The sequence below is a fragment of the Runella sp. SP2 genome (genome assembly GCF_003711225.1).
Classification (GTDB): Bacteria; Bacteroidota; Bacteroidia; order Cytophagales; family Spirosomataceae; genus Runella.
Map to the genome: position 1 here is coordinate 2,994,541 of NZ_CP031030.1, position 57,671 is coordinate 3,052,211.

At 45.5% G+C, this 57,671-nt stretch carries 35 protein-coding genes (1 of these 35 running past the window's edge); 13 read left to right on the forward strand and 22 right to left on the reverse strand.

What is annotated here, in order from left to right; translation table 11 throughout:
- A protein-coding gene (locus DTQ70_RS12580; RefSeq protein WP_229600124.1) for an MGH1-like glycoside hydrolase domain-containing protein crosses the window boundary here: on the reverse strand, positions 1 to 1,809 show its 5' portion. The gene continues 417 nt to the left of window position 1, outside the view; only the first 1,809 of its 2,226 coding nucleotides appear in the window; the start codon lies at positions 1,807 to 1,809; the stop codon falls past the left edge of the window.
- A 305-nt stretch (positions 1,810 to 2,114) separates the two neighbouring features.
- On the opposite strand from DTQ70_RS12580, the gene glgP reads away from it, so the two are divergent.
- Entirely contained in the window at positions 2,115 to 3,761 is a 1,647-nt protein-coding gene (gene glgP / locus DTQ70_RS12585) for an alpha-glucan family phosphorylase (protein WP_122931123.1), read from the forward strand.
- A 100-nt stretch (positions 3,762 to 3,861) separates the two neighbouring features.
- On the opposite strand, the gene DTQ70_RS12590 is transcribed toward glgP, so the two are convergent.
- The 3 genes from DTQ70_RS12590 to DTQ70_RS12600 form a co-directional block, all read right to left on the reverse strand.
- Positions 3,862 to 8,598, reverse strand: coding sequence for a family 16 glycosylhydrolase (locus DTQ70_RS12590; protein ID WP_122931124.1), 4,737 nt, complete (start codon positions 8,596 to 8,598; stop codon positions 3,862 to 3,864).
- A 170-nt stretch (positions 8,599 to 8,768) separates the two neighbouring features.
- Complete coding sequence (locus DTQ70_RS12595) at positions 8,769 to 11,789, reverse strand: two-component regulator propeller domain-containing protein (protein ID WP_122931125.1); 3,021 nt, start codon at positions 11,787 to 11,789, stop codon at positions 8,769 to 8,771.
- Between the two features lie 102 nt (positions 11,790 to 11,891).
- A complete protein-coding gene (locus DTQ70_RS12600) occupies positions 11,892 to 23,003 on the reverse strand; it encodes a Calx-beta domain-containing protein (RefSeq protein ID WP_164489993.1) in 11,112 nt (3,703 codons plus the stop codon).
- Between the two features lie 206 nt (positions 23,004 to 23,209).
- Between DTQ70_RS12600 and DTQ70_RS12605 the strand changes: the two genes are divergently transcribed.
- The 6 genes from DTQ70_RS12605 to DTQ70_RS12630 are packed head-to-tail and all read left to right on the forward strand — an operon-like array spanning position 23,210 to position 26,239.
- Positions 23,210 to 23,794: a hypothetical protein gene (locus tag DTQ70_RS12605; protein WP_122931127.1), complete on the forward strand. Its 585-nt coding sequence runs from the start codon at positions 23,210 to 23,212 to the stop codon at positions 23,792 to 23,794.
- Between the two features lie 31 nt (positions 23,795 to 23,825).
- Positions 23,826 to 24,329 carry a phage tail protein gene (locus DTQ70_RS12610; protein WP_122931128.1) on the forward strand — a complete coding sequence of 168 codons (504 nt, stop codon included), beginning with the start codon at positions 23,826 to 23,828 and terminating at the stop codon, positions 24,327 to 24,329.
- A gap of 60 nt (positions 24,330 to 24,389) precedes the next feature.
- A complete protein-coding gene (locus DTQ70_RS12615) occupies positions 24,390 to 24,899 on the forward strand; it encodes a phage tail protein (RefSeq protein WP_122931129.1) in 510 nt (169 codons plus the stop codon).
- 13 nt (positions 24,900 to 24,912) lie between these two features.
- Positions 24,913 to 25,425, forward strand: a complete 513-nt coding sequence (locus DTQ70_RS12620) for a phage tail protein (protein ID WP_206019709.1) — start codon at positions 24,913 to 24,915, stop codon at positions 25,423 to 25,425.
- Between the two features lie 4 nt (positions 25,426 to 25,429).
- Positions 25,430 to 25,930, forward strand: coding sequence for an N-acetyltransferase (locus DTQ70_RS12625; protein ID WP_206019711.1), 501 nt, complete (start codon positions 25,430 to 25,432; stop codon positions 25,928 to 25,930).
- A gap of 12 nt (positions 25,931 to 25,942) precedes the next feature.
- On the forward strand, positions 25,943 to 26,239 hold the full coding sequence (locus DTQ70_RS12630) for a DUF6916 family protein (RefSeq protein ID WP_122931130.1): 297 nt from the start codon (positions 25,943 to 25,945) through the stop codon (positions 26,237 to 26,239).
- Here DTQ70_RS12630 and dnaB read toward each other — a convergent pair.
- Complete coding sequence (gene dnaB, locus DTQ70_RS12635; RefSeq protein WP_122931131.1) at positions 26,236 to 27,852, reverse strand: replicative DNA helicase; 1,617 nt, start codon at positions 27,850 to 27,852, stop codon at positions 26,236 to 26,238. The two genes, DTQ70_RS12630 and dnaB, sit on opposite strands and share 4 nt — an antisense overlap.
- 259 nt (positions 27,853 to 28,111) lie before the next feature.
- Complete coding sequence (locus DTQ70_RS12640; RefSeq protein WP_122931132.1) at positions 28,112 to 29,167, reverse strand: glycosyltransferase family 9 protein; 1,056 nt, start codon at positions 29,165 to 29,167, stop codon at positions 28,112 to 28,114.
- Between the two features lie 111 nt (positions 29,168 to 29,278).
- Between DTQ70_RS12640 and DTQ70_RS12645 the strand changes: the two genes are divergently transcribed.
- Positions 29,279 to 29,662 carry a DUF423 domain-containing protein gene (locus tag DTQ70_RS12645; RefSeq protein WP_122931133.1) on the forward strand — a complete coding sequence of 128 codons (384 nt, stop codon included), beginning with the start codon at positions 29,279 to 29,281 and terminating at the stop codon, positions 29,660 to 29,662.
- 63 nt (positions 29,663 to 29,725) lie between these two features.
- On the opposite strand, the gene DTQ70_RS12650 is transcribed toward DTQ70_RS12645, so the two are convergent.
- The 11 genes from DTQ70_RS12650 to DTQ70_RS12700 all read right to left on the reverse strand — a co-directional run bounded on the left by DTQ70_RS12650 (position 29,726) and on the right by DTQ70_RS12700 (position 43,348).
- The gene (locus tag DTQ70_RS12650; RefSeq protein ID WP_122931134.1) at positions 29,726 to 32,677 is read right to left on the reverse strand and encodes a DUF2723 domain-containing protein; all 2,952 of its coding nucleotides are present in this window, start codon (positions 32,675 to 32,677) and stop codon (positions 29,726 to 29,728) included.
- 164 nt (positions 32,678 to 32,841) lie between these two features.
- Entirely contained in the window at positions 32,842 to 33,459 is a 618-nt protein-coding gene (locus DTQ70_RS12655; protein WP_122931135.1) for a CoA pyrophosphatase, read from the reverse strand.
- 614 nt (positions 33,460 to 34,073) lie between these two features.
- Positions 34,074 to 34,460 carry a hypothetical protein gene (locus DTQ70_RS12660; RefSeq protein ID WP_122931136.1) on the reverse strand — a complete coding sequence of 129 codons (387 nt, stop codon included), beginning with the start codon at positions 34,458 to 34,460 and terminating at the stop codon, positions 34,074 to 34,076.
- Between the two features lie 24 nt (positions 34,461 to 34,484).
- Positions 34,485 to 34,970 carry a hypothetical protein gene (locus tag DTQ70_RS12665; protein ID WP_122931137.1) on the reverse strand — a complete coding sequence of 162 codons (486 nt, stop codon included), beginning with the start codon at positions 34,968 to 34,970 and terminating at the stop codon, positions 34,485 to 34,487.
- 4 nt (positions 34,971 to 34,974) lie between these two features.
- Positions 34,975 to 35,703 (reverse strand): hypothetical protein, encoded by a 729-nt coding sequence (locus DTQ70_RS12670; protein ID WP_122931138.1) that lies wholly within the window; start codon positions 35,701 to 35,703, stop codon positions 34,975 to 34,977.
- Positions 35,700 to 37,127, reverse strand: coding sequence for an AHH domain-containing protein (locus tag DTQ70_RS12675; RefSeq protein ID WP_122931139.1), 1,428 nt, complete (start codon positions 37,125 to 37,127; stop codon positions 35,700 to 35,702). Before DTQ70_RS12675 ends, DTQ70_RS12670 begins: the two co-directional genes overlap by 4 nt.
- A gap of 274 nt (positions 37,128 to 37,401) precedes the next feature.
- A complete protein-coding gene (locus tag DTQ70_RS12680) occupies positions 37,402 to 38,523 on the reverse strand; it encodes a hypothetical protein (RefSeq protein ID WP_122931140.1) in 1,122 nt (373 codons plus the stop codon).
- 24 nt (positions 38,524 to 38,547) lie between these two features.
- The gene (locus DTQ70_RS12685) at positions 38,548 to 39,321 is read right to left on the reverse strand and encodes a hypothetical protein (protein WP_122931141.1); all 774 of its coding nucleotides are present in this window, start codon (positions 39,319 to 39,321) and stop codon (positions 38,548 to 38,550) included.
- A complete protein-coding gene (locus DTQ70_RS12690) occupies positions 39,299 to 39,853 on the reverse strand; it encodes an RNA polymerase sigma factor (protein ID WP_122931142.1) in 555 nt (184 codons plus the stop codon). Before DTQ70_RS12690 ends, DTQ70_RS12685 begins: the two co-directional genes overlap by 23 nt.
- 343 nt (positions 39,854 to 40,196) lie before the next feature.
- Entirely contained in the window at positions 40,197 to 41,774 is a 1,578-nt protein-coding gene (locus DTQ70_RS12695; RefSeq protein WP_122931143.1) for an NAD(P)/FAD-dependent oxidoreductase, read from the reverse strand.
- Positions 41,775 to 41,812: 38 nt separating this feature from the next.
- Positions 41,813 to 43,348, reverse strand: a complete 1,536-nt coding sequence (locus tag DTQ70_RS12700; RefSeq protein WP_164489994.1) for a 7TM diverse intracellular signaling domain-containing protein — start codon at positions 43,346 to 43,348, stop codon at positions 41,813 to 41,815.
- A gap of 657 nt (positions 43,349 to 44,005) precedes the next feature.
- Between DTQ70_RS12700 and DTQ70_RS12705 the strand changes: the two genes are divergently transcribed.
- Complete coding sequence (locus tag DTQ70_RS12705; RefSeq protein ID WP_122931145.1) at positions 44,006 to 44,569, forward strand: helix-turn-helix transcriptional regulator; 564 nt, start codon at positions 44,006 to 44,008, stop codon at positions 44,567 to 44,569.
- Here the strand turns inward: DTQ70_RS12705 and DTQ70_RS12710 are convergent.
- Positions 44,547 to 47,099, reverse strand: coding sequence for a TonB-dependent receptor (locus tag DTQ70_RS12710; RefSeq protein WP_122931146.1), 2,553 nt, complete (start codon positions 47,097 to 47,099; stop codon positions 44,547 to 44,549). The genes DTQ70_RS12705 and DTQ70_RS12710 overlap by 23 nt on opposite strands.
- Before the next feature lie 109 nt (positions 47,100 to 47,208).
- Positions 47,209 to 49,032, reverse strand: coding sequence for an ABC transporter ATP-binding protein (locus DTQ70_RS12715; RefSeq protein ID WP_122931147.1), 1,824 nt, complete (start codon positions 49,030 to 49,032; stop codon positions 47,209 to 47,211).
- A 275-nt stretch (positions 49,033 to 49,307) separates the two neighbouring features.
- Here DTQ70_RS12715 and DTQ70_RS12720 point away from each other — a divergent pair, with 275 nt between their 5' ends.
- Positions 49,308 to 49,760: a carboxymuconolactone decarboxylase family protein gene (locus tag DTQ70_RS12720; protein ID WP_122931148.1), complete on the forward strand. Its 453-nt coding sequence runs from the start codon at positions 49,308 to 49,310 to the stop codon at positions 49,758 to 49,760.
- Positions 49,761 to 50,021: 261 nt separating this feature from the next.
- Here DTQ70_RS12720 and DTQ70_RS12725 read toward each other — a convergent pair whose 3' ends face one another.
- Both DTQ70_RS12725 and DTQ70_RS12730 read right to left on the reverse strand, forming a co-directional pair.
- Entirely contained in the window at positions 50,022 to 51,305 is a 1,284-nt protein-coding gene (locus DTQ70_RS12725; RefSeq protein WP_122931149.1) for a TlpA disulfide reductase family protein, read from the reverse strand.
- Between the two features lie 94 nt (positions 51,306 to 51,399).
- Positions 51,400 to 51,909 carry a peptidylprolyl isomerase gene (locus tag DTQ70_RS12730; RefSeq protein WP_122934389.1) on the reverse strand — a complete coding sequence of 170 codons (510 nt, stop codon included), beginning with the start codon at positions 51,907 to 51,909 and terminating at the stop codon, positions 51,400 to 51,402.
- A 127-nt stretch (positions 51,910 to 52,036) separates the two neighbouring features.
- Here DTQ70_RS12730 and DTQ70_RS12735 point away from each other — a divergent pair, with 127 nt between their 5' ends.
- The 3 genes from DTQ70_RS12735 (at position 52,037) to DTQ70_RS12745 (ending at position 56,993) form a co-directional block, all read left to right on the forward strand.
- Positions 52,037 to 55,114, forward strand: a complete 3,078-nt coding sequence (locus tag DTQ70_RS12735; RefSeq protein WP_122931150.1) for a PVC-type heme-binding CxxCH protein — start codon at positions 52,037 to 52,039, stop codon at positions 55,112 to 55,114.
- Positions 55,115 to 55,954 (forward strand): endonuclease/exonuclease/phosphatase family protein, encoded by an 840-nt coding sequence (locus DTQ70_RS12740; RefSeq protein WP_122931151.1) that lies wholly within the window; start codon positions 55,115 to 55,117, stop codon positions 55,952 to 55,954.
- 220 nt (positions 55,955 to 56,174) lie between these two features.
- Positions 56,175 to 56,993, forward strand: coding sequence for a DUF6973 domain-containing protein (locus DTQ70_RS12745; protein WP_122931152.1), 819 nt, complete (start codon positions 56,175 to 56,177; stop codon positions 56,991 to 56,993).
- Positions 56,994 to 56,997: 4 nt separating this feature from the next.
- Here DTQ70_RS12745 and DTQ70_RS12750 read toward each other — a convergent pair whose 3' ends face one another.
- Positions 56,998 to 57,645, reverse strand: a complete 648-nt coding sequence (locus DTQ70_RS12750; RefSeq protein ID WP_122931153.1) for an alpha/beta hydrolase — start codon at positions 57,643 to 57,645, stop codon at positions 56,998 to 57,000.
- Between the last annotated feature and the right edge of the window lie 26 nt (positions 57,646 to 57,671).

Here is a 57,671-nt window from a genome sequence, read left to right on the forward strand (position 1 = left end):
CCGAATCATGTTGTACCAACTTCGGTCGCTTTGGTCGGTCAACAATTGCAGCGCGTAGTCTTGAGCACCCGCTTCGTACAGCGCTTCCATCAGGTACTGCGCCCCATAGACACTGCAAGCCATCCCGCGCGATTGAATAAACTGAGCCACCGATTTTTTGTACGCATCAGGAACAACCCCAAACGCCAAGGCCGTCATATTGGCATGAACCGAGGCGTGGTCGGTGCCTTCACCGTCCACGTAATGGCCTTTGGTTTTATCAAACAACTTCTCGTTGAGCGCCGTTTTTACTTTCGCTGCCCGTAGTTCAAAATCAAGTTGGTCGCTTGTTTTTCTTAAAATTTTGGCAAATTCGGCCATAATCACCATGTTTTTGTAGTAAAAACTATTGATCATGGTATTAATCGGGCGAAACACAAAGCCGTCGCGTTCCCCTTCGGCCGTCGCCAATTTCCAGCCCGTATCTTTTTGCGCGGGGGGCCAGTCGGTGATGTCGCTCAATTTTTCTTTGGGGTCGGTAAAGCCCAGTTTTTTCATAAACTCAGGGGTATTTTTGGGCGACTGCGAACAGATAAGCCCATCCTCACGGTCGAGTTCCATGAGTGTTTTGTACTTCAACGGTTCGTAGTATTTTTCAATCAATTCCGTGTTCCCCGTGTACATATAATCGGCATAAAACATCATGGCTACGTGCAGTTGCCATTCCGTAGGCCAAGTAGGATGTTGCATAAAATACTCAATCGTACGGCGCGCAATGGCGTATTCGCGGTCGGTGTTGTAGTGACTCAATTGGTTCAAGTACGCATCCGCTTCGTACGGAATCCGTTCGCGATCCCCGTCCACGTACAAGCCCGCAAACGTGGTGGCTTTGATGGAATACTTACACATTTCCCAAATGGCATTCAACACCGAATCCGAACTGTTGAAGTAGCTTTGGTTATTCTCCCAATAATTGTAATAGACCACTTGCGTCAGGTCTTTGGCTTCCAGCGGACTGCTGGCTTTTTCGATTTCGCAGTAACGAAAGGGCAACAAGACAGGAAAAGAATCGGGTAAAACCACCGCCTTTGGCCCCGTGTTTCGTTGGTCAGGTTTTAATCGAAGGGTATATTTTGTTTGGTTTGGCGACACGCCCAATCGCACCTCTTGGTAGCGAATTGTCCCTGTGGGTTTGCGATTGACTTGTCCGTTTTCCAATTGTTCGCCCAAGTGAAAAACCAACGTATCGGGTTTATTTGTGACGTAGTTGATTTCCAAATTGGCAAAAGCATCTTTACCAAAATCGACAAAATACGAGTTGTTGACTTTTTTGGTAAAAACGCGCGGCTTTATGCGGTCAATTTGAAAAATATTTCCCGTCGTTAGTTCACCGTCACTTTTTCCCATCGTAAACGCCTGTGCTTTTGAATACTGACTCGGGCGCCCCGCCGCATCCCAAATCCTTACTTTCCAATGGTAGGTTTTTCCCGTTTGTAAGGTTGTCCCTTGGTAGGTTACGTTGGTTGAGCTATTTTTAGGTACAAATCCGCTGTCCCAGGCATCCCCTTCGTTTTTGTCAATAAGTGCTTTAGAAGAAGCTACAAGTACTTGAAAACCTGTTTGTGTAACGGCTGAAGTGGGTACTTGCCAGCCAAATTCAGGTTGTGCATCTTTGATACCTACTTGGGCAGGCTCACGGATATATTCTACGGTCAAGCCCGTTGGCAACGCACTTACTTGCTGAACACGCGACTTGTTGGCAGGGTTGTTTTGGGCAAAAACGGCCGTTGTTCCCAGCAGTAAATACAATAAAAGGGGTAGTTTTTTCATAAAATCACGCATAAATGAGCAAATTATTGCCAACATAAAAAGGCAAAAAGTGGGTTTTATACCCGTGTACACCATGTCCGTGCGACGCGGTTTCTCGTGTGAAGAGGTTTCTCAAAACCGCCCTACTCGTGCGAGGTGGTTTCTCAAAACCACCCTACCCGTGCAAGTGGTTTCTCAAAACCACCACACATATTTCGACGAATTCAGCAGGTTTTGAGAAACCTGCTACACAAAAGAGAAACCTGCCACACATTTAGGTATTTTTTCTTAGCTTAGCAGCCTTAAACCTATGATGATTTACTTTTATGGCAAAAAAACTTCCTGCGGTGTACGCACATCCGTACGCTTTCGACGCTCGTTTTAAAAAATCTGCGGTCTATTTTTCAATGGAATTTGCCATTGACCAAGCCCTAAAAACGTATTCGGGTGGCTTGGGCTTTTTGGCGGGTTCTCACATGAAAAGTGCCCACGATTTAAAACAAAATCTTATTGGAGTCGGAATGTTGTGGAAATTTGGGTATTACGACCAAATGCGCAATTCTGACAATAGCATGATGCCTCAGTTTCGGGAAAAAATGTACAGTTTTCTGAAAGATACAGGCATCCGCTTCCAAATTACGATTGCCAATAAGCCCGTGTGGGTAGCGGCCTACTTTCTCGACCCAACAACTTTTGGGACGGTTCCGATGTTTTTCTTGACTACCGATACCGACGGCAACGACACTTGGGCGCGTCAAATTTCGTATCGGTTGTACGACTCCGACCCAGCCATCAAAGTAATGCAGTGCATGGTATTGGGAATTGGAGGGGCAAAGTTCTTGGATGAACTTGGCTACGACCCCGACATTTACCACCTGAACGAAGCCCACGCGGTATCGTCGGTTTTTTATATGTACCAAAAGTTGCGCAAAAAAGAAGCCGTTCAAAAGAAGTTTGTGTTCACTACGCACACGCCCGAGGAAGCAGGTAATGAAAAACATGACATTCACTTTTTGAACGACCTTAGCTTTTTTGCAGGTCTTAAATTGGACGAAGTTCGCAAGATTACGGGTATTACCGACAATGTATTTAATCACTCTTTGGCCGCACTTCGGCTGAGCCACCAAGCCAATGCCGTATCAAAACTTCACGGGAAAGTGTCGCGGCAGATGTGGGGATGGGCCAAAGATATTTGTGACATTACCCACGTAACCAACTCCCAACACAAAGCCTCTTGGGCGGATGCTGACTTGGAAAAAGCCCGTGAAAAAGGTGATTTAAAAGCCCTCGAAAAGCGTAAAAAAGCGCTAAAAGCTCAACTCTTTAAAACTGTCGCCGACCAAGCGGGGAAACTTTTTGACCCGAATGTGCTTACTATCGTTTGGGCGAGACGCTTTGCAGGGTATAAACGTCCCGATTTACTCACCCGCGACCAAGAACGCTTTGACCGAATTATGCGTAATAAAGACCTCCCGATTCAGTTTATCTGGGCAGGGAAGCCTTACCCTAAAGACGAAGGCGCTATTCAGACGTTTAACCATTTGTATTACCTCAGTCACCTCTACCCCAACATGGCGGTGCTGACGGGCTACGAATTGGCCTTGTCGAAGCAACTCAAGGAAGGCTCAGACGTGTGGCTCAATACGCCCGTGGTGACGCGCGAAGCTTCGGGTACGAGCGGAATGACAGCAGCGATGAACGCCAGTCTCAACTTTTCAACCTACGACGGCTGGGTGTGTGAATTTTCTCGCCACGGCGAAAATTCATTTATCGTTCCCGTGGCATCTGACCATAACCGCGATGGAGAAGATATTTCTAACATGCTTGATATGCTCGAAAACGAGATTTTGCCGCTTTATTACCAACGCCCCAAAGATTGGTACAAAACCGTCCTGACAAGCATGAATGAAGTAGGCGACTTCTTTAACTCTGACCGCATGGCAGCGGAGTATTACGAGAAGGTTTATAAATAATTGGGAATTACGAGTTTAGAATTACGAATTTTCTGGCTCTCTAAACAACAAACGGGCTGTTTCTTGCGAAACAGCCCGTTGTCATTGGTGCAAACTGCTATTAATCTACTTTTACTACTTTCAGGGTTGCTTGTTTCGCTGGGGTTGTGACTTGCAAGAAGTACATTCCGCTGGCAAGATTTCCAACTTCAAACTCTTCGTGGTGGGTGTTGGTTTCGGGCGTAAATTGTCGGTGCAAAATTTTCCGACCCGATGCGTCCGTTAAGAAAGTTTGTACTATTTGCCCCTTGCTATCTTGTACTTTCAAGCGGAGGAGATTGGTGACGGGGTTGGGGAGAATTGTGGCGAAAGACCCGTTATCGGTTATCTGTTTTCCGTCATCCGACCCTTGCCCTTTGCCATTTGCCTCTTGCCCTTCGCCCATTGCCATTTCCCGCGCTGCGCCTACTCCAACTCCGTCTTTTGACTGGATACGGAACCAATATTCTTGGTACACCAACACGTTTCCTTGAGGTTTACGGGTGGCAGGATAGACACTTCCCCAGCCTTTTTGATCCCAATAGCGAACGCTCAGTTTGTACAATCCTTTGGGTAAGCCCGCGTCATAAACATTCGTTCCCGCACCATTGTCTTCGTAAAAACCATACGCAGGGTGGTTTTGTGCGTACAATTCCGTAAAACCATCGCGGTTGCCGTACATAAAGTAAGGGGCATTGTTTTCGTGGGTATTGTACGAACGTACCACGCCCGTCTCTGGGGTAGCTCTCATATCAAATGTCAATGAACCATTTGTACCGAGGGCACAAGCATCGGCATGAATAGTCCAGTACCGTGGTGCCATTTTGTTCACATTTTCTGCAAAATACAAGGTTGGGTTTTGCTGGGTACTTTCCTCCAAAGATGGCCCGCCATCTGACGTAATAAATTGGCTTTCCCACTCACTACGGCTATTTGAAGTTTTAACTGCCGATTTACTTTGACCAATGTTGATAAAAGTCAAGTCAAACGCTTTCCATCTCACCGTTTTAGCAGCACTTTCGCCACTTTCGCAGCCTCCTGCAAATACGCATTTTGCTTTAAAGGTCTGTTGGGTTACGTTATTGAAAGCTACTTGGAAACTGTTTTCATTAACACCCGTATTCCAAAAGGCTTTACTACCCGCAGGGCAGTTGGCCGAAACAGTCACGGTTGTTCCTGTACAAACAGTTGCTTGTGAAACCTTAATTGTTGGCGTCGCAACTTGTGATACAACGGTAAAGGTAATCACCTCACTCTTATCGCTTAACTTATCGTCGGCCGACTTACAACGAGCGTAGTAAGAAGTAGTCGCTGTAGGCGTTTTGGCGGGCAAATTAGGCAATGCCTCGTTGGTAGTGGCATTGTACCACACCACTGCAGAACTTCCACAATTGGCAGTACCTGAAAAATCAACAGGAGTACCGCAATTGCCCATCGGCGAAAGGCTTACTATTGGGGCTGGTGCCGTATTACGGTAAAAATAAACGTTGTCAATCCATACGGTTTTACCTCCACCTTCACCCACAAATATTACCTGAGCAACGTGGGCTTTTGAAGTCATACCAGCGAAGTTGCTCAAAGGCACGTCAATGGAGAACCATGAGTTTAAAGTCGGATTAAAGGATAGCTCGTGCTCGGTATCATCCCCGCCACCATATATTCCATTGGTGCCAAAATCCACCAGTTTTACCTTAAATGTGCTCGCATTGGCCGTCCATACATCCACATGGAAACGCTCCATCGTTGTGGCATTCACCACGGGGCCTGGGCTATGAAACTCTACCCCTGCAAAAGTCAGGTTGCTGTATTTCTTGGTCGCATCTCCCGCAATCATCACATCTGCCACATCTGCCATATCCCACGGAGCTGACCACGTATCCACGGCGACATTGGTGTAAGCGTTGCTGAACAGCGAAATCACGTTCGACGACGGTTGGGTTGGCGTCGGAGCAGCCACCATTGGTTCTACTGGAGGTAATTTGTAAAAATAGACGTTGTCAATCCATGCCGTTTTACCATCCGCAACAAAAAGTAATTGGGCTACGTGCGAACGAGAAGTCATACCCGTGAAACTACTCAATGGTACATCAATCGAATACCAAGCGCCAAGTGTGGGCGTAAACGCCAATTCATGCTCGGTATCATCGCCGCCACCATACATACCATTGGCACCAAAATCCACCAGTTTCACCTTGAATGTTCTTGCTGTAGCCGTCCACACATCGGCATGAAAACGCTCCATCGTAGTAGCATTCACCACGGGGCCTGGGGTATGAAACTCCACCCCTGCAAAGGTCAAGTTGCTGTATTTCTTGGTCGCATCGCCCGCGACCATCACATCCGACACATCTGCCATGTCCCACGAAGCCGACCAAGTATCCACGGCAACGTTGGTATAAGCATTACTAAATAACGAAATTACGTTCGATGATGGCTGTGTAGGCGCAGGGGCGGCTTCTGTAGGCTCGCTTGCAATGGGCGTAGTTTTGTAAAAATAGATGTTGTCCACCCATACGGTTTTACTACCACCCTCACCCACTAAAATCAATTGAGCTACGTGGGCTTTTGAAGTCATGCTCGTGAAGTTGCTTAAAGGTACGTCAATTGAAAACCACGAGTTTAAGGTCGGATTAAATGATAACTCGTGTTCGGTATCATCCCCACCCCCATACACACCATTGGCACCAAAATCCACCAATTTCAGCTTGACTGTACTTGCATTGGCCGTCCACACATCTGCGTGAAAACGCTCCATCGTGGTGGCATTCACTACGGGACCTGGGGTATGGAATTCCACGCCAGCAAAGGTCAAGTTGCTGTATTTTTTCGTCGCATTTCCTACCACCATTACATCCTCTACATCTGCCATATCCCACGGAGCCGACCATGTATCTACGGCGACATTGGTGTAAGCGTTACTGAACAACGAAATCACGTTCGACGACGGTTGCGTCGGTGTTGGAGCGGCGACCATTGGTTCACTTGGTGCTTCACTTGTTCGGTAAAAATAAATATTATCTAGCCAAACCGTTTTACCTCCGCCGCCCACCAAAATTAATTGGGCAAGATGTGAACGTGAGGTCATGTTAACAAAATCAGTTAAAGGGACGTCAATTGACAACCATTCTCCTAAAGTTGGGGTAAACGATAACTCATGCTCAGTGTCATCTCCTCCTCCAAACGTCCCATTTGCGCCAAAATCCACCAACTTAACTTTGACAGTACTCGCATTTGAAGTCCAAACATCCATGTGAAAACGCTCCATGATACTAGCATCGACCACGGGACCTGGGGTATGAAATTCGACACCTGCATAATTTAGATTTGAATATTTTTTGGTCGAATTTCCCGCTACCATTACATCTTCGATGTCTGCTTGATCCCATGAGGCCGACCAAGTATCTACGGGCGAATTGGTATAGACATTACTAAACAACGACCTCACATTAGCAGCAGGATGAGTTGGGGTCGGTGCTGCTACAGTAGGCTCAGTGGGAGGTAATTTATAGAAATAAACGTTGTCAACCCATACCGATTTATTCCCTCCATCACCCACAATGACTAACTGTGCCAAGTGAGCTCGTGAAGCCAAGCCAGTGAAATTACTAAGAGGCACATCAATCGAATACCAGTTCCCCAATGTAGGCGAAAAAGTCAATTCATGTTCGGTATCATCACCCCCACCATAAGCGCCATTGGCCCCAAAATCGACCAGTTTAAGCTTAAAAGTACTGGCGTCTGGCGTCCAAATATCGGCATGAAAGCGCTCCATCGAACTGGCATCAATGACTGGTCCAGGTGTGTGAAACTCCACGCCAGCGTAGGTAAGATTGGTATATTTTTTTGTTGCATTACCCGCCACTGCTACATCTTCTACATCGGCCACATCCCAAGATGCCGACCACGTATCCACAGCGGTATTTGTGTAAACATTGCTAAACAGCGAAATCACGCGAGAAGCAGGCTCCGTTGGTGAGGGAGCCGCCACCGTTGGCCCAGCCAAGCTGGTTTCTTGTTGGAATACCCGAACATAGTCCACGTACATTCGTTGAGGGAAAGTCGTTGTTTCATCGGGATTTCCAGGCCAATTCCCTCCAACTGCAATGTTAAAAATGAGAAAAAATGGGTCATTAAAGGGATAATTTCCAGTGATGTTTGCCCTAGTCACCGTTGTAATCAAGTGCTCATCTACGTAAAACTTGATAATGTCTCTTTCCCAAACCATTGCAAAGACGTGAAAATCATCCGTAAAATCTCCCGAAGGCAGTACATAATTCGCGGGCAAGTTGGTTGACCCACCACCTGGGGGAGCCCAGTGAACGGTACTGTACATTTTATTAGGTTCGTGCCCAAGCAACTCCATGATGTCCATTTCTCCGCAAGCAGGCCAACTTACTTGATCGATGTTTTTTCCAAGTGACCAAAGTGCTGGCCAGACCCCTTGCCCTTTGGGTAGTTTTGCCCGAATTTCGATGCGGCCAAACAAAAAGTCGCGTTTGCCTTTGGTCAACAAACGTGCGGAGGTATAATCGCGGCCCTCATAACTTTCCTTTCTGGCTTCAATGACAAGATTTCCATTGGTCAAAAAAGCGTTTTCGGGGCGATTGGTGTAGTACTGCAATTCGTTGTTTCCCCAACCCGAGCCACCAATATCAAATCCCCAGTTGGTAGGGTCGATAGTAGCTCCGTTAAATTCGTCACTCCAGATCAATCGGTACCCAGGAGGCGCTTGACTCCAAGCCCTTCCCGTAGAAAAACATCCTAGCATCCCAATGAGCATCGCACTGAGACAAAGGACACGGCGTACATTGTTTTTCATTTTACAAGTAACAGTTAAAGTTAAGAAAATAAGAAATCATAGGTTAGATGCGAGAGAGCGTCGCTAATTGCTCGCAAACATTCAATTTTTTCTTATTTTATTACCAAAAAGCACTTGGACATTAACTGGACAGGGCAAAAATTGGGTTCAAAAACCAGTTTTTTGAGCTGTTAGAACCCTCTCAAGTAAGCTGCTAGGTCGTCTTTAGGAGTCAAGTCTAACCGTTTTTTTAGTCGGTAGCGGCTTTTTTCCACCCCAGTTACCGAAATGTTCAGGATAGCCGCCAACTCCTTATTTGTCATATTTAGGCGCGTAAGAGCGCACATTCGGAGGTCGTTCTGAGTAAGCGATGGGTGTTTTTTAAGAAGTTCAGTGGTAAAGTTTTGATTAACTTCATCGAAATACAAAGTAAACTGCTCCCAACTTCGTTCTCCTTCAATTTCGGTTTCAATCGTCTTTTTAAGACTTTTGAGTCGTTTAAGCTTTTCTGTTTCTTCGACATTCCTAATGTCTTCCAGTTGCTCAACGATGCTGATAAGGATTTCATTTTTATGCGCCATTTGCACCGCTGTTGCCATTAGTTCTGTGTTTTTTGACTGGATTTCGGTTTCTAATTTTTCATTTTGCAGGTGCAAAATGGCTTGTTCGGCTGCTAAATTTTCGTTGGTCAGCGTTAAAATGGCACGATCAGATTCCAGTACTTTTTGTTTTAATGCCATTTCGCGGCGCGAGGTATATATTTGTAAAATCAACCTAGCCAAGGCCAACGTCAGAAGCCCCATCACCAACTTAAACCACCACGTTTGCCAAAAAGGAGGACTAATGACAATGGTGAGCGTTTTTTCTTTACTCCAAACGCCATTATTATTGGCTCCTTTCACCCTAAACACGTAAGTGTCTGGTTCTAAGTTTGTATAGGTAACGAGTCGTTGGTCACTGTTCGCCATTCGCCACTCACGGTCGAAACCCTCCATTTGAAAAGCATACTGATTTTTGAGCGGGTCGGTAAAATCTAGGGCGGCGAACCCCATCGAAAATACGTTATCGGCATACGACAATTGTACTTCGGAGGCATGCTCCAACGGCATATTCAATACGGTGCGTCCATCTGGCAGTTTTCCAGTTGGAACGGATTGGTTAAAAAGTTTAAAATCCGTCAATACTAATTCGGGTGCTTTTTTGAGGTAGCGCACTTCTTCGGGACGAATCAATGTCAGTCCGTTGATACCTCCAAAATAGAGAACCCCATTGTCGCTTCGTAAACCCGTTGCTTGGTTAAATTGATTAGAAGTCAGGTAAGAGTTTTTAGTAAAGTCAAAGTTAAGCCACTGGTTCGATTCAACCTCAAAACGGCTTACGCCCCGAAACGTACTTACCCATAAATAACCTTCTTTGTCTTCCACGATTCCCATGACGGCATTCGAAATCAAGCCCTGTTGCTCGGTAAAATGTCGAAATTGACCATTGCCAAGCCAAAGATTTAATCCACCGCTTTCGGTACCCACCCAAAGCCGTCCTTTAGAATCCTGAAAAATACACCGAATATCGTTGGCAGATAAGCTTTTAGGATTCTCTCTTTCGTACTGAAACCGTTGGCATTTTGCCGTTTTTGAATCAAAAATATTTAATCCTTTGGTGTCAGTCCCTACCCAAATTTGGTCATTTTTACCCGCAAAAATTACCATGACATCATCGCTCGAAAGACTATGAGGGTCATTGGGATGATGGTTGAAACGAACAAACTTCCCCTGTTCAATATCATCTAATCTAGCCAGACCTCCTCCCAAAACTCCCACCCACAGCTGCCCCGAGCGGTCTTCCGTCATTGTCCATACGTTATTTCCTCCGATGGTAGTGCGCTCAGCTGGGTTAAACCGAAAATGTTTAAAACGTTGCGTTTTGGGTTCAAAGTAGCTCAAACCATTCTCAAAATACCCCAACCATAAACGTTGCCGAGAGTCTTCAAAAATGGTTTTAACTACGCTTCCATAGCCGACGGGCTGGTTGGGGATGGGTGTAAAAGTCTTTAGGCGATTGTCAAACCTATTAAGGCCACCGCCGTCGGTACCGATGTATATTTGGCCATTTTTAGCCTCGCAAATACTCAAAACCGATCGATGGCTCAATTCACCCTTTTTGCTACCCGTTTGGGTAAATGTTTCAAAACGCGTTTTGTGTGCTTTATAAACATTAATGCCACCATTAAACGTACCAATCCATACGTTTGCATCGCGGTCAATCAAGATGTTTAACAGGGCGTTTGAGTTTAATTTTCCCAGCGTTTTTCCGTACTGAACCGAAGAAATTGTCTCGGTTTTGGGGTCAAAAATATTTAAACCTCCGCCATCCGTCGCCAAAAGCAGTTCGCCGTTGGTAGCCTGAGCAATACCCATGACGTTGTTAGAAGAAAGCCCCTCTGGCATAGCGTATCGACGAATCTCTAAGGTTGCTTTGGCAATTTTGTACAAACCAGACCCCTGAGTTCCCACCCACAAATTACCTTGTTTATCGTTGAAAAACACTTTTCCAAAACTCTCAAAATCAGTATCGTTTTTAGCATTTGCATGGAGTAAATGAATACGTTTTTCGTCAAAATAATAGATACCTTTTCCGCTGGTAGCTATCCAAATACGGCCTTGGCTGTCTTGGCAAATGTTAGATACTTCGTTGAAATCCAGCAGCGAATTTGACGCATCAAAATGCCTCATTTTCTTTGCTTTTGGCTCATAGCACCATACGCCCGCCCCAATTGTGCCAATCCAAATGCGGCCTTGTCGGTCTTCAAATAGGTGCTTAATCCATTTTTTTGCCAAAGGTTTAAATGGCAACTCATTGCTCAAATTTCTGAACTCACCCGTATTGGCTTCCCGTAAATTAAGCCCTTCCGTTTGCGTCCCTACCCAGATATTCCCCTTGGAGTCTTCCAGAATGGCATGAACACTTTTTCCTTGAAATAAAGACGTACCACTCCCAGATTGCCGAAAAACCCGACACTCATATCCATCAAACCGTACCAAGCCATCTTTGGTCCCCGCCCAAATAAAACCTTGCTGGTCTTGGGTTAGGCAAAATACGGTATTGTGCGGCAATCCCTCAGTGATGGTCAGGTAGTCGAACTGTTCAAAATTTGTTTGCGCTAACGCCGTTTGTAGGAAACCTACTAATAAAAGACAGATTAAACTTCGGAGCATTGGGTCAAGAATCAAAAGCGAAAGGTACTACGAACATCCGTAAACGACAAAAGGCTGCCTCCGAAATGGAAACAGCCTTTTGAAAAAATTGTTTCAATGCGATTATTCTACTTTTACCACTTTCAAAGTGGCTTGTTTTTCTGTGGTTGCTACGTGTAAAAGATAGGTTCCGCTTGGCAAGTCATTTACGTCAAACTCCTCTTGATGTGCATTGGTTTCTGCCACAAATAATCGGTTTTGTACCGTACGGCCAGCAACATCCATCAACGTTGCCTTCACCTCTTTGCCTTTGCTATTGGCTACTTTGAGACGGAGGATTTTTGAAACTGGGTTTGGCATAACCGTAGCAAAAGAGGCGTTATCGGTAATCTGTTGTCCGTTTTCCGAACCAGCCGTCCTCACTCCTCCGACACCTACTCCATCTCTCGATTGGATTCTGAACCAGTACTCTTGGTAGGTAAGTACATTTCCTTGGGGTTTACGGGTTGATGGATAAATACTTCCCCAGCCCTTCATATCCCAATAACGTACCCCTAATTTATATAAACCTTTTGGTAACCCTGTGTCATACGTATTTCCACCAGCACCATTGTCTTCATAAAAACCGTAAGCAGGGTGGTTTTGGGCGTACAACTCCGTCCAACCTTCACGGTTGGCATACATAAAATAAGGAGCGTTGTTCTCGTGGGTATTAAATGAACGAGGCACGCCTACCTCAGGAGTAGCCAACATGTCGAACGTCAACGAGCCTTCGGTTCCCAAATCACATACGTCTGCATGAATGGTCCAAAAACGTGGTGCAGTCTTGTTCACATTTTCCACGTAGTAAAGCGTTGGGTTGGTTTGAGTACTAAATTCCAACTCTGGGCCACCATCACGGGTGATAAATTGACTCGTCCAAAGTGATTTATCGTTGGCGGCTTTTATGCCTGATTTGGATTGACCAATATTAATGAGGGTTAACTCAAAAGCTTTCCAAATTACTGTCATACGAATACTTTCAGCACTTTGGCAACCGTCGGTGAAAATACACTTTGCCCAATAGCTTTGTTGTGTTGCATTGCTAAACGCCACTTGGAAACTATTTTCGTTCACTCCAGTATTCCAAAATGCCTTACTACCTGCTGGACAATTGGCAGAAACCGTCACTGATGTACCCGTACAAACGATGGTATTTGAAACCGACACCGCTGGGGCTGTGTTCACTGGCGCTACCGTGAAAGTCACGACATTACTCTTCTCACTCAAACAACCTGCGTCTGTCTGACAACGCGCATAATAAGATGTCGTTGTTGTAGGACTCATCGCAGGCAAACTTCCCAAAGCAGCGTTGGTCGTTGCATTGAACCATATTGTTGTGGTTCCAACACAGCTCGATATGCTCGTCATCGGTACAGAACCACCGCAGCTACTGGTTGGATTTAGGCTCACAACAGGCGTTGCTAAGGTTGTTACAGTTCTCAAACTCATCGGAGCCGATTCCGTTTCAATACACGACGGCGTTCCGTCGGCTTTACGACAACGTACTCGATAATTGTGCACAAGTCCATCGACCAGCTGCGTTGGTGCGATTGTAGTATAATCGCCTCCATCAACCGAATACAAAATAATTTCTCCAGCAGCACAAGTGGCATTGAAGGTAATGGTTGTTCCAGGCAAGTCACAAAGTACCTTCGACTCACCCGCCGCCACTGTAACACCATCAGCAACTAATGATACATTTTGTGGAATCGATGCTCGGTAATTGATTGTCAATGTAATAATTCCTGTATATGTTGTTGGGCAACTCGCATCGCAAGCCGCTTGATAGCGGTAGAGTTGGTTATCAGACGGCTGAGAAGCGGGTGCACTGCTTGACCACGCGCCCCATGCGCCATTCCCCACTTTTACCCGCCAAACGGGATTCCCTACCACACACAGACCCGTAACGTTGAACTGTAAACCATTCACTGGGTTACTATCAATGTCGCAAAGCGTACGCGTATTTCCTTCATTGAGTGTTTGTTGTTGGGCATTGAGGGTAATTTCTGGTTTTCCCTGTACCGTTACCGTCACCGAACTTCCAATAGTCGAACTACATCCGTTGGCGTCGCTAACACTCACTAATGTATAGATGTAAATGCCCGGAACGCTCGTTGGCGCTGTCGTCGTTGAAGTATTACCCGTTGAAACCAATGACGTTTGAGGTGTACCGTTGATTTGGTAACTGAAAGTATAAGGTGAAGTACCATTTGCCCCCGTAAAAGTCACCGTTGGTGCTGCTCCCGCGAGACATACCGTCGTTGCCCCCGCTATCGTCGCCGTTGGCAAAGGTGTATTTACGATAGTACCTGTACCGTCTAAAGTAGCTCCGCCGCCGCTCAAACTTACGTTGCGTCCGTTGGCAGTGAGACTGCTCAAACGAAGTAGAAGGGTTTCGTTAACTTCGTCTTTACAATCTCCGTTTATTATGACCGTTACTGTTTTTGAGGTTTCTCCTGCGGCAAATGTTAGCGTACCCGACGTACTTACGTAATCGTTATCGGCTGTGGTAGCAGTACCGTCCACTGTTGCATAATTTACGACTACTGCGGCATCGGAAGGATTAGAAAGGTTCAAGTTAAACGTCATGGTCGTTGTTCCCGTACTTCCTTCAAATACCGATGGGCTTGAAACAGGCAGAACACTAGCATCGTCGTTGGTAATGGTACCCGTACCAGAGCCATCTAAAATCGCCGCATTTATTGGGTCACTCAACGTCATTAAGATAGTTTCATCTAGCTCAACCGTATTGTCGCCGTTCAAGACTACAGTGATGGTTTGAAAAAATGCCCCATCTGCCGTAAACGAAACCGTTCCATCCGCAAACGTTTGATAGTCTGTACCTGACGTAGCAGTACCTCCCGTAATACCATATTTCACGGAACAAGCATTGGCATTGACCGTTCGAGATATGGTGAAGGTTAGGTTTGTCGTGCCACTATTTCCTTCTGTGATGGTTACGTCATTGATTGAGAATTGGGTATTTACAATTTGAATGGCATAATCTTCTACTTCTCCGTCGGTGGCCAAACCTTCGGGACTTAGGCCACCAGCGGAACTGATACGGAAACGGGCAAAGCTATTGCTTGGCGTAGCTCCTGAAGGTACGGAGAAGGTCAAGACGTTATCTCCCGAATTTACGGCAATATTATTAAACACTTTTTCTCCACTATCAAACGTGCCATTGTTATCAAAATCCACCCAAGCATCAAGTTTACCTGCTGCTGAGGCATTGACAGTCACGCTGGCTGTGGTGTTTAATACCAATACGGAAGGCAACGTAACGCCATCATCGTCAGCGCCATCGCCCGTCGCAGTTGGGTTGGGTTGACCGTCTAAATCTGCATCTACCGTCAGTCCCAGATGAATACCTCCAGGGGCATTGGCGTGGCTAGGGCCATTGCTGGCCGACAACGTTTTGTAAGTATCTGGTGCATCACCCCAATCCAATTCGTCGTTTTCGATTGTCCCCGTTTGCGCAGTACCTGCCACGGTTACGCCCGTTGGCGCTCCCGTGATTGCACCTAATGCAACCGTAAAGTTTTCGTTATTTTCAATTTTCAAATCACCTTTGGCCTGAACAGTAATCGTTTTGGTCTCGTTTGCCGTTCCCGTAAATGTTAAACTACCGTCGTTGTCAGTATAGTCATTATCAGCAATCGTCGCTGTGCCGTCGCTGGTCGTATAAGCCACCGTAAAGCCGCCTTGAACTGGATTCGTTAGGGTAGCCGTAAAGGTATAATCTACCGTTCCTGTATTGCCTTCTGGTTTTGCGATTGTCCCTGTCAAAGTTACCGTCGAGGCATCGTCATTGTTAATGGTTCCTGTACCCGTTGAAGTACCCAAAATTACATTTCGACTTGGCGCCGATAAACTGCTCAACGTCACGTTATAATTCTCGTTGGCTTCTACTTTATTATCATTCGTAATGGCTACGTCCACGGTTTGTGCGGTAGTAGTGCCCGCAAGGAAGGTCACCGTTTGATTCACGGCGGTATAGTCATTGTCGGCAATGGTTGCAGCGCCATTCGAGGTTGCAAAATTTACCGTTACATCTATATCCACAGGATTGCTCAAATTGACCGTAAATACTTGTGGCGTGGTTGCTTCGCTTTGGCTTACATTTCCTGCCAACGACACCGTGGCCTGGTCATCGTTACTGATGGTGGCCGTTTGAGGACTACCACTCAGGGAAATGGCTGCCAATTGAATAGCGCTCGTCGAAGTAATTGCACCCAACGCCGCTTCAAATGTTTCGTTGGCTTCTACCAAATTATCCCCTAGTACATCTACCGTCCATGTTTTAGTTTCGCCAGCGGTTCCAGTAAACGTCAAGCTACCATCATTGTCGGTATAGTCTGTCCCCACTGTTGCCGTACCATTTCCAGTAGTATAAGCTACTTGGAAACCTCCTTGAACTGGCGCCGATAAGGTAGCCGTAAAGGTATATGCCGTATTCCCACTGTTTCCTTCGTTTTTGGCTACTCCTCCCGACAACGTAAGCGTTGCTGCGTCATCGTTATTGATAGTTCCCGTTCCAGTTCCCGTGCTTATGGCTCCGTTGATTGGGTTTGAAAGCGTAATAACCACAGTCTCATTATTTTCCACCACAATATCCCCGTTCACTACAACAGTAATTTCTTGTGTCAGTGGACCGTCAGCATCAAAACTAACAGTTCCTAATGCTAGAGGTACATAATCACTTCCTGAGGTAGCTGTTCCGCCCGTAATCTCATAGGTTACTGAAGATGCTGTTGAGTTGGTGGTTCGGCTAATGGTGTACGTTAAGTTTGAAGTACTAGTATTCCCTTCCGTCACGGAAGGGCTTGTGATTGCAAACTGGTTATTCAAGATACTTACTTGATAATCTTCTACTTCTCCGTCGTTAGCCTCTCCAGTGGGCGACAAACCACCAGCGGTACTCACGCGGAAACGAGCGTAGGATGTCCCTAAACTAGCTGCTGGTATAATGACAGGGACAGTGTTATTGCCCACTACCAAGTCAAACCCATTAGCCACTTTCTCATTCGCATCATCCCAATCACCATCACGGTTGAAGTCAATCCACGCGTCTAATTTAGAAACTGCCGAGGCCGTCACGGTCACACTTCCTGTGGTATTGATAATAAAGGCACTTGGGAGAGTGACGCCGTCGTCGCCAGTGACATCTCCGTTGGCCGTCAATGTAGGCTGTCCGTCCAAATCTCCACTTACTGTAGCTCCCAAAAATACGCCTCCTGGTGCTAATTTGTGGCGTGCGCCGTTGTTAGCAAGAGTAGTTGGGTACGAACTTGCAAAGCCACTTTGAGCGGCGGTAGGTGCGTCACCCCAGTCTAATTCATCGTTGTTGATAGTACCTGTTTGAGGGCTATCTGTTAACACAAACGCACTAGAAGAAATTGGAGTGGCTGTAACGGAGTTAATCGTAGTGGTAAAATCCTCATTGTTTTCGATTTTTAAATCCCCATTCACCAGTACCGTAAATTGATGACTTTCCCCCGCAGTTCCCGTAAAAATCAATGTCCCATCGTTGTCTGTATAATCATTATCGGCAAGGGTGGCTGTACCATCATTGGTAGTGTAGTTGACGCTAAAACCTCCTTGTACAGCATTGGTTGATGATACCGTAAATAGATAGGAGGTTGTTCCTGTATTCCCTTCACTCTGAGCAATGCCACCGCTTAGGGTAATCGTGGTGTTGTCATTATTAATAATTGTTCCTGTACCCGTTGTTTTAGGGCCGAACGTTACATCTCGGCTCGACGCCGATAAAGCACTCAAAGTAACGTTGTAATCCTCATCGATTTCTACTATGTTATCGTTTGAAATGGCCACATCTACCGTTTGGGCTGTTGTCGTACCCGCTGGGAATGTTACCGTTTGGTTGACTGACGTATAGTCACCAGTTGTTGCGGTCCCATTCGTTGTTGCAAAATTTAACGTCACATCCACATCCACTGGGTTACTCAGGTTTACAGTAAATACTTGCGGCGTAGTTGCCTCGCTTTGGCTTACGTTTCCTGCCAGCGACACCGTGGCATTGTCATCATTGGTGATGGTGGCCGTTTGAGGACTACCACTTGTAGAAACAGAGGAAGCAAATGTACCCGTCACCGTGCCAAGCGCTACCGTAAAGTTTTCATTTAGTTCTACTTTGGTATCGCCGTTTACTTTCACCGTAATTGTATGTACCTCTCCAACTGTTCCAACAAAGTTCAATGAGCCGTCATTATCTTGGTAGTCATTATCAGTCGTAGTTGCGGTGCCATCGTTGGTTGTGTAAGCTACCGTAAATCCACCAACCACTTCTTTATCCAAGGTTACGTTAAAGGTATAGTCCACTGTCCCCGAAGCACCTTCGCTCTGTGACAATGCCGTAACGCTACTCAAAGTGAGTGTAGCTGCATCATCGTTGGTGATTGTTCCCAGTCCTTGCCCATCAGAAATAGCCCCATTGCTTGGCGCTGTAAGATTGACAAAGAATGTTTCATTCCCTTCCACTTTAGCATCTCCGTTGACCGTCACTGTAATGGTTTTATTGGCCTCGCCAGCCGCAAAACTCAATGTACCGCTTGTACTTGTGTAGTCATTATCGGCGGTAGTTGCAGTATTATCCGCCGTTGCGTAGTTAATCGTTTCGGCCGTTGCTGTACTGGTTCGGGAAACCGTAAAGGTAAAGTTTGTTAAACCCGTATTACCCTCATCGACAGTTACGTCATTAATGGAAAACTGTAGGTCATCGTCCAGAATAGTACCAAGTCCTTGGGCATCCGTAATGCTTACTGAACTTAACAACCCACCACTTACGGCCAAGTTAGAAAGATTCACAAAGAAGGTTTCGTTGGCTTCACCAATGGCATCTCCTACTACGGGTACAACCATGGTTTTAGAGGTTTCACCAGGATTAAAAGTGAGCGTACCGCTAGTTGAGATATAGTCCGTTCCTGCGGTAGCCGTTCCAGCAGCGGTGGCATAATCGACAGTAACAGTAGTACTCACAGGGTTGTTCAATGTAACCGTAAATTCAAAATTGGTATTTCCACCATTTCCTTCATTAAGTGATACGTCGTTGATGGTCACCTGGGAATTATCATCGTTGGTGATGGTACCAGTACCTGTACTTTCAGTAGAAACGCCTGAAACAACCACATTACGTCCTGAAGCCGAAACAATACCTAAAGGTACATTAAAGGTTTCGTTGGACTCTACCAATACATCGCCATTGACTTGCACCGTAAATGTTTTTGATTCTGGTGTCGTACCGTCAAAATTCAAGGTTGTGGAGTTTGCGATGTAGTCATTTCCTCCCGTTGTGGCTGTGCCATCTGCCGTTGCAACATTAACCGTAAATGGAACATCCACGGCTTTGCTGGAAGTAATAGTAAAGGTATAAGTTTTTTGACCCGTATTTCCTTCAGAATTTGAGACACTATTAATACTCAGCACCGCTTGGTCATCGTTGGTAATCGTTCCTAGCCCAGTTGCTTTAGTAAGTATTATTCCATAAGGTGCGCCCGAAAGCATAACCTCAAAGGTTTCATTCAATTCTACAATATCATCCGCATTAACAGTAACCGAAACCGTAGCAGTGGTACTTACTCCCGCCGCAAAGCTCACTGTCCCGCCCGAAATTGGTGTGTAGTCACTACTGTTGGCCGTCACATTGTTAGTATTTACGGCCAAGCTAAAGGCTTCATCGGTATTGTCCCTCGTTACGGTAAAAGTGAACGTAGTGGTGCCACCGCCGTTACCTTCATTGGGTGTTATATCACTGATTGAAACAAGTGTCGGGGTTCTAAAGCCAAAATCAAGCGTGGTATTGTTTTCTACGGTACTTACGTCATACGCTAATGTAATGGCTTGACTGGCAATTGAACCATTGATGGCATCTTGGCCATTGTCGTCGTTATCCGTATTATTGTCGGGATCAGGGGCAACTCCACCTAGGCTAGAAATTAGGCCATTCAGTGGTTTTCCTGAGTTAAATTCTGTGGAGGGAATTTGAACAATGTAATCTCCCGAACACAATTGGGAAAACGCATACAACCCACTTCCAGCAGTAGTGGTAGTGGTTACGAAAACATCATTCGCGTCAAGGGTTCCAGCAACTGTACCGTTGTCGCGGTAGAGGTTTACCACTACGCCATTAATTCCTGCATCACCTATATCATAAATGCCATTTTTGTTGTTATCTCTAAACACTACATTTCCCAACGAATGTTTCATCAACTGGATTACAGTTGGGCTAATGGGATTGCCTGCTACATCGTCGGTTAAAATAGTGCTAAAATTGTTTCCCGTCACCGTACCTTGGTTTGATATTTGGCATACTCCTGCAGGCAGAGGAGTATTAATTGTGACGTTGAACTTGATGGTAAACACTCGGTCTGCTGGCAATAAAAAGCCACTTGGATCGCCGACAGTTACAGTTTCACCCGCCAAAACTACCCCCTTGCGCGCTGCTTCGTCGAGGGCTTCTTGGATATTTTCGGCCGTGGCAGCCGTAGCTTGGTTATCAATTTCTTGTTTTGGCGCTTCAACCACTTTTACCACTTCTACAACCTCCTGTTTGGGCTCTTCCTTTGCAAGAATTTCTGCCGCGATGCGAGCGGTAGGGTGAGATGGGGCAGTACAGGTAGAAGTACTAACAAAATAGGTCGGAGTACCCGTTTCGGTTTGCAACATACCAGCTGAGTTAGTGTTTCCCCTAGCCGTCCAATAGGTAGGAACATCAGGCCCATTGCTTCCCTGTAAAATCAAATCTCCCGAGATTGGATCCAGGTCCCTAACTCGAATGGCTCGCGTGCCAGATGGACCATTTACATTGTTAGCTAGTACATCACTACAAAGGGTAATAATTTCGTCATTGGCCGCCCCTGTCCCCCCCATTCTAAGTTCAACACCTTCTAAACTGATGGCATCTCTGGTAAGGGTATTGCCTTCAACAAAAAAATCGAGGCGACTGGCTAAGGTTGTACCAACACGGGCAATCCCTTGAATGGTTCCTTCACCATTGACAAGACCAATGTTAGCATTGTTCTTTATTTCGTATTTGGCCAAACCATTTTGTTCATGCAACATCCGAATGGTACTAAATATAGTAGCAGCCGTATGGTTGTGAGTTATATTGGTATTATTATTCAAACGGCCATTTAACCTAGAAGTATTGAAAGTAGAACTTAACACTGCTACTTCATTAGCCGCCTCAATATCGGTACAGTTGACAATGTTGTAATTAATAGTTGCAGTACCTACCGACCCCACTTCAATCCCTGCCATGGGGGTTCCAAAACGTTCAACTTTGCAATTGTTAATATTGGCGCTAAGATTGGAACTACCTTCGGCAATAATTTGAATCCCTTTTGTTCCTGCCCTTTGGAAACGGCTATTTGTAAGGTTAATGGTAGCAGCAGCCGATCCTTGCGTACGGGCTTCAAAACAGTCTGCTCCGCTTGGGTCATTGAAGATACAATTATTGACCGTCAAATTAAGCGTCCCAGTGTTGTTGATGAGGTGAAAATTACGAACGGCGGATGTTTGAAAAGTAGAACCCGTAATGGAGCAAGTACCACTTAGGTTACGGAACTTCAGGGCACTCTCATCTTCGGAAGGAGCATCTCCGTTGCCCGTGGCAGTACAATTTTCCATGGTAAGGTTGCTCACACTCAAGCCCATAATACCGTGCTCTTTAGTGGCTCCAATGTCAATATTATTGAGGGTTACATTGCTGGCCACATTCATATAAATGGCTGCAAAACAAGACGAAACATCATCTTCATCACATGAGGTATCAAAACCTCCATCGCTGGATGAATTGGCAGAAGGGAGATTCATATTTTTTAACGTAACGTTTGTTGCATTACGTATTTCAATGCCTCGACCAGAAATATTGGTTAATGTTCCACCTGAGGCATCTGTTGTACTGGTACCTGTAATCTGAAAACTACCCGTTGTGTTTTGTAAGAAAATACCGTTGGAAGCATTAGTGACCGATACACTCTGAAGGATAACATCGAGCGATCCACTGTCAAAGCTAACCCCAACGCCTCCCGTATTGGTAACACTCACATCACGTACCAAAGCAGTGCTAAAACTACTACCTTGCAAAGAGGTGCCACCTGTATTGCTGATATTAACACCGTAAACTCTGTTCTGCGACTGCATATTCACGGTGTTAGCATTCTGATTGATCGTTGGACGCGTACCTCCAGTAGAAGGGATGGGATTGCCAACTGGCGGGTGAACTGAAAAAGTGACCCCAGCTAATGCGGCCAGCGTACCAGTTGTTGCCCCTTGACCAATCAACTTTTGTTGTCCCAACAGTAGGGTATTGGAATTGTTATTATAAGATCCCGAGTAAACAAAAATATTATCGCCCGCTCCATCCAACGACGAGTCATTGAAAGCATTTATCGTATTATAAGGGGAGTTAAGGCGTCCATCACCGTTAGTACTTGCACTTGCATTGACAAACCAAATCATCCCCGTTACGGTTATTCGTACCGTACCCGTTGAACTAAATGTGTTATCCGTAACTGTATATTTGAAACTAGTAGTGCCCTCATATCCTGGGTTGGGATTAAAGGTAAAACTCCCGTTAGGATTAAAAGTTACGGTTCCTTCGGTGCCTGTATCGTCAATCCCACTAACAGTAATGACATCGCCATCAAGGTTTACGTCATTCGCTAATAGCCCACTAGCTACTGGCACGTCGATAGATACGTTCCCTACGGTAGAATAGGCATCGTTTACGGCAATAGGCGCTGTTTTGACCGAACCAGGTACTAATGTAGTATTGGGGTCAATGGTATCGGTAAATTTTACGCCCGTGGCATCATCCACCGTAGAGGCGTTGGTTATTGTAATGGTATATTCTAGCACATCCCCTGGCGTTGGTCCAGGAGTGCCGTTGTCGGTGCCTACTTGCGCTACCGTTTTTAAAGCAGAAACAGAAGGTGCCAACCACCACGTTTTCACTTGGGTAGCTAGGTTGGTTTCATTCGGAGGTGGTGCCAAAGGACTGAGCGGCAACACCTTTCGCTTTGCATTGGCGTTCGCAACTGGGTTCCCTTTGACCACTTTTTCATTAGGAGACGCAACAGGATTTAGCTGATATTTGTCTTCTGGAAGCGAAAAAAGTTGAATGAGTACACTGAGCACTAGGCTCACCGAAATGGGGGTAGAGATTTTCATGACGTAGTAGTTTTTCAAAACTGAGTAAAACGTGTAATAAATTATTCAAAAGTAGTCGAAAAAAATTCAATAAAAATAATTTTAATGTACTATTTTTTATATCTTTGTTCGTGGAGCTGTAAAAAAACTATACCAATAAAGCATATTTGGCAAGTAGTTATTATGTATCTCCGTCAACGTTGAAAAAACTCTATTTTTACTCAGTTATGCAAAGACGGCCGTTTATAAAGCTATTAGGTACTTCCTTGGGCAGCCTTCCGTTTTTATCGGGTTATGCTCAATTGCCTATTTCTTCTCCCCCAACATGGTCTCAATGGTTGTCGCAACTTGTTAGTGTTTGTCCCATTGAATCCGTTTCGGTTGCTTCCGCTGGCACTTTACCAGTACCCCTACCTGCCGTTCTATCAGGAGAATTTACGCAAGCAGAAAATCGGGTTTACTTTTATGAACAACAGCAGTACTGTTTTCAGGTGTTTGAAAAAACGCACCCAACGTTAGGCACCCTAGATTTGATGATTCCGTTTTGGCAACGCCAAGCAGCAGGAAACTGGGAAAAAATTGCGTGCTGGTCATTGTTTGAATTACAAACCATCGCCGAAGCTTCTGCTCAATTAGAAACTACTACCTTTGCCACCCTTTTTCCTTTTAAAGCCAGTACGACGGGGCGCTATCTTAGTGCCAAAGGTGAAGTACATCTTCAAACGTATCTTCACGCGAGCAACCACATTACTACAAATATTCTCCTCAAAAAGAACACATATACCCTCTGGGAATCAAGACCTTTATCTTAATTTTTATTGTTTTACTAAACCCTCAAATGTTATGGCAGAACCTTTTTTGTCCGAAATTCGGATCATGAGTTTTGTGTTTGCTCCCAGAGGTTGGGCGCTATGTAATGGGCAACTCCTTCCCATCAACCAAAACCAAGGACTATTTTCACTCTTAGGTACTACCTTTGGCGGTGACGGACGCGTCAATTTTGGATTACCTGACCTGCGTGGCCGAACCCCTATTCACGTAGGCAGTGGTCATACGCTAGGCGAGCGTGGAGGCGAGCAGGCTCATACGTTAAGTATTGCGGAGTTACCTACTCACACGCACGTAGCCACTGCTACTCCAGCTTCCCAAAATTCTATTGCGCCAACTACCAGTAGTTATTTTGCCAATTCGTCTCCTTCTGAATTCTATTCTGGAACGGCCAACGTAGCTATGAACCCAGGAATGATTACTAATACGGGTGGGAGTCAGGCACACCTTAACATGCAGCCTTTCCTGACGCTGAGTTTTGCAATAGCATTACAGGGCATCTTCCCAAGCCCCACTTAACAGGCTACCCTACAATTTGATTGTATTTACCTTTTCTTTAACCCTTAAACTTCAACGATTATGGCTCAACCTTATGTTGGCGAAATACGAATGTTTGCAGGTAATTTTGCCCCCTCGGGATGGATGTTTTGCGAAGGGCAGCTTGTCCCTATTTCGGAATACGAAACCCTTTTTAACCTCATTGGAACGACCTACGGCGGGGATGGCCAATCAACCTTTGCCCTTCCCGATTTGCGTGGACGCCTTCCTATTCACCAAGGGAGTGGATTTATTTTGGCCGAAACTGGTGGTGCCGAAGAAATTACCTTGACAGTTAATCAAATTCCAGCCCATTCCCATCCATTTTTGGGCAATGACTCTCCTGGAACTGGAAGCACCCCTGCGGGGGCTACATTTGCCCGAAATGCGTCCGCTGATGGTTATTCCACGGATTCTTCAGGTGGGGTAGTAAATTTTCCACCGCAGACGGTGAGCTCTACTGGAGGATCCCAACCACATACTAATTTTCAACCGTATTTGTGTGTAGATTTTATTATATCCCTATTTGGCATTTTTCCTTCACCTACCTAAAACCAACATTATCATGGATCCATTTGTAGCAGAAATCCGCATATTCCCTTTTAATTTCGCCCCAAGAGGCTGGGCATGGTGCGACGGTCAGTTATTACCCTTGTCTCAAAATACTGCCTTATTTTCACTGTTAGGCACTACTTATGGGGGCAATGGAAAAAGTAATTTTGCCCTCCCTGATCTGCAAGGCCGAGCCCCTATGCACCCTGGGCAAGGGCCTGGGTTGTCATTACACGATTTGGGTGAAACTGGAGGCAGTGAAACCGTCTCTCTATTAGAAAGTGAGATTCCGTCCCATAGCCACACTTTGCGTGTGGTCAATGACGGAGGGTTACAGTCTAATCCTGGGGGTGCTTATGTCGCACGTGCAGGCGTCTATAATTCATCACCTGGGGGCAATTTTGCTTCAATGTCAGTGAATGCAATGGCACCCGCAGGCGGCGATCAGCCTCATAATAACATGATGCCTTATCTGACGTTTTATTTTAATATTGCATTGCAAGGAGTCTTTCCTCCTCGCACGTAATCGAATGAGTGAAATGTTTTTTAGCGCAAGACCCATTAATGAGGCAGATTTGCCTGCTTTATTAGAAATTTATGCCAGTACTAGGGCCGAGGAATTGGCCCTAGTACCTGACTGGACCGAAGCGCAAAAGCGCACTTTTGTGACCCAGCAGTTTATGGCCCAGCACCAGTATTACCAAGAATTGTACAAAGGCGCAGACTTACAAATCATCGAAACAGAACAGCAGCAGGCAATCGGACGGCTTTATGTGCATTGGCAGTACAGCCCCACCGAAGTACGTATTATGGACATTGCTATCCTGCCACCCTACCGAGGCCAAGGTTTGGGCAGCAAGCTCCTAGAGGCAGTGCTTCGCCAAGGAGCTGATCTTAGTAAATCGGTGACAATTCATGTGGAATACAACAACCCCGCCCTGCATTTGTACGAGCGTTTGGGCTTTAAAAAAATCGGAGAATTTAATACGGTGTACCATTTGTACGAATGGAAACCTGATCCTACCTCTTAACTTTTGTAGAAAATGATTGATACCTTACAAATCACTGATTTTCAACCCTATCTAAATCAGGACTTTACCATCCATTTTGCGTCGGAAACAAGTCACCCTGCTCAACTCACCCGCGTTTCTGCGTGGAGCACTGGTGTCGGCAATTACCGTCAACCTTTTACACTAGAGTTTGAGACAGACATGACGCGTCAGTACTACTTGCAGGGTACTTTTACCTTAACGCACCCCACTGCGGGGGATGTACAACTTTTTATGGTGCCCATCGGCCCTGGTGCCAAAGGGATGCGTTATGAGGTTGTATTTAGCTAAAACGGAGGCTCATCTAGCGGATTTGGGGGTGGAAAGTTCATCCCCATATCGCCCAAATCGTTGGCTTTACTTTTAAAAGTTCCGCCAGTCGAAGCAGGTGGGTTGTCAAACGAACTCGCCGCTTGTGCCCTAGCTTCTGGATTAAACGATGGCGTAGGTGAGGAAGCTGCGCCATAAAAACCATCCAAATCGGCAAATTTGGTGTATTTACCAATAAACCGCAACTGAATGGTATCCAACGAGCCACTACGGTTTTTGGCGACAATCACTTCTCCTACTCCTTGTACTGAATTACCCGCTTCATCTTGCGTAAATCCATAATACTCAGGACGGTACAAGAACGCAACCATGTCCGCGTCCTGCTCGATTGAGCCCGATTCACGTAAGTCAGACAGCTGCGGACGCTTGTCACCACCACGGGTTTCGACGGCACGACTCAACTGCGACAAGGCAATCACAGGGACATTAAGTTCTTTAGCTAAGTTTTTCAACGCCCGCGAAATCGACGCAATTTCTTGTTCGCGGTTTCCTGCCCCCTTGCTGCTATCACCTTGCATGAGCTGCAAGTAGTCAATCACGACCATTTGAATGTCGTGTTGTTGTTTCAAACGGCGGCATTTGGCACGTAATTCCAAAATCGACAAGGCTGGCGTGTCATCAATGTAGATAGGCGCCCGCATCAGTCGGTCGATGCGTTGGTGGAGTTGTGTCCACTCGTGCGGGGCTAAGTTTCCTTTCTTTAATTTTTCACTGTCAATCTCGGCTTCGGCCGAAATCATACGATTGACCAGCTGCACCGCCGACATCTCCAAAGAGAAAATCGCCACGGGCATTCCAAAATCCACGGCAGCATTTCGTAGGCTTGAAACTACAAACGCAGTTTTACCCATCGCTGGCCGAGCGGCAAGAATCACCAATTCGGTAGGTTGCCAACCCGACGTGAGGCGGTCGAGTTGCGTAAAACCTGAGGGGACGCCCGTCAGACCGTCTTTTTGTTCGCGACGGCGCTCCAACTCGCGTAATGCCTCGGTCATGAGCGCGCTCATGTCGGCGTAATTCTTACGGATATTGGATTCGGAAATTTTAAAAAGCGATTGTTCTACGGTATCAAGCAAGGTAAAAACGTCGGTCGTATCCTCAAATGCGTCTTGCAAAATCTTTGACGCGACCGAAATCATTTCTCGCTTCATCGACGCTTGCGCAATCACCCGAGCGTGGTATTCGATGTTCGCTGCGGAGTTTACTTTGGTGGTTAGGGCCGTAATGTACTGTGCTCCACCCACTACTTCTAGCTCGCCCAATTGACGCAGCTGAGTCGTAACCGTCAACAAGTCAATAGGTTCAGAGTTTGTAAAGAGCGTAATAATCGCATTATAGATGCGTTGGTGCGCTTCTTTATAAAAACTGTCCGACTTTAAAATATCAATAACCGCGTTGAGCGCGTCTTTTTCAATCATCAAAGCCCCCAGCACTGCCTCTTCCAGCTCAAGTGCTTGAGGTGGAAGTTTTCCTGCACCCGCTCCCGACTCCAACCAGCGGTTATTATTTGCCGCTCGCGAGCCATATCCTGACGTGCCTTTTCGAAGAAAATTATGGGACTTATCGTTTTCCATTTGTGTCAAAATAAACTACTTGATTGCTTCGCACAGTTAATTGTTAACCGTTATTTGTACTGATTACTAACTACTTACTAAAATTTTATACTCGCTTAATTCTATTTTAACCCCACGCCTTTAGGCTGGGGATACAATATGAGAGCTTTACGCGGGCTTTTTTTTCCACCCCAGCCTGAAGGCGTGGGGTTAAAGGAGTTATATGATTGATAGTATCCATTTTAATTTTGCACAATTACTTAGCCTACACGGTTAACGATTAACTGATAACGGTTAACTGTGCTTTATAACTTTTTGCCAAAATTACCTCTATTTCTCCCCGAACCCATTGGTATTCAAGCGCTGCGCACGTTTTACCCGTTTGCCACAACAAACGAGCATTGCGGCCATTTTGATAGTCACCTGAGTATGGCATGTACGTATCGAAGTTATTTAATTTACCAAAAAGCAATATACCATACGTACCTACAGCATTTGCCAAATGAGCAGGCCCGCTGTCTATCCCGATAAAATACTGTGCTCTCCGAATGATTTCCGCCGTTTGTAATAACGAATACTTTCCGCAGGCGTCAATGTACTTGGTACTCCTCACCGAATTTTTGCTTTTTAGCCCAATTTCCACCACCGTATAGCCCAAGTCTTCAATCAACCAATGAATCAACTTTTCCCAATTGGGAACAGACCAATCTTTGGCTGGATAATTGGAACTGCAATGAATCACAATTAGTTTCTGGGGCAAGTTTAAATTCGCAATTATTTGTGTGTCCGCCGCTGGAATATACAATTGGGGGGCGTCATCTTTCATGGGTAAATCAGCACACAATTGAAAGACAGTCAGCAAATTACCTTTTTCAAAGTAATTAAATACAGTTATACCTTTTGCAGCTGCCACTTCATTTTTGTGAACCCTTCCGCTGATGGCGTCCAAATTACTTTGCCAAAATTCAAGGTTATATACTTTATCAAAAACGCCCGAATTAAAAACCAACAAACGGCGTAACACCGTAGGCTGTGCCCACGCTTCATTGATGGCAGGATGCGTAGCGACCAACTCTTTAAAAGCAGGCTTTACAACCCACACTATATAATCGTTTGGGTGTGCTTCTCGTACCTGACGGGCAAGGGGTTCGGCCGCCACAATGTCGCCAAAGTGTTCCGTCCGAATGATAGCCACCAGTTTTTTACGGCCCAAAAATGACAATTTTAACCCCAAAAAACGTACGATTGTGACAAATGCGAGTACGTATTCTTGGGCTATGTAGGTATATTTTCGGTAGCGATGTTTCCAAAGTGTAACAAAATCTGGTAAGCTCATGCCGTTGGAAGTCAAAATCCTATGGTAAGTTTCTAATTACAAAGTTAGCCTAAAAACGGATTTATAAAGAAAGTAATCTATTTTTGGTTCAAAAACGTTTTTTCAATTCGTATGAATGATAAATTTTTCATCCAAGCAGGTGCTTTATTAGGAGCACTTGCCGTGGCGCTAGGAGCTTTTGGCGCCCATGCGCTCAAAGCCATGCTCGAAACCAGCGGCCGAGCCGATACCTTTGAAACGGCCGTAAAATACCAGTTTTACCACGCCATTGGCCTCGTTTTGATTGGTATTTTACTCCAAAACTGCGCCGTCAGTGCTGAGCGCTTTTACAACTGGTCGGGCTATGCCTTTTTGGTGGGCGTTGTTATTTTTTCGGGCTCGCTGTACACCATTTGTTTTACAGGAATTCGCGCCTTTGGCGCTGTCGCGCCCATTGGTGGTACGCTGATGATTATTGGCTGGGTGCTTCTGCTGCTCGCCGCTGGTAAAAAGTAAGCACACCTTTCCATCAAAAAAGGCTGCCCAATAAGGCAGCCTTTTTTTTATTGTATTCACAGACTAGCCACCGAGTGCTGTCATGTATTGTTGCAACAACGCCTCGTATTTCTTGGCAGCGGCATCCTGTTTTCCTTCACGACACGCATTTGCAAGCGTTTGAAGGATGTACAATTGGATATTACTGTCTTGGTTGGTATGGTGCTGAATGTTGTATTTCAATACCGATTCTGCCCGCGTCGCCATTGTATTGGCAATTTCAAGTCCTTTTTTGGTTTCGCCCAAGTTCAACAAGAACCCTACGTAGTTGGCCGAAATTTGGTCGTAAGGAATGGTCTTGTCTGGCATTTTGGCCAAAATAAAGTTCATGGCCGCCTTGGCTTTGTCATTTTTACCTTCGCGAATCAACTGATCCACCAAACGCATGAACGCGATACGCGCCGAGAAAGCTGGCGAACCTTTGAACGTACCATCGTAGTAGGTATTGGCATTGTCAAGCTCACGCCAGAAGGTCTTCTTCATCAAGTTTTCGCTCATGATGTCGGTATTTACGTAACCGTCTGATGCACCTGGAACACGCACAGGCAACAAGCGATACGCATACCCTTCCAACTGCATGTACTCTTTCAAGTTGAGGTAGTTTTCGTTGGTCAACGTTCCCGAGAAATAAATCGGACGCTTCCAGTCGTTGGTCGCGATGATGTCGAGCATAATAAGGTCAGACTTGTACAAATCACGCTTACCGATGTTCCACTGCATGGTATCTTTTACAAACGACGACAACTCCGATTTAAGGATGTTCATCTTTTGCACTTGTTCTGGATTAATACCCAACACCAACACCGACGATGGCAAAATGCTCGTCATTTCTCCGCTCGTCAATGGCACCTGAATCGCCGCGTTATTTTGTTTTACCAACGACATGTATTCTTTCAAATTGATACCATTTTTCACGGCTGGCATTTCGTAGAAAGGCACAATGTCGTTTTTACCTGCCGCAAAGTTGTCGTACTCCAATGAAATAGGAAGTGGTTGCGACTCGTACGTTTTACGCTTCATTTGGCTAATGTACCAGTCAGTACCCAACAAGCTCAAGTTACAAACGCGCACGTCGGTACGGAAGCCTTCTACTTCTTGCACGTACCAAAGCGGGAAAGTGTCGTTGTCGCCTCCCGTAAACAAGATGGCGTTTGGCGCGCAAGAATTTAACAAGTTCTTGGCAAAATCAACCGAATGATAACGGTGGCTGCGGTCGTGGTTGTCCCAACCTTTAGCCCCCATCAACAACGGCGCCGTCAATCCCAAAGCCGTAGCAATCCCCGCACGCGTAGCGGCCGATGGCAAAAACTTGGTCAAGAAATCGTAAATAAACAAGACACCGAGCCCAATCCAGAACGCAAAAATGTAGAACGACCCTACGTAAATATAATCACGTTCGCGCGGCTCAACTGGTGGAGAGTTGAGGTAAACCACGAGGGCAATGCCCATCATCAAAAACAACAAGCCCGTTACCAAGAAATCGGTACGACGGCGGAAAGCTTGAATGACAATTCCCAAAAGGCCCAAAATAAACGGAATCATGTAGAAATTATCACGAGCTCGGTTGTTGGCCATTACATCGGGCAAACCTTCGTTAGTATCCCACGGACGAAGTCCGCCCGCGCCTTCTTCGTCGCTCTCACGACCTACGAAGTTCCACAAGAAATAACGCCAGTACATGTGCCCCAACTGGTGCGAGAAGAAAAACGACAGGTTGTCGCCCATGCTTGGTTTTTGACCTTCGGCCAAATTAAGCTTGTCGCGGTACAACTGCGGGTGATTCCCTTGGTTGCTGTGTACGCGAGGGAACAACATTTGTTGGTTTTTCTCATAAACATACTCTGGACGGTAATCGGCAATGACATAACGACCGTTTGATTTACGGTAAATTGGTTCGCCGCGCTCCGAATTGATAGGACGTGCCGTAAACACAGGCCCGAACAACAACGGACGGCTACCGTACTGCTCGCGTTTTAGGTACGAAACGTAGCTGATAACGTCGCTAGGGTCGTTTTCGTTGATTGGAGGATTGAAGTTAGAGCGAACCAACACCAAGAAATACGAAGCGTAGCCAATCAAAACAAACGCAAATGACAACAAGGCCACGTTCCAAATTTCTTTTTCTTTTTTGGCTGTGTAGCGAATTCCCCAAATCAAGGCGCCCACAAATAATAACAAAAACACCACGATACCCACCGAGTAAGGCGTACCCAAGGTGTTGACAAAGAAAATTTCAAATTTACCCGCAATCGATGGTAACCATACGATTACGCCTGAATTGATAATCAAAAGTACAACCAAGCCCCCAACAAACGCGGCGATTCCCCCCCACAAAGTAGGTTTGTATTTTTTGAAATAATACACCAACGCCAACGCAGGCAAGGTCACCAAGTTGAGCAAGTGAACGCCGATTGACAACCCTACTAAGTAGAAAGTAAAAATCAACCAACGGTTGGCAGCGGCTTCATCTTCGATGCGTTCCCATTTCAACACCGCCCAAATAACGATGGCTGTAAAAAACGACGAAAGACCATACACCTCGGCTTCGACCGCCGAAAACCAGAAAGAATCAGAGTACGTGTAAGCCAATGAGCCCACAAGCCCTGAACCTACCACGGCGATGATTTCGCCCATTGAAAGCTCGTCGTCTTGTTTACCCAAAATTTTGCGGGCCAACAATGTGATGCTCCAGAATAAAAATAAGATGGTAAAAGCACTTGATACCACCGACACCATGTTAATCCAGTACGCTACTTGGGTGACATCGCCCATGGCCAACATCGAAAACAGACGGCCAATCAGCAAAAATAGTGGTGCTCCTGGAGGGTGTGGTACTTGGAGTTTGTACGAACAGGCGATAAACTCGCCGCAGTCCCAAAAGCTTGCTGTACGCTCTACGGTAAGTACATAAGTGACTAGCGCTATGGCAAATACGAGCCAGCCAGAGAGGGTGTTTATTCGGTTAAATTTAGACATGAATAATTAGTAGAAATGTGAAAAGTCTTGAGTTTACAATCAGTACATTGGGACACCAATTGGGTTGCTACTTTGGCATTCTTCTACGAAAGCCGTGCCAAAATTAGCAAATTCGGTAGAAAGCCGACGAAACGTCGGTCTTAAAAGTTGTTAAAAGAAGGATATTATCCAAGAAGCGTCGTCAACTCGCTTATCATCATGGCGGTAGCACCCCACACTTTATGCCCCTGAATATCGTAAAAAGGGGTTTCGATGGTAACCCCGCGCACTTCGAGCTGCGTACGGCCTATCACCCCTTCGTCGAGCAGCTCATCGAGGCTCACTTCGAGAACAGCCTCTACTTCGCGAGGGTCGGGGTAAAAGTCGGGTTTGTAGGGGAGTTTGCCCACCACGGGCAGCACAAAGAAGTTGCTGGGAGGGATAAATAATTCCGTCAGTTTACCCAGCACTTTCACGTCGGCGGCTTTGATGCCAATTTCTTCTTGGGCTTCGCGAAGTGCGGTACGTATCAAGTTTTCGTCCGTTTTTTCATAACGTCCTCCTGGAAAAGCCATTTGGCCTGCGTGTACTCCGTCGTATTTGGGGCGGAGAATGAGGGGGGCAAAGATTTTATCGCGGTAAGGATAAAACAAAATCAAGACGGCCGAGCGGCGCGTTTTTTCGTTGGGCTGAGCTTTCAACCGCAGCCGATTGGCCGAGGCCATTTTAAGATGCGCGTCTTGCCCCGGCAGTGGCAACTGCAGTTGTTGTTCGAGGTGATGTATAAAATCGTGAAACGGCATCGTTACTTTACTAATACTTTTACGAAAGCGCAATTTAGCGGTATTATGCTTTTATTAATCTTTTTTTTACAAAAAACTAATGATTTTCTTGCACAATTTTCAAAATAATTGCCTACCGCAGCCCCCGTGTAACTGCCCGTCGCACCGTTTTGTTTGGAAGCACTAGACGCTATGTTGCTAATTTCTATTGATTTCTAGGGGAGATCGTGGAAGAGGGGTGACTCGTAGGGGCTTGTGGGCGGGGATTCTCAAATCCCCGCCCACAAGCTAAGACAATCGGGGTTGTGAGCAATCCCTTCGTTGGGATTTGAGAATCCCAACGCACGATTAAACATACTTTTAAAGAACATACGTTCCGAACGCACCATCGGGAAGAATACTTCCTAGCCGTGGGCGGGGATTCTCAAATCCCCGCGAGGCCACAAGTAAAGACAATCAGGGTTGTGAGCAACCCCTTCGTTGGGATTTGAGAATCCCAACCCACGATTAAACATACTTTTAAAAAACACACTTTCCGCACGCACCATCGGGAAGAATACTTCCTAGCCGTGGGCGGGGATTCTCAAATCCCCGCGAGGCCACAAGCGAAGGCAATCGGGGTTGTGAGCAACCCCTTATTTGGTGAGCTCGACGGTGTAAAGCCCGAACACATCGAGGACTATTTTGGTACAGGTGTTTTCTTTGACTTTGAAGGTAAACGACACCGAAGAAACGGAAGTACCACTGGTAGCAAATGTGGTTTCTACATCCCCACCTATTACCTTCCAAGTGGACTTGGTAACGGGACTGCCCAAAAATAAATTGCCTGGGTCGTTGATGGTACCATCGGCATTGAAAGTGAGCGTACCTGTACCCGACTCCTCACTATCCTCGATGACGACGGCTTTCCACGTACCTACCAGATTTTTATCAATGGCAGGGGCGACGCACTCCTCGGTTTTGGACTTACAACCGACCAATAAAACAACAATAACAAAAAAGGAAGCAAGACTTTTGAACATAAATGGATGGTTAAATGAAAAGAATTATTGAATGTGTTTGAAAAGCGTTTGGGCAAAATCACTGCGTAAGGTTTTATCTACTAAGTCGTTGTGGAGGTCGGAGTACAGAATATGTTGGTTATCAGTGGTTTTTAGGACAAAATTGAGGTTGTGCAAATCATTAGTGGCTGCACCTCGGCTGGCTTGGGAGGTTTCGCGGTAATCGGCAATGGTGACCAAAAGGTAGCTTCCATCTGCAAGAGTTTGGGCGTGTTGCATCACAAAATCTCCCAGCCGTGTTTGTTGCCCTTCTAAGTAAGGTTGGAGGGTTTGTGGCCAATTGGGGTTAGAAACGGCTTGTTTGGCCACGGTGATAGAAAGCTCCTCGGCAAAAGCCTCGCCTACGGCTGGGTCTTTTTTTAACTGCTTGATTAAGCTTTGCGTACCCGATTTGGTACGGTAGTTTTGGAATAAGCGGTAGCCTACATACACAGCAGCAGCTCCTGTTAAAAGTAAAATTCGGGTTTTCATAAAATTAGGGGTTTAGAAATGTAATGGTACGTGGGCTAATGTCTTCAAATTTCCAGCCCTCAGTAAGTCCTGCGGCTTCTAATGCTTCTTTGAGCGGCTCGCTCACTACTTTGAATAATTCCCGACTGATAAAATAATCGTGGTATTTGTCTAATACAAAATCATGAATATCTAATACAGAACCCTTATCAAAAAATGTTCCCCTTTTATCTAAGTAGTCATTTTTACTATGAATGCCAAGTTCGACCGCTGTTTGTATGATGCCACTTTTCCTATCAGCATAAGCGCATTTTTCAAAAGCTATTTTGGTTTCTTCGCCCAACTGAAAAATGTAATAATCTAATTTTTCGCCTTTGTACATCAGTTTAGCAGGGTAAAACTTATGCCGAGGAAGATAGAAAGCAGTGATAGTTTCTTTGAACTGTTCTGATACTAAAAAGCAAGAACTTATTGTGTAATGACCGACAACAAAATCATAGGCATTGAGTTTTATCCAATCGAATTTTTTTTTTCTTTTGCCATACAATTCCTTCAATACAAAAAAATCAAAAACAGGTACATCGTCAATAAGAGATGTATTATTGATAGATTTTTCGATGGGTTGCTTAAAAAAATTCTTTGTATCACCTCCATCAGGGATGAACTCAGCCCCCTTCATTTCGGGGGATAAATAGGCAGAAGGATAAATTTTTTGCCCAGGTCTTATTTCAATTTTTAATTGGTAAAATTTCATTGGCAATTGATAGTTAATGAATTGAGAGGATTACCATTTACGCCAGTGGCAGGTGTTGCTGTTGCACAAACGCCTACTACTTGGCTTTTAAGGCAACTAATATACCTCTTTATGCTTTTGATAGCGTCAATTTTATCTTGTGGACTCCACGAAGGCGAATAACTACCTAATATACTCGCCAGAAATGTTCTAACTTGGTTGTCATACTTTGGGGCGTTACCATGGTGCCCTTCTTTTACAACAGAGCCATTAGGAAGTGTCATGTTTTTATAAGCTAACATCATTACCCCGTTTTCTTCACCTGCAAAATCAAAGTTATGATTATTCTGAAAACCCCAATGTAACAATTCTTGCAACTTTGTATTTTCGCTTAGTATATTATGAGATAACACATGGTGGGCTTGGAAGTTATAGCCTGTTAAAAATATGTTTTGAAAAAAATCATCAAAACTACTAACACCTTGAAAAGCAGGATGGTTGGGATACAAATGGCGGTTATTCCAATATTGAGAAGCCAATTGATAACTCTTTGCTGTTGTTGCTAATCGTTGCCTGAAAACGGTTTTATCCAGCACATAATTTTTCCAATCAGCAAAACCACTAAGGTCTTTGAATACTTTTTTTAGTAACTTACACTCATCGCCAGCCGCCACACGTTTATTAGGGTTAGGCGAGGTAACACAGCTTCCCTCATACACCTCCACATCGACTTTACGTCGAGTTGGAACACCATTTACGATTTCTTCTACTTCTACATCATAGAGGGTTTCTTTCTTTGTCCAGCCCGCTGGGATAACTTTATCGGTAAACTTGATGGCTTTGTCTTTGAATGTAGCAATGACCTTGCCGCCTGCATCCAAGATTTGTTTGTTTTTATGGTCAATTTTGGCACCGATGCTTGATAGACCACTCACCACTGTACTCAATGACCCCTTAATTACTTTTCCATAATTGGGGAGGAGTTTAGGCGAAAGGCTGTTTTTGTGGCTCGTCATTTGAGCTAACCAGCCCGTTTGTGTCCGCAAGGTATTGAGTTTAGTGCGAGCCGCTTGCGTAAATGTTCCCCAACTGGGTTTGAATTTATTGACCAAGTTTTTGAACACAGGCCCTGCTGCTTCGGCAAAATCAAAGCTACTCAAGGCCAAATTGATGGCTAACTCCGACTTAAACTTGGATAAATCACCATTGCTTTCTTCGAGGGCCGAGATAAACGCATCGGCTACGTTTGTAACAACCACTTCGGACACCGAGGCACCTCCGCCCGTAGCAATCATTACTCCCACATCAAAGACCAATTTAGAGCCTGCATCGGCGAAAGCATCACCTGCCGTTTGGCCTCTTTTTGGATAAAAGACCTTGTATTCGCTTCCACCATAAGGCACGTAGTAGTACACCTCTTGGTAGAGATTTTCGTAGGTTCGCATGACATAGTACTTTTTGCCATTGCTAAAGACCGACCAAAAATCGTAGCTGGGGCCATGTACTTGTCCCCAAAAGCGGCGTACAGAATCTACCTTGTTGTCACATTTGCTTTTCTAGAGGTATGGCTCGTGGGTGTAGTAGCTCAAATTACCTGTGGCTCGTAGAAGGGGATTCTCAAATCCCCGCGAGGCCGCAGGTGAAGACAATCGGGGTTGTGAGCAACCCCTTCGTTGGGATTTGAGAATCCCAACGCACAAAGAGAATTCCAACGCACGATTAAATCCCAATCTGTAATCGTAAACCAGGTTGGACGCTTTTGAAGAAGCCGTTAAAATAGATTTCGGGCTGTATCTTAAACATGCCATAGGTCGTGACCGTCATTGAAAAATTCCAGGTGTTTTTGTCAAAAATAGGCCCATTTCTGGTCACCGAATGCCCCAAATACGCACCAAACAGTACTTTTTCGGTATTTATGCGTTTCGATGAGGGGCGTCTAAAATCATAAAAAGTAACGCCCACCTGCACAAAACCATTGCTATGGGTCGTAAAACGCCTGGTTTGGTCGTTGCGCTCGGTAAAAAACATACTCCGCCAACCCAAAGTATAGCCTATCATTTTGTATTTGTTGGGAACAAACGTAAAGTCCACTTGCGAGTTGGGCACCAATTCATTCCGAAATACACCAACCCCAAACGAAGGGTGAACGGCAATAAAATCTTCTTTTTTATTTTGGACTTTTCTGAACATCCTTCCCGACAAAGGCGTGTCGGTGTATTCAAACGAGAAACGCTCGTCGGTCAGGTCGTGCCCCGTGTATTTTTTCACATCCTCCAGCGCCTTCCGTATGTGCGCATTGGCCGTCGAAGTTTCAACAAGTCCCTCGACATCTTCTAAGTTGTTTAAGACAAAACAAAAATACACCGACTCATTTTCAACCCAACTTTTGGCGTTCGGACTTCCTACTTTAATTTGAATGGGAGCAGTGGCATTTTGCACAATGAGCAGGGTATCTTGGGAGGTTTTCAGCAACAAAGGCTCTGGACTTTGCGGCCTAAGTTGGAAGCGTTGTTGGGTCGAAGTATGTTCTTTCAAATCCAGTTGGTACTGCCCGTTGCTGAGGGGTTTGTAGATGACCGTACGCGCATTGGTCGTTTCTTCCAGCCCCGTTTTTATTTTCTTAAAATCCCTGACAAACAACGCAAGGGTAGAGTCGATGTTTTGAAACTGTTGTAAACTGCGCACGTTGGGGGCATACACAATAAGCTTGTTCCCTTTTTCCAAGTCAAATTGGTAACGACTGTGCTTTTCGAGTACCCAAAGTTTTGTTCCTGGCAAATTTTGGGCAAAAGCGTGGCTAAGGATGCTCGCTACGAGCATCGTTGTGATGAGGGTTTTCATGGTAATTACGGGGTTTTGAGTGTTTTAATCTTTTCTTCTGAGGTACGTCATGATGCTACTTGCCGACTGATTACTGCTGTTGGTTTGCCAGTTAATCACCACAAACCCTTTGGCTTTGGCCTCTTTTTCGCGGGCTTCGGCCATTTCTACTTTCTGATAATCAACCAATTCATTGGCATGGACGATTTTAAACGAAGGCTTGGTTTTGTTTTTGGTAATAGAAAAACGGGATGGTTTTACCGCAGCTGTCTGACTCGCTTCGGGCATTGACGCCGCAGCTACTTCGGGAGTTGTGGGAACAGCCTCCGCCTTGGCGACCACCAGAGGTTCAGGTTCAATGGCTGGAAGTGTTGCTTCGTGGTTTGGCTCGGTTTCGGAAAGGGTCGGAGCAGGCGCAAAGTGGGGCGCAGGCGACGATGCCACCGCTAATTTTTTGCGAACAATCAACCGTTCGGGTGTCACTTTTGGGCTAGTCTTTTCCTTCGTTACTGTGATTAGAGGCTGGTTAGACAGCACCTCAACACGCTGGTTTGCTACTTGATTATCCGTTCTTTTACCAACAAACCACTGCATTCTCCAGCCCACTCCTCCTACCAACAGCAGTAGCCCTACCGCTGCGGCAATGCGGTAACGAATGTCCTTTTTTTGACGGACAAACAACGGTTTTTCTTTTGCAACAGGATGGAGTTCGGCCTGTAATTGCTGCCAAACCATCCCCGACCGAAAATTTTCGGGTGGACTATCGAGGCTGTCCAGTTCTCCCCTCACCCATTCGTCAAATCGTTCCGTATTGCTCATAGCCTCTTTGTTTTAAAAGTTGTTGTAACATGGCCCTTGCTTTGCTCAACTGGGACTTGGAAGTGCCGACGTTGATGTTCAATTGTTGGGCGATTTCTTCGTGTTTAAATCCTTCAACGACGTACAAATTGAACACCATTCGGTAACCTGAGGGCAATTCGAGCAGTGTAGCATAGATGGCTTCCGCATCAATCGACGCATCGGGAGGTTCTATTTGATAGGCGTTATCCGCTTCGTCGGTATCCGTAAACACGGGCAATGCCTTTTGTTGACGAAGATGCATGAGGGCTTCGTTGACCATGATACGTTTGAGCCAGGCTTCTAGGCTGGGGTCATCGCGGTATTCAAAATCGGGTAAGCCTCTAAAAAACTTCAAAAAACCATTCATCAGCACTTCTTCCGCGTCTTGGCTGTGCCGAACGTAACGCATACAAAGCCGAAACAATCGCGCGGCAAAGCCCTCGTACAGCCTATTCTGCGCGAATCGGTTGTTTTCTTTGCACATTTCAACAACTTTATGCCAGCGATACACGGGTTTGCTTCGTTTGGTTTCAATGATAGAAATGCAGAAATAACCCCATGGGTTGCCTGAAGAGTAAAAAAAATTTAATGCTGCTTATGGTGAGCGGGGATTCTCAAATCCCCGCGAGACAACAAATGAAGATAATCGGGGTTGTGAGCAACCCCTTCGGTGGGATTTGAGAATCCCAACGCACGATTCAGCCAATACTTTCTAGCCGTGAGCGGGGATTCTCAAATCCCCGCGAGGCCAAAAGCGAAGACAATCGGGGTTGTGAGCAACCCCTTCGTTGGGATTTGAGAATCCCAACGCACACCTTAAGAATCCCAACGCACATGCCACACTTGCCCTTTCCCTACTTCCCATAAAGCTTCACCAAGCACTCCGCCACAAACGTACCGTCTAAGGCCGCTGACATGATGCCGCCCGCGTAGCCTGCCCCTTCACCACACGGGAAGAGGCGCTTGGTTTGAATATGTTCTGCCGTTTCGCGGTCGCGGGGGATGCGCACGGGTGACGACGTCCGACTTTCGGCCCCAATCAACTGTGCCTCGTTTGAGACATACCCCTTCATTTTTTTCCCAAAATCTTGCAAACCCAACCGCAGCGGCTCGGCAATGTGCGGCGGCAAATACTCGCGCAAATCCAGCGACTGTAACCCAGGTTGGTAGGAAGTTTCCAACAAACTGCCTGACGTGCGCTGTTTGATAAAATCCTGCACCCGTTGCGCAGGCGCTACTTGCCCGCCCCCCGTGATGGCACAGGCTTTTTGTTCTATTTTCTTTTGAAGTTCTAGTCCCGCCAACGGTCCAAACTTGGCAAACGGCTTTAAATCGGCTTCTTCGATGCTCACCACCATGCCCGAATTGGCAAAACGTGAGTCGCGCCGTGAAGGCGACATGCCATTCACCACCAACTCACCTGGCGCCGTGGCCGCTGGGACAATAAACCCACCTGGACACATACAAAACGAAAATACGCCCCGCTGCACGCCATTGACGCGGGTTTGGGTCACCAAACTGTACGAAGCCGCGGGCAAATACGCCCCCCTGTCGGCACAATGGTACTGTACCGAATCAATCAGGCTTTGGGCGTGTTCAATCCTCACCCCTACGGCAAAAGGTTTACTTTCAATGTAAACGCCTCGTTGATGGCACAATTCAAAAATATCGCGGGCCGAGTGTCCCGTCGCCAAAATCACCCCCAATCCTACGTATTCTTTACCGTCGGACGTGATGACACCGCGCATTGTTTCAGACTGGTTATCCAGTATAAAATCCGCCACTCGAGTGTTAAAATGCACTTCTCCGCCTGCTTGCAGAATGCTTTCGCGCATGTCGGCAATCAGCGGTGGGAGTTTGTTGGTGCCAATGTGCGGATGGGCATCGTATAAAATTTGTTCGGTAGCCCCGTGCGCCACCAAGATTTCCAAAATTCGTCGTACATCGCCCCTTTTGTTGGAACGAGTATATAATTTACCGTCGGAATAAGTCCCCGCTCCGCCTTCGCCAAAGCAATAATTGGAATCGGGGTCCACAATGTGTTCTTTGTTAATTGCTGCCAAATCGCGCCGACGCGCTCGCACGTCTTTGCCGCGCTCCAGCACAATGGGTTTGTAGCCCAATTCAATCAGGCGCAAGGCGGCAAACATCCCCGCAGGCCCGCAACCCACAATCACCACTGTAGGCTTTTGGGATACGTCGGGGTAGCTTTTTTGGTAGGCAATCGCTGGCGGAGCCACTTCATCGGCATACACCTCCAACGTCACGTTGACTTTCACTTGCCGTGAGCGGGCGTCAATCGACTGCTTTAGTTTGCGAATTGTGAGGGTTTCGGCTTGTTGTAGCCCCAAATGACGAACCACGTGTTGTTGAAAAGCAGCGTCGTCGAGTGCCACGTCGGGTGGCAGCGTAAGTTGAAATGATTGATACATTTGAAAGGGATTTAGCCTTTAAAAAGCGCAAAGGTACGTCAAATCCCTAAAATTGCGAGTAGCTCGGCCTTTTTCGTACGTGATACGCTCACTTCACTTTCGTCGGTCATCACCACACTTCCGCCCTCTCCTTTGATGTAACGCGCTACCTGACCAACATTGATAAGGTGCGACTTATGAATACGCACAAACCCATTTTCTACCAAAAAAGGCTCAAAGTCAGCCAGCGGTTTGGAGGCCATCACCTTTTTATGTTGGGTCAAAAAAATGGTGCAATAACTTCCCATTGCTTGTAAACGAATAATATCCGATAACGGCAAAAAAAGCACGCCGTTCATTGATGGCACCGATAGGCGCTTGAGCGGTTGGGGGGCATCTTGGAGAATAACCTGGGAATCTTTCGCTTGCAATTGACGGTTTTGCTCCTGAACTCGCTGGTATTCAGCCAATAGTTTTTCGTTTTCTTCCAAACGTTTCAGCGACAATGAGCGCGCATCGTCGGCTTCTTGCCGAAAAATACGAAAGCGGTCGGCCAGGGCAAACGAAAAAAGCGCCGCTTCTAACATTGTCCCAATAGGGAAAGCATTATATACCAAAAAATGAGTACTCGTAATAATTCCCATTTTCCACAACGTAATAACGACCACCGAGCCAAGAAATACCGTCCACCCCAACAAATAAAACCGAGCTTGTCGTAGTCCCTTCCAAAAAACGGTGGTGGCCGTTGTCATCAGCAAAGCACAACTTATCAAAAATGAGAGCATTGTAAGGTTGTTAGACAACGGACGAACATTAAAAAATTCAAGCATCGGCAAGCAAGATACCATCCCCAAATATACTTGCAGAATACGATGCAAGCGCGGCACAATGGCCTTGGTTTGAAGAAACTGCATCGCAAACAAAATGACCAACCACGTATTAATCACCGACGGGGTGTCTATCCAACGATTAAAAGATGGATACTCGGGCCAAAGTAAGTCAAAACCAATCCCTTCGAGTCGAATCACCACAAACGTACACGTAATCACATAAACGCAATAGGTAAGATAAAGGCGCTCGCGTAATTGTACGAAAATGAATAAATTATACAAAAACACCAGTAACATCCATCCCAAAAAGGCACCTTCAAAAGTATCGTTCCAGTGTTGCCAACTCGCCAGCGCTTTCTCCGACGCCACGTACATCGACGCCAGCAAAGTAGCATCGCCACTTATGCCAATATAAAGTGTTTGGGGATATGTTCCCAGCGGTACTGTCAGCTGATTATTTTGAAAAAATCGGCTGTTGTATTTTTCTAAAAAGCCTGTCTTGTAGTAGTTTACTTCACCTTTTTGATTAATTACGTACACCTCGACTTTGAAAATATTTTCTTCATCGCAAAGCAGATAAAGAGCCTCAGCCGTTTGGTTTTCGACCAATACCTTCAACCATACTTTTGAGCTGCGGACGCCAAAATTAGGAGCCGTTTTAGTATTTTTTTGAAACGCTTTTGGCGGAAGTTTTTGAAGTTTTTCTATACCAAACAGTTGACTTTTATCTTCATAAAACTCAATATGGTTTCCCAGCGAAATCACCTTCGTTTCCCTGTATTGAAGTACGGAGTGTGGCTGACTCTTTCCCGAAAAGGTGCTTAATAAGCATCCTAACAAAAACAATATATAATATCTCACAGGTCAAAGAAAGTATGTCTTATAATGTGATTTGTGTATTACAAAAGTTGGAATTCTTCAGAGTATATATACGTAAGTATATTTTTCTTCTAAAATTGATACAACAATAAGCTTTTTATATCTATCTTATTTTACCAAACTGTATTGATGTATATTTTTTAAACCCTATTTTTTTTACTTAAGTATCATTTTCAATACATTCACATCAACATACGCGATTTATGGGACTACTTTGTATGCTTTTCAAGGCTAGACGCCATCAGAGCTAACTGTTACAGCAATGATTCCGCAAAATTTATGAATGTAGCCAAAACTACTTTGCAAACAATTTGTTCATTGGTTTAATGTGTTTCGAGCAAAACATAAATGGAATGTCGCTGTGAATGGACAGAAAATAGGCCATTTTTGGTATTTGCTTTTTTATCTACACCCAAGTGCTTACGCACAGTCAATCGTTATTTTTAATCATCAAGTACATTGATTATCAAATATTTAACCCAATTTAAACCTATTTGGTTTCCTCTTTTATTTATCATCCTCTTTCTCTTAAACAATTGTAAAATGAATACCGTAACCATTACAACTACTCCCTTGCCTTCCTCAGAAAGTGAACTGATCAATATCGTCATATCTGAAAGCGATTCAAGTCAAGTACTCAGTCTCCTTATTGAACATCGAATTCCGTTTAGTTGTATTCACTCTGAAATCAAACTTTTTCCCAATTCAATCAATACCTTATCGCCCAAAAACCTACCTAGTTCTACTGACGAAACGCATCTCTTCAAAGATGAATTTATCGAAAAAATCCAGCAATTACACGAACAAATTGTTTCTGATTTTTCGTTTAGAATCCCCCCCATTGACGAAGTCTCAAGTTCGTTTAAAGTAAGTCCAAGCAAGTTTAAAAGTGTGTTTAAAAGCTTGTATCAAACACCTTACCATCAATACTTTATGGAGCACAAAATGCAACAAGCGCGCGAGCTCCTTGAAAGTGGTCAATATTCGGTAAAACAAGTATCTGACCTTTTGGGCTACACTACTCCGATTAAGTTTGTGATTGTGTTCAAAAAATACCAAAAGGTTACGCCAGGCAGAATTAAAGTCAACGCCCGATTCCGAAAGTAAACGCCAAATAATAAAATCCGCCTACTTGCGGTCCGCCTAAAATCGAATAGTAATATCGGTTAAAAAGATTGGTTCCTCCCAGCTTTACATCTATTTTTTGGTTAGCAAACGCATACGTCAGCTGACCATCAAACACGTGAATGGCTGGGACATCACCATTCACCAAAAACGATTGATAGTAAAAACGACTTTGGTAACGGTAACTAAGCCCTGCCCCCCAACGTTTGAACAATCGGTCGTGGCTTATCGACACATTGGTCATCCATTTGGGGGTATTAAAACCATCTTCCAAGCCATCGTTTGCTTCTTTTCGGTCAAGTTGGGCAAAAGAGACATTTCCTGCCATTACCAGCCCATTTCCTGTTCGATACCGCAGCCCAACGCTCGTCCCGAAATTACGTACAATGGTTTTTGAGTTTGTCCACAAACGGTAACGCTGCTGCTTCGTACGGTCGAGCATAATGTAGCCCAACGAATCGGCGCGTGTCGAGTTCGGGATATTGGCTTCTACTTGCGCCATAAAATCGCGGTAACGATTGTAGTAAAAATCGACATCGACAAACAGTCGCCGTCTTAGCCACAACCCTTTGTAGCCTATTTCAAAAGATTGAATAAATTCAGGCCGCAAATAGGTGTATGAGTTTTTTTGTAAAAGACCCAGATTGCTCTTTATCAGGCTGTCCCGTTTTGACGTCCCCAATTTATTGACTCCTGCCGTCACGGCCGCCTGAAAAGCATCGATGGACGTACGAATGTAGGAGTTCTCAAAAATTCCTTGCGACATTACGGGCAAGCCCCCTACCCTTTTTACCCCACCGCTGTTGATGTTGGAAAAACCTTCAAAAATGCTTGGAAAACGGTAGCCACTTTGGTACGAAGCCCGCACGTGTTGCGACTCCGTCAAAGAATAGACAGTAGTGAAACGAGGGTTTAGTTTTAGGTCAAAATAATCGGCTTTATCGGCCCTCAGCGTAGCGCCAAGTTTCAATTTTTCCCTAAACAACTCCTGCGTCACTTGCAGAAAACCACCCGTTTTGCCGTAGGTCAGGTTCTTAGAATCGCTCACAGGATTGATGAAATAATTACCATCGGGGACAATCGAGTAGGTTCGGTGGTCAAACCCCGCCAACACTTCCATTCCCGTTTTTTTACGCCAATCGGTCAGCCACTGGTCAGTCAAACTCCACTGCCCTTCGGCGTGGTACAGATTTGCTTTTACCCGCAACGCCGCCCCCACATCCCAATTGTTGATGTCTTGCAAACGAGCTAAGGTTTGTTGAAAAACGTCGGATTGTGGTTGTGGACGACCCGCGTCAGCATACGTCCGTGCTTGACGCAAAGCATCGGCCAATGTCCCTTGATTTTGAACCTCCAGAAAACGCGACTGAAAGTCCGTAAACCACTGATTATCTGACTTGAACGAACGGTCAATATTCTCAGCCATCGAGCGTAAGTTATACGACTTTCCCGTGTTTTCAGAAGTTACGTACGCCCGCACTTGAAACGCCCGTCCTTTCAGTTGAAACGCCTGTTGTTGGAGCAGGTAATTGGCCAACTGAAAGCGATTCGAACGTTGATAAACGTTATTGAGATACGCCCAACGGTAGGTATAATTGATTTCTAAGCCTTTACGGGGGCGAAAGTAGAGGCTTGCATCGCCCTTGAGATTTTGAAAATGATAGTCCACTACATCGGCTTCGCGGTAGCCCGTGCGCGCCACCACAATGCTCCGTCCTGCTAAAGTGAGTGTTCGACGATTGGAAGACTCATTACCGTAGCCACTCACGGGGTCATAAGCGGGGTTATCGTTGCCCAAAAGCCCCGCCGAAGCATTGATGTTGGGGGAAATATCGGTTTTGTCATTGGCTTGCCAATCGTATCCTTTTGTGAAAGTCGTATTTACTTTCATGGCCCAACGTTCGTTCCAAGCCTTGGCAAAACGAATACTCGTTTCATTGAAAAGTTGGGGCGAAACACCTTCTGATTTAATATGATTTACCCCTAATTTTTGTTGCAGTTGCAACCCTTGGTAGTCGAACGGGCTTTTGGTTTGAAAATTGGCCAATCCATTGATTGCATTCATTCCGTACAAAGCCGAGGCCGTTCCAGGTATGACTTCTACGCTCAAAATATCTAGGTCACTAGGCCCTAACGCATTACCAACGGGAGCGCCAATGTGCGGCGACTGATTGTCAATGCCGTCTATCAATTGCGCAAAACGAACATTGGTTGTATTGGCAAATCCCCTCGCATTGAGCACCTTAAACCCCAAACTTGGCACAATCATGTGAACCCCTTTGCTGTTTTCGAGCGCATCAAAAAACGACGGTTGAGCCGACCGACGAAACTCTTGTGCTGTTGCTTTTTCAATACTTACGGGCGACCGAAGTACACTTTCTTGCACCCGCGAAGCCGAGACTACTACTTCGTCCAGCTTAAAAACACGGTTAGAAAGTGAAGTAGTATCGGTAGTCTGTGCTACCACGACGTTAACAACGCCTAAACCCAAAAGAAGTAGCGAGAATTTCATCGAAAATCAAAAGCGTTATTTTTTCAAAAATATAACGCTTTTAGGTAAGTTCAAAATGAAAACCTCCCGAAAGTTTTAAACTTTCGGGAGGTTCGGTTCACTCTACACTCTAATTATATCCTCTCGCTTGCAGTTGAAACAACTCGGCATAGCGGCCCTTTTGTGCCATCAAGGTTTCGTGGCTACCCGATTCCAGCAGTTCACCGTTTTCAATCACAATGATACGGTCGGCCATGCGAACGGTAGAAAAACGGTGCGAAATCAGCAGCGCCATTTTTCCTCGGGTCAATTCCGCGAAACGCTGAAACACCTCGTATTCGGCGCGGGCGTCTAAGGCAGCGGTGGGTTCGTCCAAAATCAGGAGTTCAGAGTCCCGCATGTAGGCGCGGGCCAAGGCAATTTTTTGCCATTCTCCGCCCGACAACTCCGTCCCTCCGCTAAAATGCCGTCCCAACACCTGCTGCAAGCCATTCGGGAATTTTTGAATCAAGCTAGCGGCCAAACTCCGTTCGGCGGCGGTTTGCACCCGCGGGAGTTCGTGGATATGCTCGATGTCGCCCACGGCAATATTGGCCTGCGCGGTCATCATCAAACGAATATAATCCTGAAAAATCACCCCAATGTGGCGTTGTAGTTCACCCAAATCGTACTCTCGCAAATCCACACCATCTAGCAAAATATGGCCTTCGGTGGGGTCGTACAAGCGGGTCAACAATTTTACGAGGGTCGTTTTTCCTGCCCCGTTTTCGCCCACAATCGCCAGTTTTTCACCTTTTTTTAGGGTAAAACTCAGGTTTTGAAACACCCATTTGGAGGCATTTGGGTAGCGAAAACTGACATTTTCAAACACAAAACCTTCTTGGATGACATCAGGAAACGGGCGCGGGTGCAGCGGCGAAGCCACTTCGGGTTGGAGGTGAAAGAAATTGAAAAAATCTTTGAGGTACAATGCCCCCTGCGAAATGCTCGTAAAACGGTTCAGAATCCCTTCGAGCGAAGATTTTAGCTGTCGGAACGACCCTGCCAAAAACGTTAAACTCCCCAGCGTAATGCTCCCTTTGACGGTTTCCAGCCCTATGTAACCGTAGGCACCGTAGTAGCCCGCCGTCCCCACGGCCGTCAGCAGCGCACCCCAAAATGCCCGTCGCAGCGCCAATTTTTTATTTTGTTGGTAATATCCGCTCGATACTTCCCGAAAGCGGTCGGTCAGGAACTTCGACAAGTTAAATAATTTCACTTCTTTGGCGTTCACATTGCTGGCTCCTACGTAACGCAGGTAGTCGAGTTCGCGGCGCTGGGGCGTCCATTGGTAAGAAAGGGCGTAGCTTTCGGCGTTGAAGTAAAACTCTCCCAAAAACGCGGGTAAGATGCTCACTACCAGTATCAAAATCAACCACGGACTGAACACCACCAACCCCGCCCCTAGAAAACCAATGGTAATAATGTCTTGAAACTGCGCCAATGTTTGAGCCAACAAGGCCGTCCGCCCGACGGTTTGCTGACGGGCGCGTTCCAGTTTATCGTAAAAAACGGGGTCTTCAAATTGCGCCAAATCGAGGGTAGCGGCGTGTTCCATGATTTGAATGGAAGAACGATTGGCGTGCAAATCACCCAAAAGCGCATCGAGTAAGGAGGTGGCACGGTTGAGGCCATCCGACAACACCGCCAACCCAAGTTCAAGGCCAATCAACCACAACAACCAAGACGTGTCCGTCGAGTGTGAATTGATTAACCTCACTACCTCGTCAATAATCAATTTTCCCAAATACAACGTACTAAAAGGGATAGCCGAACGTACCAAACGCAGCAATCCATTGCCCGCCGTCATCCACGGGTGAGTATTCCAGATTTCCTTAAAAAACGGGGGTAAATACTTGAGTGCTGCAAAACGGTCTTTGAGGGTGGGTTGGGGAAGTTTGTTTTTTGGGGCCATTTAGTAACAAAAAGGAGTTGAATGTAAGAGGGATTTTGTCCCTATTCTTCTCACAAACAGCAATTTCTTGTATTTAGTGCCGAAGTTGCCCCGTCTCAAACTGTAACCTACACGCGCCACAAACTCCCCCCTGTTGTGTGTAGCGAGCACAACGGGGCGCGCACTCCCGAATATTTAAGCGAAATACGAAAAAAAAGCATTTCTTAAACCAGTTTAAGTTTTTTCGGTTTCCCATTTTTCAACTTTGCATTGAACAATTTTAAAAGAATAATACAATGCAAAAACGACTTAACATTAAAGAAGTTGCACCCAATGCACTAAAAGCGATGATTGGTTTAGAAATGTATCTTTCAAAGGCTTCCATGTCTAAGACAACCAAAGAACTCATAAAAATACGTGCTTCACAAATCAACGGTTGTGCATATTGTATCAACATTCACACGCAAGATGCAATTAAAAATGGTGAAACAAATCAGCGTATTTTTCTATTGAATGCCTGGAGAGAAGCTGAGGGTATTTTTACAGATGAAGAAAAAATAGTATTGGCAATAACCGAAGAAATAACATTGATCCATCAAAAGGGATTATCAGATGAAACCTATTCAAAAGCCTTACAGTTTTTTAGCGAAGCCCAAATTGCAGATATTATAACTGCCATCATTACCATCAATCTTTGGAACAGGGTTGTGCTAAGCACACACTTACCGATTGGACAAAGTCTTGCATAAGACTATTGTAAAAAATCACAGGTTAATGACCTGTGATTTTTTACGGTAAGTACAAGCTTGAAATCAGTTTTAACTATTTTCAACCTGTTTGACCCCGGATGGGGTCACCTATTTGTAGGAATTTGTTTTTATCTACAAACGTCTGACCCCATCTGGGGTCAAACAGAATAATGTAAAATAACTTTACACACCTATTTAATTAAAAATTAAAAAATAATATCTATACTCATCATAAATTATGATTTATGGAGAATTAAGATTTCATTTTAGTTTTTGATCTAAAATTTCTTTCAAAACTTTTGCGGATATATTCGTTTGAACAATTTTACCAGTTGGGTCAATTAAAGCCGTTGTTGGAAAAGCATCGATATGATATCGTTTCACCAAGTCATTTTGAGGAGTATTGAGTATTTGTGGCCATTTAACTTTATGCTTTTCTAAAAAACCCCTCAATTTTTCAGGCGAACTCTCCCCTGCTGCTATACCCACAAATTCAACTTTAGTTTTATCTAATGTTTGGTACAAATCGACTAGTTTAGGAATATCTTGAACGCATCCACGGCACCAAGTTCCCCAAAAATCAACATATAAATACTTGCCTTTGTAATTATCGGTATGTATTTCCTTTCCCGTAACAAACTCTTGACCCTTAAACGGTTCTAATAAGTACCCATTCTGAAACGAATAGACATTTTCGTTATGACCAGATTCTAATTGAAGGGTTTGAGTATAAAAATCAACTCCTTTGTTCTTATATTTATTACCCAAAAGCCCGCCTAATGTCAAATATTTATCAATTTCTATAAGTTGATTATTTTCAAACGTTTTGTTTGCAGTCTCTTCTACAATCCCACACTTTTGAAAAACAAAACTATTCCGAGGAAAAACAATGGTATAATCTCCTAATTTGCATCTTCCATATTGAGGGATATTATATCCTAAATTACCATCCTTAAAAACCTTCATAACTAATGAAAAATCCGCATTCATAACTTTTCCATTTATAAAACGGTCATAATGTACTCTTTGCAAATTTTTAGTAGAAAACTCATTCTTACCAAAGACAAGCTGTTCAGGCTCAAATGCTTTTTCATCGCTAAAATCTAAATTGTTATTTGTATCAACAATCACCCATTGATTACCACTTTTATCCAGCCCACTTACTGCATATACAAAACATCTAATAAAAGTTGAGGTTAGCTGTGTCGTATCGGGAACCCACTTCCATGACTGTTGTAAATATTCATACATTCCCTTATCAATGTTACCTTTTTTAAAATGCTGATAGACAAACTGATAAGGATCTAACCAAATATTGCCTTGAATCACATGACGCCAATTTTTAGGTATGCCTTTAGGGTTTTCATACGTTTTTGCCCATCCAGATTGTTTGTTTTCAGCTGCCAGCAAGCCAAACGAGGGAATAAATGGCCCATATCCTTCCACAATTGTAAAAGGAATAGATATTTTGCGACTCTTCTCTTCTGAACTTAATTGGCATCCACCCAAAAAGATAACAATAGAAAACAAGCAATAAGTACGCATATAAATTCTACATTGTAACAACCCCAATCTGTAAAACAACGAATTCTAATGGCACTCGCCCCAAACTACAATTTGGGGCGAGTATCCGACGCAATTACCCAATTCCAGACCATTCACCACAGTCACTTATCACAATCTTCTTAGAAGTCCGTCCGTTGGGGCTGCCGTAGCTTTCGGCTTGCAGCACCACGTCCATTCCCTCTACTACTTCCCCAAACACCACGTGGTTTCCGTCGAGCCATTCGGTCGTAACCGTTGTGATAAAAAATTGAGAGCCGTTGGTATTGCGCCCTGCATTGGCCATGCTCAGTATTCCTGGCCCTATGTGCTTCAACTTAAAATTTTCATCGGCAAACTTTTCTCCGTAAATAGACTTTCCACCCGTTCCGTTGCCTTTGGTAATATCGCCTCCTTGGAGCATAAAACGAGGAATAATGCGGTGAAAAACGCTTCCTTTAAAGCCAAAACCCTTTTCGCCCGTCGCCAATGCTCGGAAATTCTCGGCGGTTTTGGGGACAATATCCGCGCGTAATTCAAAAATAACTCTTCCTAAAGGGGCACCGTCGGCCGTAATATCAAAATAAACTCTTGGATTGGTAGGCATTTGATTGTCTTGTTTAATGAAATTTAAAGGTAGTAATTTATTAGTTAAGCCACTCTGGTAGATTAAAAAAAGTGGGTTGTCTCCTTTTGCAAATGTTGTTGTACCATCACATAAATGAACGACCTCCATGAAAAAATACCTTTGGGGACTAGGTGCGCTGGCCATGACCAGTGGATTAGTCGCTAGTTATCAGAACGATAACCCTAGTCGCGCTTCGCAAAGTAGCCTCGATAGCGTGTATGCCAAACTCACGCAAGAGCAAAAACACGACCTCAAATACGCCGTGGGAGCGCTGGAAGTAGCCGATGGCTTGGAAGCCAATCTGTTTGCCTCAGAACCCATGATTACCAATCCCACCAACATCGACATCGACCATCGGGGACGGGTATGGGTGCTCGAAGCCTACAACTACCGCCCTGCCATTACGGGAAATCCCACCCACTCCGAAGGTGATCGCATCCTGATTTTGGAAGATACCAACGGCGACGGCAAAGCTGACCTTAGCAAAGTATTTTACCAAGGCCCCGAAGTGGCTGCCCCGCTGGGCGTTTTGGTCATGGGCAACCGCGTTTTGGTATCGCAAAGTCCTTACGTTTGGTTGTTTACCGACGAAAATGGGGACGACAAAGCCGACAAAAAAGAGATTATTTTTCAGGGAATTAAGGGCGCACAGCACGACCACGGAATGCACGCCTTTACCTTTGGCCCCGACGGAAAACTGTATTTTAACTTCGGAAACGAAGGAAATCAACTACTGGACGGCAAAGGTCAGCCCGTACTCGACCAAGATGGGCAGCCCATCGACCGCAAAAAATACAAGCAAGGAATGGTGTTCCGTTGCGACCCTGATTTTAAAAACGTAGAAGTACTCGGGCACAACTTCCGCAACAACTACGAAGTGGCCGTGGACAGCTACGGCACCATGTGGCAGTCGGATAACGACGACGATGGCAACAAAGGAGTCCGTATTAATTACGTGATGGAATACGGCAACTACGGCTACACCGACGAAATGACGGGGGCAGGCTGGAGCGCCAATCGGACCAATATCGAAGCCGAAATCCCTTTCCGCCACTGGCACCTAAACGACCCTGGCGTAGTTCCTAACCTACTCCAAACGGGTGCAGGCTCGCCTACGGGTATGGTGATTTACGAAGGTGATATGCTGCCAACTGTCTTCCAAAATCAAATGATTCACTGCGATGCGGGGCCCAACGTGGTGCGTTCGTATCCCGTTGAAAAAAATGGCGCGGGCTACAAAGCCAACATGGTGAACGTACTGTACGGCAAACGCAACCAATGGTTCCGCCCGTCGGATGTGTGCGTGGCGCCAGATGGTTCGCTTTTCGCCGCCGACTGGTACGACCCAGGCGTGGGTGGTCACCAAGCGGGTGATTTGAACCGTGGACGCATCTATCGCATCACGCCGCCCAATACTTCTTACAAAACTCCAAACCACGATTTCACCACGTTGGAAGGTGCATTGAAAGCCATTCAAAGCCCCAACGTTTCGGTGCGCTATTTGGCGTGGAACAAAATTCGTAGCCTCGGCCAAAGCGCGGAAAGTGAGCTATCGAAAATGTACCAAATGTCGCCTAACCCCCGCATGAAAGCGCGGGCGCTGTGGTTGTTGAGCAAACTTCCCAACGGGCATAACTACGTCAGTGCGGCGTTGAAAGATGCCAACGCTGATTTGCGAATCACTGCCATTCGGGCCGCGCGTCAAATCACAGCCAAAGGGGTGTTGCCGTTGACTGTTGAGCAATTGAATCTCTTAGCTTCTGACTCAGAACCGCAGGTTCGTCGGGAAGTAGCTTTGGCGATTCGTCATAATACCGACGACCTTGCGGCAGATATTTGGGCACAATTGGCCAACCGCTACGACGGACAGGACCGCTGGTACCTCGAAGCCCTCGGTGTGTCGGCAGATGGTCAATGGGATAAGTTTTTTGGCACTTGGCTCAAACTTGCAGGGCCTAACCCAACTGCCTCCGCCAAAGGCAAAGACCTCGTTTGGCGGGCACGGACGGCGGCCTCGGTGCCGTTGTTGGCCTCGTTGGCAGGTGATAAAAACGTGGCGTTGAAAGACCGCCTTCGTTATTTCAGGGCGTTTGATTTTAACCCAGGCGCTACCGAAAAATCGACGGCGTTGCTGGAGTTGATGAAAACCAATACCGACACCGAAATCACCAAATTGTGCCTCCGTCACCTCGACCCAGGTTTTGTTAAAACTTCACCTTTGGCGCAGCAAAACCTTCAAAAACTACTCGACGCCAGCTACGGCACGGGCGAATACATGGATTTGGTACAACGGTTTGAACCTGCCAGCGAAGCAAAACGCTTGTTACAACTCGCCCTCGACAAACCGATGCAACGCGAAGGCCGAGACGCCGCGCGTCAGTTGTTGAAACAAGAGCAAATCCCGCTTCTTTGGAGTACTATTAATGGAAAAGACGTCGCCAAAGCTCAAAATACGTTGATTGCACTTCGTGGAATTGGCAGTAAACAATCGTTAGACATTCTAAAAAGTGTAGCCCTTGACCCCAAACGTCCCAAAGCCATTCGGACGGAAGCTACGCGGGCGTTGGGTGGAAGTATGGACGGCGAAGACCTCGTGCTCGATTTGCTCCAACAAGGTAAAATCGCCAACGATTACAAAGCGGTGGCCGTGCAGGGGGTAAGCGGTGCTTGGCGCAAAAACGTTCGGATTCAAGCCGCCAAATACCTTGATGCTGCTCCTACCAAAACTGGTAAAAAACTCCCTCCTGTCAGCGAGCTAATGACCCTCACAGGCAACGTCGCCAACGGTAAAACGGTGTTTGCCAACTACTGTGCCATTTGCCACCAAGTAAACGGCGAAGGATCGGATTTTGGGCCTAAATTATCCGAAATCGGCAGTAAACTTGGTAAAGACGGTCAATACATGGCAATTTTCTACCCAAGTGCGGGAGTAAGTTTTGGCTATGAAGGCTACGAAGTGAAGTTCAAAGACGGCAGTACCACGGTCGGAATTGTGGCAAGTAAAACTGAAACAGATTTACTACTCAAATTCCCTGGAGGTACGACCCAAAGTTATAAAATGAGTCAGGTTGTTTCGATGAAAAAACTTGACGAATCACTGATGACTGCTGGCCTTCACGAGTCCATGAGTCAGCAAGAGTTGGTTGATTTAATTGAGTATTTATCCAGTCTTAAACGTAAATAAATGAAAACACTATTTCTAGTTCCAATTCTCGCGCTTTGTGCATTTTTTGCCAGTCACGCACAGCCGTCAAAGGCCATCAACGTAGCTACTTACAATTTACGCTACGATACGCCCAACGACGGCCCGAATGCTTGGCCTAATCGCAAAGAAAACGTCAAAGCTCTCGTGCGTTTTCACGAATGGGATATTTTTGGTACCCAAGAAGCCTTGCGTCATCAGCTCAACGGCGTTGCTGAATTAACGGAATTTGCGTTTGTGGGCAAAGGTCGTGACGACGGCAAAGAAGCGGGCGAGCACTCAGCGATTTTTTACCGAAAAGACCGTTTTAAATTGCTTCAATCGGGCGATTTTTGGCTTCGCGAAACGCCCGAAACACCAGGTAAAGGTTGGGATGCGACTTGCTGCAATCGGATTTGTAGTTGGGCAAAATTCAAAGACCTCAACACCAAAAAAGAGTTCTACTTTTTCAACGTCCACTTCGACCACCAAGGCGTAGAGGCCCGCCGTCAATCGGGGCATTTGATGGTCAAAAAAATGAAAGAGATTGCAGGCAATGCGTTGGTGATTTGTACGGGAGATTTTAACTCTACCCCCGAAACGGAACAAATTCAACTTATGAAAGGCGCACTTAACGATACCCACGATGCCTCGGCAACCCCAGCTTATGGGCCAGAAGGAACTTTCAACGCGTTCAAATTTGATGCCCCTATGAAACAGCGCATCGACTATATCTTTGTCAGTTCGCCCATCAAAGTGTTGAAATACGGCGTTTTAACGGATGCCAAAGACCAACGCTATCCATCTGATCATCAACCTGTAGTTGCTAAAATTATATTTTAAGTAAAGTTTAAGGCCAATTTAATCTTGTTTTAAGAATATTTTTGCAGCTTTGAACATCGAACAAGGGCGTTTGGTACAAGCAAAAGCCTTCTGTTTTTTGTGGTGTTATCAAGGACATTGATACCCGATCCGCCAATTTAGAGTGGGTCGGGTATTTTGTTGTAAAATATCCCCATTTTCACGTACCTTTACTAGCCTAACCCTTCCCTAACCAACCAACATGCTACGTCGTTTTATTGCGTCGCTACTGCTTACTTTTGTCGTACTTTCGGTTCATTCCAAAGGGCATTCCCCTAGTTTATTTTTGGGATTTAATCCGCGCGTTCAAGCCTTGGCCTTTCAATACCCCGTTCAGGCTCAATTAATTTTTGATGCAGGAAACGAAGCTAATGTCTATACCGACCAGCGCTTTGGGGCGGGTGCACAAGCCCAAAACGACAATAGTTCCAATGCCTTCCGCCACTCGGTTTGGAATGCTCTTTCCGTGAAAAAACTCAAAGACATCGGGGCGACCGAAGCTACGGCGACCGAAATTGTCAGGCAGTTTACCTCGGCCTACGAATACAACGACGCAGGTACGGCGCTGGTGAAAAATGCCGCCTCAGCGATGGACTTACATAATAACTTGGTAGGACGGTCTTTCAAAAATTACACAACTATCAATCAGCTTTTGGATAGTTTGTATTTAAAATCCATTGAACCTAAAGTGGTCACGGTGAGTCTTGAGCAAAACTTAGCCAGCCACAATGCCGATGTCAACACCGCTTGGACATTGCTCGAAAACACCGCAAGTTCGACGTTGGAAGTAAATAAACTATTGTACCGAATAGATTCTTGTACAACGGTTTTGCTTTTAAACCACACCATTGCCAATGCGGTAAAATTTGAAGTGAGCGATAACATTCAAGCCAAAAACGTTGTCACAGCTACGGCAAAAGTGACCTACGACGCCCAAAAATACGTACAACTTAATCCAGGCTTTAAGGCCGAAGCAGGCAGTGTTTTTACCGCTTATATTGATGGTTGTGGTAACAAATAATGCTTTATTTTTTCACAATTTGGTGTAAAGTCGCAGGGTCAACGGTATGACGACCTTCAAAAGTCACCACCTCTAAATGAGGAATGGCTGCCCGAATATCTTCTTCGTACTTTTGGGTATCAATTTGTACCAAATATTCATCCTGCAAACCATACACGAGGGTCGTAGGAACAGAAGCTAACTTGCTGGGCTCAATCACATCGGCGATACCATTCCCAAAAAAGCCCGCCCAGATAAGCAAGCAGTCGCAGCGAACGTGGTCGCTATTGAGCCACCGAAGTAAAGTAGCGTTCCCTTGCGAAAACCCAAGAAAATTAATGGTCAACTTAGACACGTCTCTGCCTTCCAACAGCGTGTCGTACAGGAGATTGAGGTAAAAAATATAGTCTGAGATTTCGTAGGGACGTTCTTCTTTCGTCATCCACGACGCTCCTACCCTGCCCGTAACCCCTTCCAAATAAAACCTTGATAAAGCTTCGGGGGCAACGATAACCGTTTTCCCGTCGTTTAATACTTCAAATTTTCGGATAAAAAACTGCGCCAATTGTCCATATCCGTGCAGCACAAACCAAACGTTTTGAGTGGACTCGTTGAGTTCGCCCAGCGTAAAATATCGCGCCGTACGCTTAACCTCTAAGTGATGTTCTTGCATAAAATGAAGTATATTTGTTGGCAATA

Coding starts and splice junctions, on each gene's coding strand:
- DTQ70_RS12655 (WP_122931135.1), bottom strand. CDS start 33,459: ATGCCGTTTCACGATTTTATACATCACCTCGAACAACAACTGCAGTTG.
- DTQ70_RS12610 (WP_122931128.1), top strand. CDS start 23,826: ATGGCAGAACCTTTTTTGTCCGAAATTCGGATCATGAGTTTTGTGTTT.
- DTQ70_RS12640 (WP_122931132.1), bottom strand. CDS start 29,167: ATGAGCTTACCAGATTTTGTTACACTTTGGAAACATCGCTACCGAAAA.
- DTQ70_RS12735 (WP_122931150.1), top strand. CDS start 52,037: ATGAAAAAATACCTTTGGGGACTAGGTGCGCTGGCCATGACCAGTGGA.
- DTQ70_RS12720 (WP_122931148.1), top strand. CDS start 49,308: ATGCAAAAACGACTTAACATTAAAGAAGTTGCACCCAATGCACTAAAA.
- glgP (WP_122931123.1), top strand. CDS start 2,115: ATGGCAAAAAAACTTCCTGCGGTGTACGCACATCCGTACGCTTTCGAC.
- DTQ70_RS12680 (WP_122931140.1), bottom strand. CDS start 38,523: ATGAAAACCCTCATCACAACGATGCTCGTAGCGAGCATCCTTAGCCAC.
- DTQ70_RS12745 (WP_122931152.1), top strand. CDS start 56,175: ATGCTACGTCGTTTTATTGCGTCGCTACTGCTTACTTTTGTCGTACTT.
- DTQ70_RS12685 (WP_122931141.1), bottom strand. CDS start 39,321: ATGAGCAATACGGAACGATTTGACGAATGGGTGAGGGGAGAACTGGAC.
- DTQ70_RS12725 (WP_122931149.1), bottom strand. CDS start 51,305: ATGCGTACTTATTGCTTGTTTTCTATTGTTATCTTTTTGGGTGGATGC.
- DTQ70_RS12625 (WP_206019711.1), top strand. CDS start 25,430: ATGAGTGAAATGTTTTTTAGCGCAAGACCCATTAATGAGGCAGATTTG.
- DTQ70_RS12710 (WP_122931146.1), bottom strand. CDS start 47,099: ATGAAATTCTCGCTACTTCTTTTGGGTTTAGGCGTTGTTAACGTCGTG.
- DTQ70_RS12630 (WP_122931130.1), top strand. CDS start 25,943: ATGATTGATACCTTACAAATCACTGATTTTCAACCCTATCTAAATCAG.
- DTQ70_RS12650 (WP_122931134.1), bottom strand. CDS start 32,677: ATGTCTAAATTTAACCGAATAAACACCCTCTCTGGCTGGCTCGTATTT.
- DTQ70_RS12705 (WP_122931145.1), top strand. CDS start 44,006: ATGAATACCGTAACCATTACAACTACTCCCTTGCCTTCCTCAGAAAGT.
- DTQ70_RS12615 (WP_122931129.1), top strand. CDS start 24,390: ATGGCTCAACCTTATGTTGGCGAAATACGAATGTTTGCAGGTAATTTT.
- DTQ70_RS12675 (WP_122931139.1), bottom strand. CDS start 37,127: ATGCGAACCTACGAAAATCTCTACCAAGAGGTGTACTACTACGTGCCT.
- DTQ70_RS12695 (WP_122931143.1), bottom strand. CDS start 41,774: ATGTATCAATCATTTCAACTTACGCTGCCACCCGACGTGGCACTCGAC.
- DTQ70_RS12730 (WP_122934389.1), bottom strand. CDS start 51,909: ATGCCTACCAATCCAAGAGTTTATTTTGATATTACGGCCGACGGTGCC.
- DTQ70_RS12660 (WP_122931136.1), bottom strand. CDS start 34,460: ATGTTCAAAAGTCTTGCTTCCTTTTTTGTTATTGTTGTTTTATTGGTC.
- DTQ70_RS12595 (WP_122931125.1), bottom strand. CDS start 11,789: ATGCTCCGAAGTTTAATCTGTCTTTTATTAGTAGGTTTCCTACAAACG.
- DTQ70_RS12665 (WP_122931137.1), bottom strand. CDS start 34,970: ATGAAAACCCGAATTTTACTTTTAACAGGAGCTGCTGCTGTGTATGTA.
- DTQ70_RS12715 (WP_122931147.1), bottom strand. CDS start 49,032: ATGGCCCCAAAAAACAAACTTCCCCAACCCACCCTCAAAGACCGTTTT.
- DTQ70_RS12645 (WP_122931133.1), top strand. CDS start 29,279: ATGAATGATAAATTTTTCATCCAAGCAGGTGCTTTATTAGGAGCACTT.
- DTQ70_RS12620 (WP_206019709.1), top strand. CDS start 24,913: ATGGATCCATTTGTAGCAGAAATCCGCATATTCCCTTTTAATTTCGCC.
- dnaB (WP_122931131.1), bottom strand. CDS start 27,852: ATGGAAAACGATAAGTCCCATAATTTTCTTCGAAAAGGCACGTCAGGA.
- DTQ70_RS12670 (WP_122931138.1), bottom strand. CDS start 35,703: ATGAAATTTTACCAATTAAAAATTGAAATAAGACCTGGGCAAAAAATT.
- DTQ70_RS12590 (WP_122931124.1), bottom strand. CDS start 8,598: ATGAAAAACAATGTACGCCGTGTCCTTTGTCTCAGTGCGATGCTCATT.
- DTQ70_RS12600 (WP_164489993.1), bottom strand. CDS start 23,003: ATGAAAATCTCTACCCCCATTTCGGTGAGCCTAGTGCTCAGTGTACTC.
- DTQ70_RS12740 (WP_122931151.1), top strand. CDS start 55,115: ATGAAAACACTATTTCTAGTTCCAATTCTCGCGCTTTGTGCATTTTTT.
- DTQ70_RS12605 (WP_122931127.1), top strand. CDS start 23,210: ATGCAAAGACGGCCGTTTATAAAGCTATTAGGTACTTCCTTGGGCAGC.
- DTQ70_RS12750 (WP_122931153.1), bottom strand. CDS start 57,645: ATGCAAGAACATCACTTAGAGGTTAAGCGTACGGCGCGATATTTTACG.